Below are 57025 nucleotides of genomic sequence, written 5' to 3'. Positions count from 1 at the left end.
AGTGAAGCGCGTCCTCTCCACGCAGGAGAACGTCACCTTTACCGACATCCTGGGCATGGAGCACACGCTGCCGTCCGCAGAAGTCATCGCCGCGATTGACGCGGACATCCATATGCTTGCGGAAAAGATCGCCCATAAAATTCTCGAGTTGAACGGAAAACCTCCACAGGCCGTCATGCTCATCGGCGGCGGCAGCCTCACTCCGGGCTTGACAGCCAAAGTGGCGCAGGCGCTGAACATCCCGCCTGCACGGGTAGCCGTCCGGGGCGGCGATGCGATCCGCCAGTACGTCGGCGACCATCCGCTGCTGGGAGGGCCGGAGTTCGTCACGCCGGTCGGCATCGCCGTAGCTGCTCGCCGCCACCCGCTGCGCTACGTGACCGTGACGGTCAACGACGTGGCTGTCCGCATCTTCGACCTGCGGAAAATGACGCTGGGAGACGCGCTCATCGCAGCGGGACTGGACATCCGCCGCCTGTACGGCAGGCCCGGGCTGGCGATGACGGTGACGATCAACGGACGGATGAAAATGATCCCGGGCAAGCATGGCAGCCCGCCTGTCATCGAACGAAACGGGGAGCCGGCCGGCCTGGACGCGCCACTGGCAGATGGCGACCAGATCGTCGTCGTCGCCGGCCAGGACGGCGCAGATGCCCGGATACAGGCCAAAGACCTGCTCGACCAGATCGACACGCTCGATATCCGTTGCAACGATCTCCCACTGTCACTTGGTCCTTTGATCCGCATCAACGGAGAGACGCAGACGCTCGACGCGGAAGTGCCGGACCGCAGCGAGGTGGACATCCGTCTGCCGCGTACCGTCGGCGAGGCTCTGCAAATCGCGGGGCTCGATATTCTGTCTGAACCGAAAGCCGCGCCCTATCAGTTCACGATCAACGGTCAGTCCTACTCTCTCCCGTCCCGTACGGTCACGATCGAGGTAAACGGGAAGCCGGCCGCGGTCACTGACCCCATCCGCCAGGGCGACGAGCTGGCATACCGTATCGAGGATGTGCCGCCCCCGGCGCTATGCGATGTGATTTCGCCGGAAGAGTGGGGAGAGGAAAAGACCATTACCGTTCACTTCAATGGCAAGCAAGTCGTCCTGCCTGTAGCGCAAGTGACGCTCACCATGGACGGTGCCGCTGCCCAGCCGCAGGACCCGATCCCAAGCGGTGCCGTCATCACGGTGAAATCGACCCCTGCGGCTCCCCCCGTGTTCAGCGATGTCTTCCGCTTCGTCGATTTTTCGCTGGAGAAGCCCGATCGGGAAAGCATTACCGGGTTTGTCATGCTGGTAAATGGCGAGCCCGCCTCCTTTCAAACGGAACTGAAGGGCGGCGACAAGCTGGAGTTGTTCTGGGAATGAAAAAAAGAGCTGCCGACTCGCGAAAGTCGCAGCTCTTTTCGTTTGTCACGCCTTCATGGCTTCGGCAATGGCGTCCTTCGTAATTTTCCAGTGCGACGTGTGCCATTTGACTTGCCCGCCCTCCAGCAAAAAGATTTGCGGAGACTCGTGCTTGATCGCAAAGCGCTCCGCTGCCGCGTTGGACACGGGGCGGTCTTCGATCACGTGGATGACGGCCGCAGGGACGCTGCTCTCTTGCAGGAAGGACTGAAATTCCGAATACGCTGCCGCGCTGATCGGGCAAGTGGTGCTGTGCTTGAACAAAAGCCTTTTGCCTGCTTCTGCAACGAACTGATCCAATTCCTCAGTCGAATGAAGCTGTTTTTGTGCCACGCTGTATCTCTCCTTTTTGGTCACTGCTCTGTGGTTCCCAGTATACAAAACCTTGCGGAGGAAAGTCTACGCTCGCGGTGCAGGTGCGACGCGCTGCCAGCGGGAACAAGAAAAGACGCCTACTCCCAGGCGCCCCTCTCCCTTTTAGACCATAATCTTTGTCAGTCGTTCTCTTAGCTCCCGCATCCATTGTTCATCGCCCAGAGATTGTGCGAGTAAAAACAGGTCCAGGAGCTGGTTGACGCGCTCACCCAGCGCTTCCCGCACGGAGGAACCGACTCCTTCATTGGCAATGAGCACCAATAAGTTGGATAACTCTGACATTTCTTCAAATTCGATCGCTTGCCGCTCCGGATCTTGCCCAAGTTCCTCCATAAGTGATTTCAAATCGTCTTTTATGACATCCACTACCTGGGAATGGGCGCAGCAGTCATCCACGCAGACGAGCACCGGTACGTTCATAATCTTGACCCGGTTGCGGTACACGACGTTGCGCAGCACGATTTCCATGTCATTTCCGCAGCGGCTGCATTTCTTCTGCATCATTTCACCTCTGTTCCACATATGTATACCTCCCTACTATTCGTGAAAGCTCCCTTCAATCCTGCCAAACAGGGGGTGGTACTTGGTGGATGCAGTGGCAAATATAGAAAGCAAAAGCGATGCCCGCAAGAAGGCATCGCTTTTGGCTGTTCCACGTAAAAGCTGTAATCAGGCGTAAATGGCATTTACTTTTTCGCAGTGCGGACATACAGCGACCTTGCCCGAATGTCCGGCTTCATCCTCGACCCGGTATCCGGTGATGCGGTCAGAGAAGCAAAACAGACATTCCGTATTGAAATCCATGTCGTACTGGGCTTTCCAGACGATTGATTTGAAGTCTTCTCCGACGTTGATCGTAATGGTATCGTGCTGGAGGCTGGACAATGGTCTTTGCATGGTCATAACATCCCTTTCGCTATTGCAAAGTCTTTTGGTATGCTCTAGCTTTTCCTGCTTTTCAGAATAATAAACATCGAAACGGCGCGGATTTGCAAACTTGGCCACCCCCGGCAAAGAATCTTGCCAAAAATGGGCGTATGCCCGTATCGGGTCTGTGTGAAAACCCATATGTTATGGATGTAAGCACAAGAGGCTTAACATCATAAAGGAGGATGTTTATCGTATGAGTAGCATCTTTAACGGCGATTTCGACGGGTTCACTCTGGTACTGATCCTGTTCATCCTGCTGGTAATTGTTGGCTGCAGCTGCGAATAAATCGCCTGACCTGGAACAATTCAGCAGACAGTTGCATATACATGAAAACCGAATCCTGCAAAGCGCGTTTCTACGCACGCTACCCGTTCGCTCGGGTAGCTTTTTTGTGTCCGTCTTGTGTACAATACTTACTGAATGAAATGGAAAGCGAGGGATTCCCTTCCTATGAAAGATCCACGTATCGAACAGTTGGCTGACGTTCTGGTCAACTACTCCACGCGCGTTGCGCCCGGCGAAAACGTGCTGATTCACGCGATCGGTCAAGTTCACGACCTGGTGAAAGCCGTCATTGCCAAAGTATACGCAGCAGGGGGCAACCCTTACGTCCAGCTGATCGACCAATCGATTCAGCGGGAGCTGCTTCTGCAAGCGAACGAAACGCAATTGGGCGTCATGTGCGAAGCCGAGGTATCCTTCATGAAAAAAATGGACTGCTACATCGGAATTCGCGGCGGCGACAACATCAGCGAGCTGGCTGACGTTCCAGGCGACAAAATGCAGCTCTACTCCAGGCTGTTGTTGCGTCCGGTGCTGGACGTGCGCGTACCGGAGACAAGATGGGTCGTACTCCGCTATCCGAACCCGTCCATGGCACAGCTCGCCAACATGAGCACCGAGGCCTTTGAAGATTTTTATTTCAAAGTGTGCACACTCGATTACGGCAAAATGGACAAAGCCATGGACAGCCTCGTCGAGCTGATGGAAAAGACGGACAAAGTGCGCATCACAGGCCCTGGCACCGATCTGACCTTCTCGATCAAAGGCATCCCGGCGATCAAATGTGCAGGCAGCGCAAACATCCCGGACGGAGAAGTATTCACCGCTCCTGTGCGCGATTCCGTCAACGGCACGATTTCCTACAACACGCCATCGCCGTACCAGGGCTACACCTATGAAAACATCAAGCTGACCTTCAAGGACGGGAAAATCATTGAAGCGACAGCCAATGATACGAAAAAAATCAACGAAGTGTTCGATACCGACGAAGGTGCCCGCTACGTCGGGGAGTTCGCGATCGGCGTCAACCCGTTCATCCAGAACCCGATGAAGGACATCCTGTTCGATGAAAAGATCGACGGCAGCTTCCACTTCACCCCTGGGCAAGCCTACGACGAAGCCTTCAACGGCAACAAATCCTCCATCCACTGGGACCTGGTCATGATCCAGCGTCCGGAATGGGGCGGCGGAGAAATCTGGTTTGACGACGTCCTGATCCGCAAAGACGGCCGTTTCGTCATCCCTGAACTGGAATGCCTCAACCCGGAAAATTTAACCTGAGCGCACCAAAAAAGCGAAGGACCCATTAAAGGGCACTTCGCTTTTTTCTCGTTGATGCGCTTGGCATAAGACCGCCCCTCCGGCTATGCCGAAACCGTACAAGCCTGCTTGAGCAAGGACGATGATTTTTGCTCCAGAAACGAGATGGTCGTCTCCAAATGGTGAATCGTATATTCCCAGCAGAAGCGTTGGTATTCGTCAAAGGAGTTTTCCAGCTTTTTGAAAGTCGAAATGCTTTGGGCAAGCATCTGGCGCTGGATTTCAATGCTGTTTTCCAGCAATTCCCGCTGTTCTTGCGGGCTGCGGTTCTTGCCGAAGAAGATCTTGACCAGCATGTCGGAACGCAGGACGGCCGGTACGATCGGTGTCTGGATTTCCCGCAGGAAAGTCTCCCGTCCGCTTTTTGTGATCCGGTACAAAATTTTGTTCGGCTTGCCGGTTTGAATGATTTCCTGCTTGGTCACATGCCCTTCCTCTTCCAGCTTGCGCAGTGCCGGATAGATCGCGCCAAAGCTGGCGTCGTAGAAGTAGCCGATGCTGTTGGTAAAAGCCTGCTTTATGTCGTAACCGCTCATTTCCCCGTAACTTAAAAAACCAAGTATGATTGTTTTAACATCCATCTCTTCGCATCCTCCAATAGTGTTTTTCTCTCTTTGTATCTGTGTCGATCAGAGCAAATTGCTCTCGTTACGCTCAAAAGAACCCCCAAAGCCTTTATGTTCAAAATATTCTTGAACTAAACATATTATAAATCAATTCTAATAATTATACCAATGTTATTTCTTTATTATATCAATTAAAAATAACGATATGTAAGCACTGATATATGCTCGACGCTAGGAAAAATTGGGCTTCCCTTCCCTATCCTGGCTCCATAAGATGATACATACCTATCTGCTGTAGGGGGAGAAGTCGGTGAAAAGTAAAAAATGGTCCCAATATACGCGGGTAAAGTACCCCGTGAGCAGCAGCAGTTTGCATCCCTTCAACTTCTTTGTACCCATCGTCGAACGAGTGCAAGAGGGAGTGGTTTCCATCGTCACCGAGGACACTCCCCATTCCAAAAACGTGGACTCCCTGATTCGCAGCCTGATTAACGAAGAAGAAATACCATCGGCCACGGAGCGCAGCTTTGGTTCAGGATTTCTCTTTCACCCCAAAGGATATATCCTGACCAGCGAACACGTCATCGGCAAGTCGAAACGCATTTACGTCAAACTGTTTAACGGCCGCGTCTTTGAAGCGCAGCGCATCTTGTCGGATCGCGTACGCGACTATGCTGTCATCAAGATCGACGCGGACTGCAAATTGTTTCCGTTGCCTTTGGGCAAATCGTCCCGCACGCGGGTAGGCGAATGGGTCATTAGCGTCGGTTCCCCACCTGTCGCCATAGAGCCAAAAACGGACGGGCCGCTTACCCGGTTTGCCGCTTGCGTCCGGGCGCTTGGGTCACGGTTTTGGAACTGTCCTTCGCTTCCTTTTCCGCGAGCAGGTAAAGGGCGAACTGGACGGGTCTGCTGACGGCCTCTGCGTACAGATCCATCGCTCCCATCTGGCGGAAGATTTCCCGCCCTGGCTTGGGATTGACCTCGATCAGCCACACTCTCCCGTTCACATCCACGCCGATGTCCAGGCCAAATTCCATCATGCGGCCGAAATGCTCCTCGAGTACGCGCGCGATCGCATGGGCCATCGTGTGGCATTCGCGCAAGATTTGCTGGGCACGGTCTTCCCCGAAGCGTCTGGCGACCAGCAGGTGAAACGGAAATGCTTTTCCGCCGCCGTGCAGATTGGAGGTGGAACTGCCGCTCTTTCCGACCCGGACACCGCAGCCAGTGACGCGCCACTCGCCATTTCCGTCTTTTTGGATCAACAGGCGGACGTCTGCCACGCGGCCCCGCACCAGCTCCAGGTCCAAGCCTTGCTGCACGAGGAAGTTCCCTCCCGAAATGCGCTGCTCCTCGACCCACCGTTTGACCCATCTCCCGACATCATCCGCCCGGCGCAGTCTTGCTGTTTTGCGTGCGTAGCTTTTGTCGCGGCCTGACAGCTCATACCCGCCTCCCTTGGCGGACACCTTCAAGATGCTTCTCCCTCCCGTGCCGTTTCCCGGCTTCACATAGACGATCAGGTGCTGCTCCAGCATCTTTCTCATCTTGGCAGGCGAGTACACGAATGTCTCCGGAATCCAGTGCCTGACACGCGAATCGTCAGTCAGCAGCTGGGTCACTCGCCATTTTTTGCTGAACGGACTGTTGGCAAATTCAAACAGTCCGCTGTGCCGCAGCTTCATGTAGGCAGGCACGCGTCTGCGGTAACGGTCGATGACGATCTGCGGCCACGCGTACCAGCGGCTCTCCCAGCCTCCAGCAGAGCCGGGCACAAAGCCTCTGATCTTCTTCTCCCTGGCGTACACATCCTGATGGGAGAACACGTACACCTCCGCTCCCAGCGACCTGCCTGCACGCACCAGCTGGCGCAAATAGTGAGGCTCACCGAACCGCTTGCCCTCTCTCCAGGCCAAAATGCCGATGGTTTTCTTGAGAGACATGTCCAATCTCTCCCCCTCTGGTCTTTTTCCATAGTGTATGTGTGCGGCGCCCGGCGGTTCATGCCGCTAATTGGCAGTATAGTCTGCCTGCGTTTGGGCGAATCTGAACAGGAGAATGCGGCTAAACTTCTGTTACTTACTTCTTTTAAGTCCATGTGCTACAATTAAGGATAATTCAAACCTGTCTGGTAGAGGTGACGCCGTCATGAATCATGATTTTGCTGGCGAACACATGTGTCCGAAGTACGAGGGTGCGATCAACGTCCTGGGAAAACGGTGGACCGGCTTGATCCTCCACGTCTTGCTGCGCGGTGCTGTACGATTCAAGGACATCCGGGAAATGGTCCCGCAAATGAGCGACAAAATGCTGTCAGAGCGGTTAAAGGAACTGGAGGAGCTGGGGATTCTGGAGCGGAAGGTGTACCCGGAAATTCCCGTTCGCATTGAATATGAGCTTACCGAAAAAGGCAAGGATCTGCGCCCGGTGATCGAATCCATCCACGAATGGGGTCAAAAGTGGATGTAGCTTCCCCCGCCTAGTCCATAGCGGATGAGCAGCGGGGCTTTTTTTGTCTGGGGCCAGGCATAAGCGCTCCCCTCCTGCTGTAGACTCTAGCAACCTGCTCGCTACGGGAGGGGATCAAACGTGAGAACGGCTGTTTACATCAGGGTCAGTACGGAGGATCAGGCGCGTGAAGGGTTTTCCATCCCTGCCCAACGGGAAAAGCTGCTCGCGTACGCGCATTCGCAGGACTGGACGGTCACCCGCCTGTACGTGGATGAAGGAGTCAGCGCCAAAGATATGAACCGCCCCCAGCTGGCCCGACTGCTGGCGGATGTGCGCAGCGGCGGGATCGACGTCGTGCTGGTGTACCGTCTGGATCGCCTCACGCGGTCCGTGCTCGATCTGTATCAGCTGCTGCAGGAATTCGAGCGCTGCGGCGTGCGCTTCAAGAGCTGCACGGAAGTATACGACACGACGACGGCCATGGGCCGCCTGTTCATTACGTTGGTGGCAGCACTGGCCCAGTGGGAGCGGGAAAACCTGGCGGAGCGCGTCAAGCTCGGCATGGAGCAGATGGTCAAAGAGCGCAAGCGGCCAGGCGGTCCCGCGCCGTACGGCTACAATTTGCGCGATGGCGCACTGGCCATCGTCCCCGAGGAGGCGGCTGCTGTCCGGATGATGTTCGAGCAGTACGCCAGCGGAGAGACGCCGCGCAAAATTGCCGAACAAGCCAACTGTCTCGGCGCACGGGGTAAAAATGGCGCGCCGTGGAGTGCCAGCGCCGTGCTGCGCCTGCTGAAAAACCCGGTCTACTACGGAGCCTTGCGCTGGAATTACGCAGACGCGGAACAAAAGCCCCATCCGCAAAAAGACTGGCTGCTCCAGAAATCGGCGCATCCGGCGATCATCGACGAACAGCTGTTTACGGCCGTGAAGCAAAAAATGGAGCAACGCAGCACGCGGCATCCTCGTGTGCTCTCCTCCCCCTTCCTGTTTTCCGGCCTGCTGTACTGCTCCTCCTGCGGTTCGCCGATGCGCGGAAAGGCGAGCCGAAATCACGCCCACATCTACTACTCGTGCGCAGCGAGGCAATCAGGGGCGTGCCATGCGCTGCCGATCCGCGAAGACCGGCTGGCCGACGCCGTCCTCGCCCAACTCAGGCACTACACAGCCGAAGCAATGGCGGCCGCCGCCGCTGTCCTCCGTTCACAAAGGCAGGCCGCCCCTTCAGACGGCAGGCAAACGGAAAAAGCGCTCACGCAAAAGCGCAGGCGCTGGGAGGAGGCGTATGCCGAAGGGCTGATTTCCCTGACAGACTTTCGCGCAAAGCTGGCAGAGCTAAAGGCCGCGTCAGCCCTGCCCTTGGCTGATCTGGCGCAAGAGGCCGCTCACCCGTTGGCTGGACCGGATGAAATCAGCCTGCTTGCAAACTGGGAATGGATCTGGGACGAAGCGACCCGCGAGGAAAGGCGGCAGCTTGCGACCAGCCTGATCGAACGCATCGAAGCCACCGCGAGCCCCTTCGTCCCGCACGCCCGCAAACGGGGTGTGCAGGTGATCTTTCTCCGCTTTCGCTAAGTATTTTCCTCTTTTTTGTCTCTATGGGAACAAGTGGTTCTCCACTCGGTTTGGAAAATTCCGTAACAGCCGGGATCATCAGCGCGAAAAACCGGAGATTGCAGGTCGCCAAACGGCTGTATGAAGAAATTTTCCAGACGGATGCGGCGATCAATCCGGGAAACAGCGGCGGTCCGCTCATCAATCTGAACGGCGAAGTGATTGGCCTGAACGCCTTCATCATCCAGTCCAGCCAATGCCTTGGCTTTGCCATCGGGATCGATGCGCTCAAAGCGCAACTGGAGCAGTATGTATTCAAATAAGCGGCCCATGAGGTCATGGCAGAAGCACCCGGCTGCGCCGCCAGCGGCGTAGGCTGCGGCAGCGGAATCAGACAAAAAAGAGCAGACAAAAACCCCGTCTAGCGGGACGGGGCTTGCTTTTCATAGGCGATTAGATACACCTGTCGGCCATCGGAATTGATCTGTTCCTCTGCCTGTTTGAGCTGCTCCAGTTGGGCGGCCGTCAGCTGTGCAAGCGGCAATTCGTGCAGGCGTTTTGGTTCCATTGCGGCATTCCTCCGTGGTATCAGTCTCGCTAGTAGTCTGTCCACCGCGGGAGGTATGTATTTACGCCGTTATTTGGAAAGCCTTGGCAATCGCGGAGCACGAACGCTTGCAGAACACAATGGGCAGCTCCCGATCTTTTGCCTGATTTTTTACGGTTTTGGCCAGGTTGTGATTGACGTAATCCGTCAATACGAGAATCATGTGTGTGCCAGTAGGAATTTTTACTCCGGTCTGGGAGCTTTTTCGCCCCGTCACATGATGGATTTCCTGGAATCCTCTCTCCTGCAAAAACTCGATAATATTGCCGAGGCGATCTCCGCCGATGACTAAAATGGATGACATAGCCTTGTTACCTCCTTGGGATTCGGGTGATTCTTCTATCTATGTTGATTCTCAAATGTGTAGTTGATAATGAATATCACTCTTATTGATAAATATTATCATTACCAATTAGCTTTGACAATACTCTCCATGATATCTTTTTTGTAAAAAAACAAAACTACGAACAAATATGAGAGAAATCTACTTGCTTCTTGCCCGGTGGATTTTTCCATGCGTATAATGAAGGAACAGTTCAAAGCGAGGAGGTGGCGGAGGGTGCAAGACTTTTCACAGCTGCACGCCATTTTTGATCGTACCAGAGGCTACATCAACCGTTTCATGAGCATCATTCAGCCCATCGTTGACGCTGCCCAGGACGAGCACACCCGCCTGTATTACCATCACATTCTGGAAGAAGAAGAACAGCGTTTGGGGCGCCTGGAGCAACTGGTTCCCCATCTGGAAGAACTGGCTGCGAATCAGAAATCGGATCAATTGAGCGACCGCGAGCTGTCTCGTCTGCTGTCCGATATTAATCTGGAGCGCTTCGGGCTGCACAATTTCCGCGAGCATCTGGAACTGTCCCTGTACGAGTTTCGCGATGAAGAGACGCGGCTCGACCTCGACGGCATGCGGGAAAAAACGCATGCTGACTACTTGCTGGTAAAAGACATCATGAGCAGGCTGAGCGAACGCTTCTCGGATGTGTACCACGCGGATCTGACTGACCACGACGAAGGGCATGACGTTCATCAGGTGGACCATCTGAAGGCGTCGGCGGGCGTTGCGTCCGTCACCTCGCATCCGGCTGCTCCTGCTTCCGTCCCCGGCAAAAAGGGACTGACCGTAGGCAGCTTGAAAGGTTTGCACTAATCCTACAATCCTGACTGACTTGGAGGTATAGCAATGGACAAGCTTCGCAAATACCCGGACTCTCCCCTGACTCACGAGGAATGGAACCAGCTGGACGCGACTGTCGTCGACATGGCCCGTCGCCAACTGGTCGGCCGCCGCTTCATCGACATTTACGGACCGCTCGGAGAAGGCATCCAGACCATTACCAATGACGTGTACGACGAATCCCGTTTCGGCGGGCTGAGCCTGCGCGGCGAATCGCTGGAATTGACGCAGCCGAGCCGTCGCGTCAGCATGACCATCCCGATTTTGTACAAAGACTTCATGCTCTACTGGCGCGATGTTGCCCAGGCCCGTACGCTAGGCATGCCGCTGGACATGAGCGCGGCAGCCAACGCCGCTTCCGGCTGCGCCCTGCTGGAAGACGACCTGATTTTCAACGGGGCGGCTGAATTCGATCTGCCCGGCCTGATGAACGTGAAAGGACGCCTCACCCATCTCAAGAGCGACTGGATGGAATCCGGCAATGCCTTTGCCGACATCGTGGAAGCGCGCAACAAACTGTTGAAAATGGGCCACAGCGGTCCTTACGCGCTCGTGGTCTCTCCTGAACTGTACGCGCTGCTGCACCGCGTCCACAAAGGAACCAACGTGCTGGAGATCGACCACGTCCGCAACCTCGTCACCGACGGCGTCTTCCAATCTCCGACGATCAAGGGACGCGCGGGTGTCCTCGTCGCAACCGGCCGCCACAATCTCGACCTGGCCGTCGCTGAAGACTTCGACACGTCTTTCCTCGGAGACGAGCAAATGAACAGCTTGTTCCGCGTCTACGAGTGCGTCGTCCTGCGCATCAAGCGTCCGACTGCCATCTGCACGCTGGAAGAGACAGAAGAATAATCGTCCCCGGACATTGAAAAAGACAGCCACTCTTTTGGCTGTCTTTTTGGTACGGACAGAAAGGGAACAGCTTCCTGTCCGGCAATTGTATCTATGTCCAGTGGCGGCCCGGTTTGCCAGGCGTTCGTTGCTGCCTAGTTCGTGACGGCTTCCGTTTGCTGATACTGCGCCAGTGCTTTGCCCAGGCGGGAAATCGCCAGCTGCGTGTCTTCGCGATTGAGCAGGGTGTAGTTCAGGCGCATCGTATTGAGCCTGGCTTCCTCCGCATAGAACGGCTTGCCCGGTACGAAAGCCACGCCTTCTTTTACGGAGAGCGCGAGCAGTTTTTCGGCATCGAAGTTCTGCGGCAGGTTCACCCAGAAGAACATCCCTCCGCGCGGTTTCTCCCACGTCACGCCTTCCCATTGCTGCCTAGTCATCAGTTCATGCATCCACTCCATGCGCTCTTGGTAGGAGGAGCGGATTTTCCGGATATGGCTGTCCAGATCGAAGCGGGACAACAGCTGGTGCAGCGCAATCTGGTCGATGGTGCTCGACTGCAGATCGACGGCCTGTTTTGCCTTGACCATCATCTGGATGACGCGGGAATCCCCGATCGCCCAGCCGGTGCGCAGACCTGGCGCGACGATCTTGGAAAACGTGCTGGTGTAGACGACACAGGAGTCGGTCGGATGCTCATCCAGCGAAAAGATGGAGCGGTATGGCTCCTGTCCGTCAAACTGGATTTCGCCGTACGGATCGTCCTCCAGAATCAGAATGTTATTTTCCTTGCACTGACGCAGCAGGCCGAGACGGCGCTCGAGCGACCACACCTTTCCGGTCGGGTTGGCAAATGTCGGGATGACGTAGGCCATTTTCGGGCGGTATTTTGCGATTTTCGCCGCCAGATCGTCCAGATCCATGCCTTCAGCGTCTCCCTCCACCGGAATGGCGCGAATACCACGAAATTGGAACAATTGGACCGCAGCCAGGTACGTAGGGTTTTCTACCAGCACGACGTCGCCTTCGTCCAAATAGACGCGGCAAAGCAAGTCGACGGCCTGCTGGGAGCCGGTGGTCAGCAGCATATTGTCCACGCCAACATTCATCTGTTTTTGCTTCATGCGGGAAGCCACCCATTCGCGCAACGGCAAATAGCCGTCGGTCAGACCGTACTGCAGAGCCTTCGCACCCAAATCGAACGAGCGGTCAAACGCTTCCCGCATTTCTGCGATCGGAAAAGAATCCTCTGCCGGCAATCCCCCGGCCAGCGAGAGAACCTGATTGCCTTGTGTCAGCTTCAAGATTTCCCGGACCGCCGAGGAGGATAATGCTTCGACTGATTTTGAAAATGAATACTCCATGTTCCGTTCCCCCTTGATTTTGTTTAATCTTGTTTTATCACTGCCGACAAGCAATGTCCAATGCTCGCTTGCTATGGGGGAATAGGTTTTAGCTATGTCGAGCGGCTGTTCGATTCCGCTGCCGAAAACGAAAAACCCCTTTCCGCATGGGAAAGAGGCTATGTATCTGTTCATGGAAAGCGATCTCTACGCGATCCGCACAACTCGCGATTTCTCTGCTTGCGGCAGGAACGACAGGTCGAACCGGGCATGCGCTTCTTCCAGTCCCACGTCCTGTGCCAGGAGCAAGGCTTCCTCCTGGAACGTCAACGTACAGCTGCCTTCGTTCAACTCGCACAGACGCTTCAGCCGTTTCAGACGGTCCGCCTTTTTCTCGGCCCGCATGTATTCGTTGCGCAGCTCGCACACATCGACATGGCGAGCATCGGCAATCATGCTGATGTCGTCTACGTGGACAATCAGTCTCTGACCTTCTTCCGTCACAAAACCGATCGAGCAAAAATGCGCACCTGACATTTCCAGGCGAGTGAGTACCGCATTGGCGTAAACTTCTCCCGTACGCAGCCGGATCGAGCTGGCTTCTATGGCCCCGCCTATCTTCCGCTCGTTGGCGATCACCGTATACATATCCGTGTAGCCGTTAATCTGATAGCGCATGGTACCCTCCCGTTTTGCCCAAGTTGTCATTGAGACTAATTATCATCGGCAATTCCTATCCTATAATGAAAATCATTATCTGTCAATAATGAGAATGATTTTTATTGATAGTGACTCTGGCTGCGCTTTTCGTCCTGCAAGAAAAGACCGCACTCGCTGAATCGGTCAGTGAATGCGGTCTGTTTCTTCGGTATTACCTTTGTATGTTATGCTTTGGCAAAAATGCCGAGCTGCTCGATTCTGCGCACAGCCTCTGCCAGACGCGCTTCATCGGACAGCAGGGCGGCGCGCACGTAGCCTTCGCCGGTCGGGCCAAAACCGTTTCCAGGCGCTACCACGACATGGGCTTTTTCCAGCAGCAAATCGGAAAATTCGACGGACGTAAAGCCGCTCGGAACCGGGAGCCAGGCGAAAAAGGAGCCTTGGGAGGGCTGCGCCTGCCAGCCGATGCGGTGCAGGTTGGTAAACAGAGCGTTGCGCCGGCTCTCATACACCGCGACGAGATCGCGGACGCACTGCTGCGATCCGGCCATGGCTTTGACGGCGGCCATCTGCACGGCTCCGAACAGGCTCACGAAGTAGTGGTCCTGGATCAGGTTAATCAACCGCACCAGCTCGCGGTTGCCGACCATCGCGCCGACGCGCCAGCCTGCCATGTTGTACGTCTTGGACAACGTGTAAAACTCGACGCCGACTTCTTTTGCCCCCGGCACTTGCATGAAGCTGACCGGCTTCTTGCCGTCATAGCTGATCGCTCCGTAGGCGAAGTCGTGGCAGACGACGATTTCGTTTTTGCGGGCGAAGCGAATCGTCTCCTCGAAAAATTCAATCGGAGCATTGACGGCGGTAGGATTGTTCGGGTAGTTGAGGAACATCAGCTTCGCACGCTCCAGATCTGCCTGGGCGATCTGGCCGTAGTTCGGCAAAAACCCGTTTTCAGCACGAAGCGGCATCATGACCATGCGCCCGTCCACGACAGCCACGCCGGACCAGTAGTCCGGATAGCCGGGGTCCGGAACCAGCGCCACATCGCCCTGGTTCATCAGCACCTGGCAGATTTCCACCAAGCCCGTCTTGCTGCCGAACAGGATGGCGACTTCTTCTTCCGGATCGAGATCGACGTCGAATTCTTGCTTGTACCAATGCGCGACTGCCTGCTTCAGCTCCAGGCGGCCGCTGAACGGCGGATATTTATGATGCAGCGGGAGCGCGGCGGCTGCCTGCAATTCTTCTACAATATGCGGGGGAGTCGGCAAATCGGGATTGCCTTGGCCGAGATTGATGACGTCGTGCCCGGCTGCGATCACTTTGTTTACTTTCGCTACCAGCGTGGCAAAAAACTGTGTCGGCAGCCGCTCGATCATGTCAGAGGGTTGAATACGCATCTGTCTTCATTTCCTTTCTGTCGGGTAATGCAGGTAGCGCGATATGAGCAACAAAAACCCCTTTTCCTTACAGAAAAAGGGGTAGATCAGCTTCGTCACGTCCTTATCTGCCAGGAATACTCCTGCTGGAATTGGCACAGCATCTTTTGCCGCCGGGGCAAACAGATCCGCTGCCGGGCTTCATCGGGCCAGTCCCTCCACCTCTCTGCATAAGTAAAGTACACGGAATATAATGTTTTGAATCTTCTTCATACTACTTGAGCCGTATCAGCGTGTCAAGATGCTTGCTGCATTTGCACCATCGCCCCATCGTGCAGCAGCATCTGCGAGCGCCAGGACGAGCAGCCTTGCCCGCATCTTCGCGGTGGAATAGCCTTCCAGACAAAAAAACAGGCTGCCTGACATCTGCAGCCTGCTTTCCCCTTTACGTCTCCACAGTCGCTTGCGTTTTCGGCTTCTCCCGTCTGCCCGTCAAAAATACGCCGCCCACAATAAAGACCATGCCTGCCATGAGGTTCCACGTAATGGCTTCATGCAACAGCGCATAGCCCCAGACAAAGGCGGTGACCGGCACCAGATAGGTCACGAGAGACGCAATCTCCGGCCCGCCCTTTTGCACCAGGTAGTAGTACAAAATATACGCGATGCCGGAGCCAAACACGCCGATCCCCGCCAAGGCCCCAAGGGTACTGCCCGAAGTGAAGGCGGTGAAGGAACAGGATTCTGTCATCAACGCAACGCTCCCGCTGCCGAGCGTAGAGCTAAGCAAGGTGCCGAACGTGATCTGGTAAGCAGACAAGTTGCCCGGCAGCCGCCTGGACAACTGCCCGCCGACCGCATAACAGCAGGTCGCTGCCATCATGCATAGAAAGCCGAGCACATCGACGGAGACGATGGAGACAGGGTTCACGTCGAGCAGGACGATGATTCCGCAAAAGCCGATGAGCATCCCCAGCCACTGCATGCGACCGACCGCGGCTTTGAAGAACAGAATCCCGATCGCCAGCGTCCAGAGCGGTGTCGTCGCATTCAGGACCGATGCCATTGTGCTCGTCACCCGCGTCTCGCTGAAGGCGATGAACGCCCAGGGAATTGCCGTATTGATCAAGGCCATCCTCACCATCGGGCCCCAGGCGATCCGCTTCAGTTCCAGCGGCTTTTTCAGGATGAGCATGACGATGGTGATCGTGATCAGGCCGAGCGCCGAGCGCAGAAAGGCAATCGTCCAGGGACCGAACTCGTGGAGCAATATTTTCATAAAGAAAAACGACCCGCCCCAAATCAGGCTGAGCATCGTCAAAACCAGAACCAACGACCGCGACACACAAATCCCTTCCCTCTTCGTATTCTGCATGCACAGCAATGCCATGCTTGTATTCTAGCAGGCCAAAGATTCCACGGCTATCGAAGTTTGCCGGTTGCTGCACTTGCCTTCTCATCTGGGCAAAAGGCACAAGCCGGGCGCCTTTTCGCTGCTCTATTTTTCGATCGTCGCCTGGATGCCCCTTCGTTTGCCGCGCTTTTGCATGGAGCCTTGCAGAACGAAAAAGGCAACGGACAAAAGGGACAATCCAGCCATGATGTACAGCAGCCCCTGCGCCTGGAACGTCTGGAAGATGAAAGCCCCGAGCAGCGGACCGAGCATGCGGCCTGCCGAGCCGGTGCCGGATACCAGCCCCTGGATGAAGCCTTCCCGTCCTTGTGGCGTGAACTCTGCCGCTACGGTCGGGACGGCAGGCCAGACGAGCATTTCGCCGATCGTCATCACGAACATGGCCGCGACAAAACCGGCATAGGCGGTCGTCTGCGACAAAATCAGCATCGACAAGGCGAACACATACGTCCCCAGCAGCAACTGTGCACGCAGCGTTCGGGCGAGGCGCCTGATGATCCACGCGATCAGCGGCTGCCCGAACAGGATGAGCCCTCCGTTCAACGTCCAGAGCAGGCTGTATTGGCGCAAGGAAATGCCGAGCGACTGCATGTAGGCAGACAGCACCGTCGTCCACTGCACGTAGACGATCCAGCTGATGAGAAGCCCTGCGCACAGCAGCACCAGCGCTCCCCATACGACTTTTTGAACAGAAGTCGCTGCGTCCCGCGGCACTTCCAAAGCGGCTGACGCCTGACTGTCTGCCGCCCTCAGCTCCACGCTCCCGTCTGGCTGCCCGGATGCAGCGGCTTGCAGGTGCCGGGGCAGGATGAAGATGAACATCGCGAACACGCAGACCTGGGCAATGGCGTTGCCGAAGAACGTCCAGGCAAACGACACGCTCGCCAGTACCCCGCCGAGTGCGGAGCCGGCCGCGACGCCTGCGTTCAGCGCCACGTAAATCATGTTCATGACCTTGCGTCCTCCCTCGGGCCACAGCACGACGGCGAGCGCGTTCATGACGGGCGAGAGCATCCCGTAGAACAAGCCGCTTAGCAGCAGCAAGACGGTGTAGGCCGTGAAGTTGGCCGTAAAGCCCAAAAAGAGGGAAATGACGATGATGCCAAGGGAGGACAGCACGATCGTCTTCATCTTCCCCCAGCGGTCAAAGAGCATGCCGCCTGCCAGACTGCCGATGAGAAAAGCCCCCTGGTTTAACATGAGCAGCAAGCCAGCTGTCGTCAGCGGCTTGCCCAGATACTCGTGAATGTAGATCGTAACCAGCGGCCAAATACAAGCCATGCCGGTAGAAAAAATGACGGCAGCAATCGAAAGGAGCCGAATGCTGCTCGGATAGGATTTCCACGCCTGATTCATCTGTCAGTTCTCTCCCCGGCGGAAGTCGCCGCTTTTTCCGCCTGTCTTCAGCAAAAGGCTGGTCGGACCGATTACCATGCCTTTGTCCATCGCCTTGCACATGTCGTACACTGTCAAGGCTGCGACGCTTGCTGCAGTCAGTGCTTCCATTTCCACACCGGTTTTTCCAGTCGTTTTGACCATCGCTTCGATCACGAGCGTCTCGTCATCGGCAAAAGCAAAGCGGATGTCGATCCCGGTCAGCGGCAGCGGATGGCACATCGGAATGATGTCCCACGTCTTTTTCGCCGCCATGACTCCCGCCACCTGTGCGACCGCGAGCACATCGCCCTTTTCGATGCGCCCTTCGCGAATGCGCGCCAGCGTCTCCGGCTTCATCGAAATTTTGCTTTGGGCCACAGCTTCGCGCTTCGAACTGTCCTTTTCCGATACATCCACCATGCGGGCACGGTTTTGTTCATTAAAATGCGTCAACAGGTCACTCATTGTCGTCCTCCAAAAACAAGCGAAAATTCGGACTGCCTCCGATTTTCGCCTCATTGCATCCAGGATGATTGCGCCTCCTCTACCTTACTCTGGCTTTGGGAGAAAAGCAATCGCGAAAGTATCGGGGGACAAACACAACCATTTACCAGCCGGCCAGCTCGGAAATCAGCACGCCCCGGTTCGTGAGCGGAAGCTGCCTGTGCCAGGTAAACCCGCTCTCCGTCTGAATGAGCCTGTCGTGAAAGGAAAAGCGGAGCACTTTGGCAAAGTCGGCGCGCAGCGTGAAATACACCACGCCTTCCTCCGCCACGGCAACCAGCGATAATTGGGTAGGAAAAGCGCCGCCGTGCTGCGCGGTCTCCCGCAGGATGGAAAACGCGGCCGCGGGCTCGAACGGCTCCTGTACGGCGAGCAGCCGCTCCCGCGCGACCCGATAACGGTCTGCTCCCATCGCCTCGCTCTGTCCATTCTCCTGCTCGCCTCTGGCAAACAACGAAAAGTTCGTCAGGACCATGAACGGCTCGTCCGCAATTGCCGCGCTGCCCAGCGCTTTTTTCCCCGGCTCGACGACACACGCCTGCCCCATGCCCGCGATCAGGCTGTGCACGCTGTGGCCGGGGACATTGACGATCGCATGCTGATCAACGTAGGTGAAAACGTCGGTGAGAGCCAGCTTTTCTCCCAGCACATCCGCGAACAGCTTCATGATGTGCACGCAATTTTTCCCTCGCCGGTATTTCCCTTCCTCACTCGGTTCCACCATTTGCAAGTTCATGAACGTCCCGTTTTTATTGATGCCGAGCGCCGGGTAAAACTGGCCGCCGTCCTCCTGCATCACGAGCAGTTGGCCGTCCTTTTGACAGACCAGCTTGATCCGCCGGTCGGAAATGTCAAAATTCATGCCGATGCAAGTATGGCTCCCCTGATATACAAAGCTTGTGCACATGCTCCTCACACCCTTTCGTATCCCTTTACTATAACACCGATCATCAGCTCCTGTGGAAAATATTTGAAAAACGCACATTTCATCCGCCCGTGAGCATGCAGGCAATGACGCTTCGGCCACTTCCGAAACGTTGGCATCACGGCCGTATTATGATATTGTCATGCCATAGAAAAGCATGACTTTTTCAATGGGAAATGAGGAATTGCACGAATGACTGTCACGATCTTGCTGTTCGCCGGTCTGGCCGAGCGAGTCCATGAACGTCAAATCCAATTGACCCTGCCCGAGCCTGCCACCGTGCGCGACCTGCTGGAGGCTGTCGCCCGGCAGTATCCTGCGCTCGCTCCGCTGCTCGGCAGTTGCTTTGTTTCGGTCAATCACGAATATGCAACACCCGATCAAGCCATCGCCCCGCGCGACGAGATCGCCCTGCTTCCGCCCGTCAGCGGCGGGGAAGAAGAGCGCTTTTCCATTACCGAAGAGCCGCTCAGTGCAGACAGGCTGGTGCGCCTTGTCAGCAATCCTCACGCCGGCGCGATTCTCACCTTCGTAGGAACGGTCCGCGAATTTACGCACGGACAGCGCACTGTCTCGCTCTCCTATGAAGCCTACGCCCCGATGGCCGTCGAAAAAATGAAGCAGATCGCCGCCGAAATCGAAGAACGCTGGCCCGGCACACAGGTCGCCATGCAGCATCGCGTCGGAAATTTGCAGATCGAGGAAATCGCCGTAGTCGTAGCTGTCGCGACCGCCCACCGCAACGAGGCTTTCGAGGCGGGCCGCTACGCGATCGAGCGGCTCAAGCAAATCGTCCCCATCTGGAAAAAGGAAATGTGGGAAGACGGCAGCGAGTGGAAGGGCCATCAGCAGGGCCCGTGGAATCCGCTCGCCACATATGATGAAGGAGTGAAATAAGCAAAGTGGATACACGCTATTCCCGCCAACTCCTGTTTGCCCCGATCGGGAGCAGCGGACAGGAAAAACTCGGCCAAAGCCGCGTCGCCATCGTCGGGATGGGGGCGCTTGGAACCGTGCTCTCCAACCACATGGTCCGTGCCGGAGTCGGCTTTGTCAGGTTGATCGACCGCGATTTCGTGGAGCCGAGCAATTTACAGCGACAGATGTTGTACGATGAAGCAGACGCCGCCGAGCATTTGCCCAAAGCCATCGCCGCCCACGCGAAGCTGTCCCGCATCAACTCCGAAGTGGCGATCGAGCCTGTCGTCGCCGATCTGACGGCGTACAATGCAGAGGAGCTGCTCACCGACGTCGATCTCGTGCTCGATGCGACCGACAACTTCCAGGTGCGCTATCTGGTCAACGACGTCTGCGTCAAGCACGGCATCCCCTGGGTGTACGGCGGTGCGGTGAGCGCGACGGGGACCTTTACCGCCATCCGGCCCGGCAGCACCCCGTGCCTGCGCTGCCTGTTCCCCGAGGCGCCCAATCCGGGCGAGATGGCGACCTGCGACACGGCTGGCGTCATCGGACCGATCATTCACATCGTCGCCTCCTATCAGGCAACCGAAGCGTTCAAACTGCTGGTCGGCGCTGACAATGCGCTCAATCCGAACCTGGAGCACTTCGAGGTCTGGAACAACCGCCACCAGCAGATCAAGGTCGCAAACGCCCGCCGCCCTGACTGTCCGTGCTGCGGGCAGCGCGAATTTTCCTTCCTGCACCCGGAAACACAGGACGGACAGGCCGTCTCGCTGTGCGGACGAGATACCGTGCAAATCTCGCCAGCTGCCCGCATGTCCCTCGACCTGGACGCGCTGGCGGTACGTCTCGCGCCGCTCGGCCAGGTGGAGCGCAACAAGTTTTTGCTGCGCTTCCGCGTCGATCCGCATACTTTCGTCGTCTTCCCGGACGGCCGGGTGCTCGTCCAGGGCACGGATGACGTGACTCTGGCACGCACGCTGCACGCCAGGTACATCGGGGCATAACCGCACAGCCCCAAGCACAAGAGGCGATCTTCTCCGTCACAAACCGACGGCGAGATCGCCTCTTTCGCTTCTCTCCATTTGTCTGATCCATCACTTTGCGCGAGCGGGAGAAATCGGCTTTGAACCTCGCTTGCTTCCTTCCACTCCCTCGCCTGCATTCTTCGGCAAGGTAACGGTAAACGTCGTCCCTGCCCCCAGTTCGCTCTGCAACGTGATCCGGCCCTCGTGCAGCTCCACGATTTTTTTCACGATCGACAGTCCCAGGCCGCTGCCGCCTCCTGTCCGGCTGCGCGACTTGTCCGCCTTGAAAAATCGCTCGAATACACGCTCCTGATCCGCTGGCGAAATCCCGATCCCCGTATCCGTGATGTGCACGGCCACTTCGCGCTCCCCTCCCTGCAGCCGAATCTGCAGCCGACCACCACTCGGGGTGAACTTGATGCTGTTGCTGATCAGATTCGTCCACACCTGCATCAGCATCTCCTGGTCCGCGACGATCGTCACGCGTTCCAGCTCGAGCTCCAGCTCCAGCTCCTTTGCCATCCATTGCGGCTCGCACGCGAGGACGACTGCGCGCAGCTGCTGATCGAGGCTGTACGGAACCCGCTCCATCGGATGATGCTTGCCCTCCAGCGAAGTGAGCTTGAGCAGGTTTTCGCTGATTTTGGACAGACGCTCGCTCTCCATCTCGATGATCTCCAGGTAGTGCTGCCTCTCTTCGCGGCTTAGGTTGTCATTTTGCAATGCTCTGGCAAAACCGCTGATGGAGGTCAGGGGCGACTGGATTTCATGCGAGACGTTGGAGATGAACTCCTGCCGCAGCTGCTCCATTTCCCTCAGTTGCACCGCCATATGATTGATCCCCTGCACCAGCTCTCCCCAATGACGATCCAGATTCACATCCAGTTTGACGTTAAAATCTCCCTTTGCGATTCGGCGAAAAGCATCCAGGAGTATCTGAAACAGCTCGCGGTGCCTCCGGGGGAAGATCGTGGATATAAGGAACATTAAGGCGAAGAAGAGAAAAAATCCGAGCAGGCAGGTTGTCAACCACCGGGCAAACTCCGACATATCCGGCCACATTTTGGGGAAGGCAGACGAGGTCATCCAATAAGCTGCCGACCAGCAAAGGGTCAGCAGCCCCAAAAAGGCAAGGAGGCCGATCAGCCTGATGAGAATGTTCCTTTTTTGCCGCTCTCCTCTCATGGCGATACCTCCAGCCGATAGCCAAGTCCGCGGATCGTGCGGATGCAAAAACCGTATTCCTCGGCGGGAAACCGCTCCCGCAGCCGGTTGATGTGGACGTCTAGCGTGCGCTCGTTGCCTTCAAAATCGTAGCCCCAGATCTGCTCGATCAGCTGCTCCCGCGAAAGCGTCCTGCCCGAGTAGCTGGCCAGCTTGAACAGCAGCTCGAACTCTTTGGGCGGAATCGTGATCAGCTTGCTGTCGCCGGTAATGACGAAGGTCTTGCGGTCGAGCTTCAGGCGGCCGACCTGCACGATTTGGGAGGCGGCGATGCGGTACCGCTTCAGCAAAGCCTTGGCCCGCACCACCAGCTCTGCCGGCTCGAACGGCTTGACCAGATAGTCGTCTGCGCCCAGCTCGAAGCCTTTTATTTTTTGCGCCGTTTCGCCCTTTGCCGTCAGCATGAGCAGCGGAATGTCGTACAGGCTGCGCAGCTCGCGGCACAGATTCCAGCCGTCCATATTCGGCATCATGATGTCGAGGATGACCAGATCGGCAGGAGCGCTCTCCATTTTGCACAGCGCCTCTCTCCCGTCCTCTGCCTCCACGACCTCGAAGCCTTCCCGCTGCAAAAAGATGCGGACCAGCTCCCGAATATGCGGGTCATCGTCTACTACCATCAATCTGGTCATCATCTACACCCTTTCTTTTACCCGCAGCTGCTGGGTCGCAAATTCCCGGTACATCGCATGCGCCGCGAACAACTCTTCATGCGTGCCCCGTCCGGTGATCTTCCCTTTCTCCAGGAACAAAATCTGGTCGGCATCCACGACGGTCGACAGCCGATGAGCAATGACGAGCGTGGTGCGTCCCTTCATTAGATTAGCGAGAGCCTGCTGGACAACCCATTCCGATTTGCTGTCCAGACTTGAGGTCGCTTCGTCGAGCATGAGAATTTCCGGATCGCGCAGCAGTGCGCGGGCGATGCCGATGCGCTGGCGCTGCCCGCCGGATAGCTTTACGCCGCGCTCCCCGACCTGCGTCTCGTAGCCATCCGGAAATTCCTCGATAAACTGATCGGCGTAGGCCATGGCCGCCGCGTGCCGCAGTTCCTCGTCGCTGACCGGCCGGTTCAGGCCGTAGCAAATATTTTCCCGGATCGTCCCGGCGATCAGGGGGCTCTCCTGCGACACATAGCCGATCTTGCTGCGCCATGATGCCAGCGTAAATTCGCGGATCGGCTCATGTCCAAGGCGGATCTCTCCACTCGTCGGCAGGTAGTACCGCTCGAGCAAGGAAAAGAGCGTCGTCTTGCCGCTTCCGCTCGGTCCGACGATGGCGGTCACCTTGCCCGGCTCGACGGTAAAGCTCACATCCTGCAAAATTTGCTCGCCGTTGTCGTAGGAGAAGCTCACGCGATCCACGTGAATCGGCTGCTTCGCGCTCACCAGCTCGCCGCCGGATGTGTGGTCTTCTTCGGCTGCCCGCAGCGTGTCAATGATCCGTTCGGTAGCCCCCATCGATTTTTGCAGTTGGGTAAAAAACTGCGTGAACTGTCCCATCGGCATGACGATCTGGACGAGGTACAAGATAAAGGCGACCAGTTCACCAGCCGTCAGTGCCCCTGTCGCGACGCGCATCCCGCCGTACCCCATGACGACGACCAGCAGCACCATCATGACAAAGGAGATCAGGGGACCGATCATCGCCTGCACTTTCCCTTCACGCAGCCCATAACGGAAAAGATTGTCGATTCCCTTTTTGCCGCTCGCGTATTCATGCGGCTCTGCATTGGACGATTTGACCAGGCGAATTTCCGAGATCACCTGGTTCATGATCGTCGTAAAGCTCGCGGTCTCATCCTGCAAGCCTTTGGAGATTTTGTACATCTGACGCCCCAGCGGAAACAGGATGAAAAACGAAAGCGGAACGGCCACGAGCATCACCAGCGTCATTTGCCAGTCGAGGTAAAGCAGCGTCGCGATAGAGCCGATGATGGCGATCACGCCCGTAAAAAAGTTGGACAAATGCTCGGAAATCAGCCCTTTGACCACGCCAGTGTCATTGGTCATGCGGCTGATGGCGTCCCCGGTTGGGTGGTTGTCGTAATAGGAGACGGGCAAGACGAGCAGCTTTTTCCACAGCCGATCGCGCAAAGAGGCGACGATGCTCTGCCCGACGTGATTCAACAAGTAGATGGATAGCCCGCCCGCCAACGCCTGGGAGATAAAGGCGGCCGCCAGCAGTACAATCTGCCCCCGGTTGATGGAGGAAAGTGTGAAGCTGTCCACGAGGTCTCTCGTAAACAGCGGGACGAGCAGGCTGACCAGCGTCGTGGCGATGCTGAAAAACAGCGCGATGCCCAGCCGCCACTTGGACGGTTTCGTTTCCTTGATTAATTGCAAGAACGGCCGCCAGTTGACCTTTGCACGTTCGGTTTGGTTTGATCGCATCATAACTTACCCCTTGCTTCCATAAATTGTGATTCTGCTGCCGCGCTATGCCTCGTCAGCCGGGCAGGCCCGAACAAAAGGGCTGTCAGCTACTATCATATACGAAACAATCGCCGGCAAGGTTGTACTTTCTTCTGCCTGTGCAAGCAAGCCATATCCCGATTTCGTCCGGCTCCCTGCCTGCAAAAGAAACGATACCGCATGAATGTAAACGGAATATAAACGGGATAATACGAGAGGTTAGGTTGTTTGTAGAGATCGGTGATTCACTTTTTTCTGCATGATTTTTGTATATAAATGACGAATTTGGGGTAGATGAGAAGAAGCAAATACAGTATAATAGGGTCGTAATAAAGAAACGAAACTGCGTTTCACCTGACGAAACCCCAAGAAACTTTAGGGAGGTTGTATACATTGGCTAACAAAGATGCTTACAAAGTGAAATCTTCCCTTCAAGTAGGCAACAAAAAGTTTGCCTACTATCGCCTGCAAGGGTTGGAAGAGCAAGGCATCGGAGAAGTTTCCAAACTGCCGTTCTCCATTAAAGTCCTGCTCGAAGCAGCTGTTCGTCAGTTCGACGGACGCGCCATCACCAAAGAACACGTACAACAACTGGCGAACTGGACCAAAGGCCGCGATGCGAACAAGGAAGTACCGCTCTCTCCTGCACGGATCGTCCTGCAAGACTTCACCGGTGTTCCTGCCGTTGTAGACCTTGCTGCCATGCGTATCGCAATGAAACGCGCAGGCGGAGATCCGAAACGAATCAACCCGCTCGTGCCGGTTGACCTCGTTATCGACCACTCCGTCATGGTTGACGATTTCGGAAACCCTGCGGCTCTGGAAAACAACATGAAGCTGGAATTTGAACGCAACGCTGAACGCTACCGTTTCCTGCGTTGGGCACAAACCGCTTTTGACAACTTCCGTGCCGTTCCTCCGGCAACTGGTATCGTTCACCAGGTAAACCTGGAGTACCTGGCAACCGTTATCGCTACTCGCGAAGTAGACGGCGAACTGGTAGCATTCCCTGACTCTCTCGTAGGTACCGACTCCCACACCACCATGATCAACGGTCTTGGCGTACTGGGCTGGGGCGTTGGCGGTATCGAGGCAGAAGCAGGTATGCTCGGCCAACCTCTGTACTTCGTAACACCAGAAGTTGTCGGTTTCAAACTGACAGGCACCCTGAGTGCTGGAGCGACTGCAACCGACCTCGCTCTGACTGTTACCCAAATGCTGCGCAAAAAAGGCGTAGTAGGGAAATTCGTGGAGTTCTACGGACCGGGCCTGTCCAACATCTCGCTGGCTGACCGCGCAACTGTTGCAAACATGGCACCTGAATACGGCGCTACGATGGGCTTCTTCCCAGTAGACGCAGAGACGCTGAACTACCTGCGTCAAACCGGTCGCGACGAAGAACTGATCTCCCTGGTGGAAACTTACACCAAAGCACAAGGTCTGTTCCGCACCGACGATACGCCAGACCCTGTCTTCTCCGAGACTCTGGAACTGGATCTGTCCACTGTGGTACCGAGCCTTGCTGGTCCAAAACGCCCGCAAGACCGCGTAGAGCTGACTGCCATGAAGGAATCCTTCAACAACAGCCTGCGTACGCCAATCGACAAAGGCGGCTTTGGCCTCTCCGAAGAAAAAATCGCAGCTTCTGCACCGGTAACCTATGCAAACGGTGAAACAGCTACGTTGAAAACAGGTTCTGTCGTGATTGCAGCGATCACTTCCTGTACCAATACATCCAATCCTAGCGTAATGCTGGGTGCAGGTATCCTGGCGAAAAAAGCAGTGGAAAAAGGTTTGAAAAAACCTGCTTACGTGAAAAGCTCCCTGGCTCCAGGTTCCCGCGTCGTTACGCAATACCTGAAAGACGCTGGTCTGATCGATTCCCTCGACGCTATCGGCTTCAACGTCGTCGGCTATGGCTGCACCACTTGCATCGGTAACTCCGGTCCATTGCCAGAGGAAACCAGCAAAGCGATCGCGGATGAAGATCTGACGGTAGCTGCCGTTCTGTCCGGTAACCGCAACTTTGAAGGCCGCATCCACGCACAGGTAAAAGCGAACTACCTCGCTTCTCCTCCGCTCGTCATCGCATACGCATTGGCGGGTACAGTGGACATCGACCTGACAAAAGAGCCAATCGGTACTGGCAAAGACGGTCAACCTGTATACCTGAAAGACATCTGGCCTACTCCACAAGAGATCGCAGCAGCTATGGACAAAGCAATGAACCCAGACCTGTTCCGCGCCGAGTACGGTCAAGTATTTACGCAAAACGAAGCCTGGAACAAAATCGACGTTCCAACTGGCGACCTGTACGAGTGGGATGAAAAATCCACCTACATCCAGGAACCGCCATTCTTCAAAAACCTGACTGGCGACATCGGTCATATCGAAGACATCAAAGGAGCATGCCCAATCGCTCTGTTCGGTGACTCCGTGACGACTGACCACATCTCCCCGGCAGGTAACATCTCGCCAACCAGCCCTGCAGGTCTCTATCTGCAAGCGAATGGCGTAGAACGCAAAGACTTCAACTCCTACGGCGCTCGCCGCGGCAGCCACGATGTCATGATGCGCGGTACGTTCGCGAACATCCGCATCCGCAACCAAGTGGCTCCTGGCACAGAGGGCGGCGTAACCAAATACTTGCCAACCGGCGAGATCATGTCCATCTACGATGCTTCCATGAAGTATCAAGCAGACGGCACTCCACTCGTTGTTCTGGCTGGTAAAGAGTACGGTACCGGTTCTTCCCGTGACTGGGCTGCAAAAGGTACGTTCCTGCTCGGCATCAAAGCTGTCATCGCAGAAAGCTTCGAGCGTATCCACCGTGCGAACCTCGTAGGTATGGGCGTTCTGCCTCTGCAATTCGCTGACGGTCAAAGCTGGAAGTCCTTGGGCATCGAAGGCACTGAGACCTTCAGCATCGCAGGTCTGTCCGACGATGTTCAACCTGGTCAGCGCGTAAAAGTAACGGCTACCCGCCAAGACGGCAGCAGCTTCGACTTTGACGTAATCGTTCGTCTGGACTCCATGGTCGACGTAGACTACTATCGCAACGGCGGTATTCTGCAAACCGTTCTGCGTCAGCTGCTGGACGAAAGCAAACCGGTTAACGCGTAAGGCACTATCACAAATACGTTCGCTACAGCACCCACCCAAGTAGCAAAACGAAGGCTTCGCCACTGATGGCGAAGCCTTCTTCGTCTTACTTATGTTTGACGAGAGCGATTCTGATCCGTTCTTGTCCACAGCAAAAAGGCAGCCATCCCTCCTTGTGATGAGCTGCCTTTTTTCCTTCTGGCTTGCCGTCTATTTTTCCGCCAGTTCCGCAGCCGCTTGCTTTCTCCGTCTCCACTGCTGATCGACCATCCCCGAGGCGAGCGTGACGCCGAGAAAGACGAGCAGACCGCCCCAAAGCTGTGCCGCTGTAATGTTCTCGCCCAGCATGATGCTGATCAGCGCCGTGAACACGGGAATCAAGTTCAAGGTAATACCTGCCTGGCTCGCTCCCACCACCCGCACGGATACATTCCAGAACACAAACGAGCAAATCGACGGAAACAGGACCATGTAAATAATCCCGCTCCATGCCAGCGGACTGATGGCGGAGAAGTCAATCCCCTCTGCTGCGGCAAAAGGAAGCATCATCAGCGCAGCGAGCACCGTTGATGCCGCCGTAGCGGTTACCGGAGGCACTCCCTCGAGCTTTTTGCCGATGATGGAATACAGGGTCCACACCAGCACGCACAGCAGCACGAGCAAATCCCCCTGATTGTACTGCGTCTGAAATACACGCCAGACGCTGCCCTGCGTCAAAATGACCAAGACGCCGAACAGGGACACGAGAAAACCGGACGCCTGGATGCCGGACACCTTTTCCCGCAAGAAGAGCAGGGAAAACAGCACGATGACCCCGGGGTTGAGCGCCGTCACAAGCGCGGCATTGGTAGCAGAAGTATACTTCAGCGACGAGTACAAAAAGATGTTGTAACCAACGACCCCGAGTAATCCCATGAAGGAGAGCGGCAGCCAAGCCTTTGCCACCTGCCGCCAGTCGGGCTTCTCCAGGACGACTGCCAGCGGAATCAGGAAAATCAGGGCCAATACCCACCTTGCGAACGTCAGCCAAAGCGGAGTCATCACCGTGACGACATACTTGCCAAATACGTAATTGCCTGCCCAAAACAGGTTGCAAAAGACCAGCAACCACCATGCCTTCGCTTTCCCCACTGCTCCCACTCCTTTGGCGAACTCTTTTCTTTTTCTTCAGTATCCACGTCAATCCCGATTCTTTCAATATTGGAACTTTATCTCACTCGTATGCAGGCTTTCGGAGCACCCTGCCCGAGTTTCGCTCCCGATTTTCCTGTTTTGGTAGCCAATCGCCCTCCTTCCCAATACCATAGTGAAGAAGCTCGCAAAGGAGAGACGCACGTGAGAGTCTGTTTCTACTGCAATCTCATCGAATTCAAGCCAAAGGGGAACGTCCTCCAGTTTTTCATTTTGCTGCGCGCGCTGGATCGCAAGCTGGCGCAGCTGCCGCCGGGCGAGCGGGAGCGCTATTCGTTCGAGTGTGTGCTGCCGTTCCGGTTTCGCGACGGGACGGGGGGCTTCACCTTTCGCCATATCCGGTTTCACCAGGCAGATCAGCCGCTGGAGGAAATCATCCGGCGGGATCGGCGGCGGCCGTACGACTTCATCTTCATCCGCGGGCGCAACGAAGCCGTCAAGCTGCTGCGCATGAAGCGCTCCCTTGGCTCCAAGCTCCTGTATCTCGCCGTCCAGTACAACCTGCACGATCCTTACATCATGCGCAGGCTCAACTACGTGTTTCGCCATGCGCGGGTGGTGTTTTTCCAGACGGAGCCGAATGCCGAGCGATACCGCATGTACCAGCTGCAAAAAGGGACTTACTCTGCTCAGGAGCTGGCCCGGAAAATCCAGGTACTCCCGCAGTTCGTCGAGCCGCTGTCCGGCCACTCGCCTGCCCGCTCCAGCAACGATCCTCTCCACCTGATTCAGGCTGGCGTCATTCGCCCTCGCTACGGACTTCCCGTTGCCGTAAAAGCGATCAAGCTCATCCGCAAAGAGTTTCCGCAGGCAAAGCTACGCGTGCTCTACCCGTCTATCGTCGGGAAATACCGGAAGCAGGCAAAAAAGCTGCTGCGCACCCCAGGCGTAGTCGATCACGGGCAAAAGTCGATGTGGGAAACAAAAGAAATGATCGTCCAGAGCGGCATCGGGCTCGCCCTCCTGTACGACAACACGCAGGACCGCAATCCTTCCCACTCTTACCTGTCCCGCATCCTGGAATGCATGGGTCTCGGCGTCCCCGTGCTGACGACCCGGACGGTGGGCAACATCGCGCTGCTCGGGGCGAATTATCCGCTGTTCGTGGAGGATGCCCGCGACATCGCGTTCCAGTACGCAAAGTTGAGCAATCCTGACTACTATCAGGAAATGTGCCGCTACGTCAAAGAGCGCGGGATGCGGTTCCTCGCCGATGAGGCGGTCAAACCGTTTTGGGCCATTTTGCAGGACGAATATAACCGGGGACTGTAAATCCGGTCAGCGTACCTGGCGCTGCCTTTGTCTCCAGCTACAGAAGATTTTTCGCGCAAAAAAGCCAACACGACGATGCACCTAGGCTCGTGTTGGCCATTTTTTCATTTCATCATTTTTCCCATGCGGTAAGCCGCTTCCATGATGTAAGGAGCGTATTGCCGCATCTTTTCCGGCGTCAGCCGGTTTGACGGTCCCGATGCCGCGATGGAGGCGACCAGTTGTCCGTTCCGGTTAAAGATCGGGGCCGCTACTGCCGCTGTGCCTAGCTCCCGCTCTTCCACACTCGTCGCATAGCCTTGCTGCCTGATCTGCTCCAGCTGCTCGATATACGACTCCCTGCTCACAAAATCCGGCCAGTCCGGATCGTCCAGAACTTCCCTGGCCACCGATTCCTCTGCGTACGCCACCAGCACCTTGCTGGAAGCGCCGACCGTCAGCGGCATGCGCGCCCCGATCGGCGCGACTCTGCGGATCGGCTGCTTGCTTTGCACGGCCTGTATGCGGATACGCTCGTTGCCGTCGCGCACGTACAGGCTGATGGTCTCCTCCACCAGATCGCGCAGCCGCTCCATCTCCGGCAGCAACATCGTGGCCGGGTCGTCATTGTGCGTCAGATTGGCTGACAGTTCCCAGATGCGAAAGCCGAGGCGATATTTTTCCGTCTGGACATCGCGAATGAGGAAGCCTTTGTTTTCCAACGTTGCCAGCAAACGGTGCACGGTGCTTTTATGCAAGGAGAGTCGGCTGGAGATTTCGCTCAAGCCCAGATCGGTCGCGTCTGTAAAGCAGAGCAAAATGTCCAGAGCCCGTTCCACCGACCGCACGTTTGCTTTTTGTTCTTCCATCTTACATTACACCTGCTTCCTTCTTGGTTCCGTACGTTTCATCTGATGAAACTAAGATGCTACTTTTCAGTATACGAAAAAAATGTGCATAGTAAAGAGCGAAAATGTCGACATTTTGTCCCGGCCTCCCCGATGTCCTCCGCGCGAACCGGCGGAAAAGTGGGGAGGATCGAAGCCAGCAGATACGAAAAAAGGGAAGCCGCTTTCCACAGCTCCCTTTCTTTTTGCCTATTGTCCATCAGAAATTGAAGTTGTCAGGGTCAGGCCCGAAGCGCCTGTTCTCATTAAGGGCGTCGATTTTTTCTACATCTTCCGCACTTAGCGTAAAGTCAAAGACTTCTGCATTCTGCCGAATTCGCGCTGGCGTGATCGATTTCGGAATGGTCACGACCTGCTTTTCCAGATCCCAGCGAATGACAATCTGCGCCGGCGTTTTCCCGTATTTTTGTGCCAGCTCCACCAGCAGCGGGTGGTCGAGATTTCCTTGCATCAGCGGACTCCACGCTTCCATCTGGATGCGATGCTCCTTGCAGTAGCCGAGCAGCTCCTTTTGGGTGAGCAGCGGATGGAATTCCACCTGGTTGACCACTGGCGTGACCTCGCTGTTTTGACGCAAGTCTTCCAGATGGTGGATATGGAAATTACTGACACCGATCGCGCGTACATATCCGTCCCGATACAGCTTTTCCATCGCCCTCCACGTTTCCACGTACTTACCTTTGACCGGCCAGTGGATCAGGTACAGGTCGAGCGTGTCCAGACCGAGCCGCTTCATGCTTTCGTCAAAAGCTTTGAGCGTAGACTCGTATCCTTGATCCGCATTCCACACCTTCGTGGTGATAAAGAGCTGGTCCCGATCAATGCCAGCTTGACGGATGCCTTCACCGACACCCGCCTCGTTGCCATAGACAGCTGCCGTGTCGATACTGCGGTATCCCGCTTCGATGGCGGTGCGGACAGAAAGGGATACTTCACTCCCGTCTTTTACCTTCCAGACACCCAATCCCAGCCAGGGCATTTTGACCCCGTTGTTCAAAACCGTGCCATCTGCAATATTCGTTGCCATCCGATCTCCTCCCGTCACTCGCTATCATTATGTACTTACAATAAGTAAGTATATCACAACCCGTTTTCCAAAAAAAGGGGGATTTCGGCAACATGGTCTGCCCGATCAGTACAAACGATTCGTATAGCTGTCCTTCAACCCGGCAGCGATGTCCGTTGCCGTCATCCCCGGCAGCTTCACATGATCGGCCACCATTTGCGCGATGTTCGGGATGGCTTCCTGCGGCGGCCATTTCTCTGGCTTCCATAGCCCGGAGCGAATAAAGGCTTTCGCGCAATGCACGTAGCATTCCTCTACCTGCACCCCGATTCCGACGGTTGGCACTTTTCCGTTCACGGCCATTTTCTCCAGCAGTTCCTTGTCCTGGATGATGCAGGCTCGCCCGTTGATCCGCAGCGTCTCCTCGAGGGTGGGGATGATGAAAATCAGTCCAACATGCGGGTTGGACAGCAGGTTGCGCATGGAATCCATGCGTTTGTTGCCGGGGCGCTCCGGAATGACCAGGTGCCGCTCGTCGATTACGTGGACGAAGCCGGGAGCATCTCCCCGGGGGGAGGCGTCACAGTTGCCATCCGCATCTGCTGTCGCGAGGACGAGAAACGGCGATCTGGCAATGAAGTCGCGGCAATGCGGGTCCAAATGGTCGATTGACTTGCTCTGCACGAGGCGGCTTGGTTCCCCGAACAACTCCCGCAGCTTAGCCTCTTCGGTGATGACTTCCCGGAATATTCCGAATCCGAACATATTGAACACCTCTCTTTTTCCGTCATGAAAGGTCTTTTCCATCGTAACCTGCAAGCATCCACAATACTCCCCTGCCTGATCGGCACTCCACGTACCCATCCTGCTCCAGCTCCGCATACGCTTTTTGGACCGTCATCCGGTTCATCCGCAAAAAACCGGCCAGCTCTCGTACACTGGGCAATTTCTCACAGTGCCGATATAGCCCCCCGGAAATGAGTGATTTGATCTGTTCCTTCAATTGCACATGGATGGGATCGTTCATCGGATGTCACCTCAGGGTAGATGGGATGCATGATACAGTCATCGTACAATGTTCCAGTGATTTCTAGCAAGAGTGCACCCCCTGAGAATGAGACTGCTGACGACCTGTCCGTAAAAACGACAAAAAAGCGGCGGATTCCCCATTGAAACCCGCTGCTTTTGCATCCCGGGACCGTCAGACTGCCTGCCGCCACAGCTCGAACAGTCCTTCCGTAATTCCCAGATTGTACATGTAATAACACCCGAAGGCGATGCTGATGAGTCCGGTGAGCCGTGTCAGCGCCGAGTTCAGACGGATGTTCCGAGCACTTAGCACAAACGGAATGCCGATAACCGTCGTACACAGCAGCATCCCTACAATCGTCCCGGCTCCGAACACCAGGATGTAGAGAAGCCCTTCCCATTCTGACTGTACGGTCGACATCGTCAGCAGCACCATCGCCGCGCTCCCTGCCAGCCCGTGCACCATGCCGATCACCGCCGACCTGATGAAAGACGTCCGGCTCCGCTCGTGCGAGGCTGCCGGCTCCAGATCGGAGGAATGCCAGTGGCCGTGCGAATAGCTGCCGTGATCGCGGCTTTGCATGATACTGGTACACCCAAGGTAGACGAGCATCACTCCTACGACGAATTCCAACGACATGGCCCATGTCGTTGGAATGGCGCCTTTCATGAATATCAGCATCATCCCCACGACCAGGAGCGTCAGCGTATGGCCGCTGCCCCAGAAAATGCCGGCCAAAGACGCCTTGCCGAGCTTTTTCGTATGGCTGGCGATCGTAGATACGGCGATGACGTGGTCTGGCTCCATCGCGTGCTTGATGCCGAAGACGAAGCCGATGGACAAAACGGTCAAGAAACCCGCCTCCATAGCACACCTGCTTTCCCTGTTGTTTCCTTTCGTACTTGCGCCGATGGACAGGATCGCGCCCGAATACTATTCGCATCGGACGCATGATTTCCCTGCCGTTCCATCATAGGCAGGTTCCTTTTCCCCACTTATGGAAGCAAGTCGCAGCAGGCTGCCGCGGTTTCGCCGTTCGCATGCGCGGTCATGCGCGCTTTCCAAAACTTTGGGCGGGGCGTCTGCCAAACACCGACGCCCGCACCTGCCCGTTTACTTGTCCCGCATCCGATACCCCGTCAAAAACGACAGCATCACATGCACAGCCGTTTTGACCGTCGCCTCCCCGCGATCCTTGAACGGGTCCAGGCAGACGAGATCCATCGCCTTCACCTTCGGGCACAGCCCGGCTTCAAACACCGCGTCAAACAGTTCAGCGCTGGTCATCCCCCCTGGCGTCGAAGCAGGGACGCCGGGGCCGCAGCTGATGTCGAGCACATCCATATCGACCGTCAAATAGATCGTATCTACCTGTCTGCCAAGCGTCTGCAAGGCTTCCCGGACCGTTTGGGCGACGCCTCGCCTGCGCGCCTCCCGCAAAGTCGTGTATCGTACTTTCGCCTCGTCCGCATACGCCTTGAGCGAGCGGGCGTTGAAAAATCCGTGCAGCCCGATGTTGTGGACATTCTCGCCTTTGATCGTGCCGCTTTCGATCAGGTTGCGGATCGGCGTCCCGTTGGAAGGCCCGTTGTCCGCCAGATCGCGCAGGTCGAAGTGCGTGTCGAGCTGCAAAATGCCGATGCGCTCGCCTGGATGCGCGTCTTTGTAGCCTTTGACGAGCATGGCGGTAATCGAATGATCGCCGCCCATCATCATCGGCAGCGCGTGCGGATGATGGACGCGCATGGCGTGCATGGCTTCCCGGATATTGCGGTGGCACCGGGAGATGTCCGTGACATGCTGCCGCACGTCGCCCAGATCGACGACGCGCAGCTCGGAGAGGTCCACATCGTAATCCAGATTGTAGGTCGTGAAATACTTCCACGCCCGGCGCAGCGCATCCGGATTTTCGCTGGCAGCGGAAGCCGAGATGGACGAGCGGGAAAGCGGGACGCCCAGGATGGTCACGTCAACTGTCGGCCAGTCCGTCTGCTGCGCACACCCCGGCTCCAGCGTCTCGATCCATTCGCTTACTTTCGGCTCTGCGGGTGCGGCGCTTCTGTCCCAGGCGAAGCTCGGGGGTTTCAGGAGCGGATACGGATAGCTGTTTTTCACACCAATGCCCCTCCCGAAACGACGACGGCGCCCTTCTTGATCACCGTGTGCACATGGTTCACGCCGTAGCGGTATTGCAAGGTTATGAAATCCGGCACATCAAAGATCGTGATGTCCGCCTGCTTGCCCTCCTCGATGCTGCCGATCTCGTGCGCCCGCCGGATGGCGTGCGCCGCGTTGATCGTCGCTGCGGTGAGCACTTCTGCCGGCGTCATCCCCATTTTCAGGCAGCCAAGGTTCATGATGAGCGGCATGGAGACCGTAGGCGACGAGCCCGGATTGCAGTCTGTGGAAATCGCGACAGCTACCCCGGCGTCAATCATCTTGCGCCCGTTCGCCGATTCAGCCATCAGGAAAAAGGCAGTGCCAGGCAAAAGGACTGCGATGACACCCGCTTCTGCCATGCGCTGGATGCCCTCGTCCGATGCCCGCAGCAAATGGTCGGCAGACACAGCCCCGATCGCGGCAGCCATCTCCGCTCCTTCGTACGGCTCGATTTCGTCCGCGTGAATTTTCGGCAGCAGACCGTGGGCGATACCCGCTTCCAGAATGCGCCGCGACTGCTCGGGGGTAAAGACGCCCCGCTCGCAGAACACATCGTTGAATTCGGCGAGCTTGCGGCGGGCAACTTCCGGGATCATCTCGCGGATGACCAGATCGACGAATGCATCCGGGTCGTCCCGATATTCTTTCGGAACGGCATGCGCCCCCATAAAGGTGCTGACCAGATCGACCGGGTGCTGTTCATGCAAGGCTTTCGCCACTTCCAGCTGCTTGATCTCGTCTGCCAGCGTCAGGCCGTAGCCGCTCTTCGCCTCGACCGTCGTGACCCCGTGCAAAAGAAACAGGTCGAGCCGCCGCTTGCTCTCGGCGAACAGCTGCTCGTGTGACGCCGCCCTCGTCGCGGCCGTCGTGGCGTGGATGCCGCCGCCGCTGTTCATGATTTCCATGTAGGTCGCACCTTGCAGCCGCATGTTAAATTCGTTTTGCCGCGTTCCGGCGTGCACCAGATGGGTGTGGGGATCGATCAGGCCCGGCGTGACGAGCCGTCCGGAAGCGTCGATGATTTCGGCTTCCCCTGCCCGATCGCGGTACGCTTCCGCCAGCTGAGCATCGGTTCCTACTCGTGCGATCCGGCCGTTTTCCAGCCAGACGCTGCCATCCTCGATGATCGACAGCTCGTTCATCCGCGCTCCCGTGACCGGCGCGGCGGAGCCGCCAGCCAGCGTAGCAAGCTGACTGGCATGGCGAATCCATACAGGTCTGGTCATGACGATCACGCCTCCAGCATCGGGATGTGTACGCCTTTTTCTTTCGCTGTCCGGATGGCCAGGTCGTAGCCCGCATCTGCGTGACGGACGATGCCCATGCCCGGGTCGGTCGTCAGGACGCGCTCCAGCCGCTTCGCTGCTTCCGGTGTGCCGTCTGCAACGATAACCATTCCTGCGTGCAGCGAGTAGCCCATGCCGACGCCGCCGCCGTGATGGACGGATACCCAGCTCGCGCCGCCTACCGCGTTGACGAGGGCGTTTAGGATCGGCCAGTCTGCTACCGCATCGCTGCCGTCCTTCATCGCTTCCGTCTCGCGGTTAGGCGAGGCTACGGAGCCGGAGTCCAGATGGTCGCGGCCGATGACAATGGGAGCGCTCAGCTCGCCCCGCGCCACCATGTCGTTGATGATCTGCCCGAAGCGCGCGCGTTCGCCATAGCCGAGCCAGCAGATGCGGGATGGCAGTCCCTGGAACTGAATGCGCTCCTGCGCCATGCGAATCCAGTTGCACAGATGGGTATTGTAGGAAAACTCGCGCAGGATGACTTCGTCTGTCTTGTAGATGTCCTCTGGGTCGCCGGACAAGGCCGCCCAGCGGAATGGCCCTTTGCCCTCGCAAAACTGCGGACGGATGTAGGCCGGCACGAAGCCCGGGAAGCGGAACGCGTCTGCCACGCCTTCGTCTTTCGCCACCTGGCGGATGTTGTTGCCGTAGTCGAACGTGACGGCTCCCCGCTCCTGCATCGCGAGCATGGCGCGGACGTGCTCGGCGATGCTCGCTTTCGAGCGCGCCTCGTACGCTTTCGGATCGCGCGACCGCAGCTCTGCCGCTTCTTCCAGGCTCATGCCGATCGGGATGTAGCCGTTCAGCGGATCGTGAGCGGACGTCTGATCAGTCAAAACATCCGGGATAAAGCCTTTGGCCAGCATCGCGTTCAACACTTCCGGCGCATTGCCCAAAAGGCCGATGGAAATGCCCTTTTTCTCCTGCTTGGCCGCCAAGGCGAGCCGGATCGCCTCGTCCAGACTGTCCGTCATCACATCCAGATATTTCGTGTCCAGACGGCGCTGGATGCGGCTCGGGTCGACCTCGATATTAATGCTGACGCCGCCGTTCAGCGAGACAGCCAAAGGCTGGGCGCCGCCCATTCCGCCGAGTCCCGCAGTGACGGTAATCGTGCCGGCCAGCGTCCCTGCAAAATGCTGGCGGGCACATTCCGCGAAGGTTTCGTACGTCCCTTGCACAATGCCTTGGCTGCCGATGTAAATCCAGCTGCCTGCCGTCATTTGCCCGTACATCATCAGCCCTTTTTTGTCCAGCTCGTGGAAATGGTCCCACGTCGCCCAGGCAGGCACGAGGTTGGAGTTGGCGATCAGGACGCGCGGCGCATCGGCGTGTGTCCGAAAGACTGCAACCGGTTTGCCGGACTGCACGAGCAGCGTCTCGTCACTCTCCAGATTTTTCAATGTTTTGACAATGGCATCGAAGCAATCCCAGTTGCGCGCCGCTTTGCCGATCCCGCCGTAGACGACCAGGTCTTCTGTCCGCTCGGCAACATCGGGGTTGAGATTGTTGAGCAGCATGCGCAGCGCGGCTTCCTGCACCCAGCCTTTCGTATGCAGTTTCGTGCCGGAATAGTCCTGAATCAGCTGCTGAATCGTTTTCGTTTGGGTCATGCTCATCTTGTCCACCTGCTTTTCTTCAGAATGGTTTGCTTGCCTCCAGTATAAAGAAGGAAAAAAACGCAAAAAAGGCACCTCCCATTTGAAATGGTGCCAGTTTTTTCGATCCAGGAAGTCAGGCGGACAAGCATCTCCCAGAAAAATCTCACTTTTCTTTCGATTACTGTTTTTTCTTTTGAATTCTAAACAAACGAGGGGTTGTCCCCAGCTTTTCCTTAAAAATTTTGCTGAAATAATTCGCGTTCACAAAGCCTGAGCGCGCTGCCACTTCCTGTACAGACAGGGACGTCTCCAGGAGCAGTCGCTGCGCTTCCTTCATCCGCATGCTTGCCAGCAGCTGGCGAAACGACACGCCGTGCTTTTGACTGAGCAGCGTGCTGAAGTAGGCCGGGCTGCGATCCACGTGTCGCGCCACATCTTCGAGCCGCAGGTCTGCATCGGCATAACGGCTTTCCATGTAGCGGATGGCCAGCTCGATGACATCTGCCCTCGCCTCTTCCTTGTGCGCGTGCACCGAGTCAATCAAGGCGTATGTGAACAGCAGCAGCTCCTGCACGATCCGGTACAGGATCGGCGAGTACAGAATCGTCTCAAAGACGCGGTGATAGCCTTCCTCCATGTGCCCGTGGTCCAGGCCGTGCGCCTTCATGTAGCGCCTCACCTGCGCCAGGATGCTGGTCAGCCGGATGCGCAGCAGCCCCGGCTCCGGATACGGCTCTTCCTTGAAAAAGAACTGGCGGTACATCCACTGCTTCAGCTCTTCCTTGCCTGCGGCATGCAGCATGTCGACCCAGGCGCGCTGCTCCGCCGGCGTCAGGAACGGGTCGATCATCGTCCAGGCGATGCGGCTGCGGACAGCGGACACTTGCCGATAGCCTTTGAAAAAGCGGATGTGGAGCGCCTGGCTCGCGTCGCTGTACGTCTCGTTCAACGGCTGCTCGCCGTCGCCGCTGTGGTACATGACCAGCGACAGCGGGTCGTCATATGCGGCCTCCCAGTCCCGCAAAAGTCTTTGGCCCATCTGCTGGAGAGCAGGCAGCGGGTCCGGATCATCAGCAAAGAAAATCCCGACGATGGCATCACTTGCGGGAAGCAAAATCGGCTGCTCCCGAAACGGGTAGGCGCTCAAAAAATGCAGCAACTCCGGATGCCTTTGCGGGTCCTCCAGTTGGGCCAGCATGAGCGGATGCGACTTGCCCGGCTTTTTTGACGGAAAAAACAGATCCCGATGCGACAACTCCGCTGCGCTCCTTCCCCCGCCGCCTTGCTGCCGTTCTCTCGCGCCGCTGTCCATACGGTCCCGGCAAAACCGCGTCAGCACCCTGCGGATCATCTCCGGGGTCTGCGGCTTGAGCCACAGGTCGCGCGCGTTCAGCTCAATTCCTTGCATCGCCCGCTCGAAGGTCGCTTCCGCGGTCATCACGAGCACGAGCGGGCGATACTGCTCGATCAAAAGCTTCAGCGACTCCCATTGCGCTTTTCCGATCATGTCCAGTTCCAGGCAGAGTACGTCCGGCGTATGCGACTCCAGACTTTGGATCACTTCTTCCGCCGTTGCTGCCGTGTACACATGGTCGTACGGGATCGCACAGCTCGTAATGAGCCAGCCAATCCCGATGCGCTCGTTGGCATCCCGGTCTGCGATCAAAATGCTCGGCATAGGCTTCCCTCCTTTCGTTGACAGAAAATTTCGACGCATCGGGCACGGACGAAAGCTGCCCGCAAGTGGACAACCTTCCCCCTTGTTTATTTTCCTGCAAACGGATTTTTAATCATCGTCCCCATCACGTGGTCGAGCGGGATGAACCCGATCTCCCTCGAGTCCGTGCTGTGGTTGCGGTTGTCCCCCATCACAAAAATGTGGTCGGCCGGGACAGTCATTTTGCCATTCGATTCGTAATCCATCGTTTCCTTGATGTACGGCTCGTTTAAGGCAATACCATTGCGGTATACCTTGTTGTTTTTAAACTCCAATACATCTCCCGGCTTGCCAATGACGCGCTTGACGTACATCGAGTGGTCATCCTGCGCCCCGGTAAAAAGTCCAATCAGCGGATGGCCAAGCACGTCATCCAGAAAAGTGCGGCTTCTGTCCACGCGGCTGTCGATCACGACGATGTCGCCGTAATCGGGCATATAGTTGAAGGTATGGGATAGTTTGCTCACGTATATGCGCTGTTGGTCTTGCAAGGTCGGGTCCATGGAATGACCGTCTACCTTGTACGGCTGGAACACGAAGATTCCAAGGACCAGGGCGAAGACGACAGCAAAAGCGATGGAGCGAATCCAGCCTACGATCTCTCTTACTTTCAAGTGTCTATCCTCCCTCCTGTTTGAAAAATCGCATTGCTAGAGACATGATAACATAAATCAGACGGCAATCCAAAAAAGCTGGTTGTGGCAAAACCAGCCGTTGGAAGCCTCTGCTGTTTTCCGTTAGCCAAGGCCGTGTTCCTTGATCTTGCGAAACAGTGTCGCTCTGCTGATGCCCAGGAGCCGTGCCGCTTCTTCCTTGCTCTGACGGTTCTGCGCGACGAGCTGCAACGCTTCCTCGATGGCACATCGCTCCCGCTGCTTGAGGCAAAGAGACTGTGCCCCGGATTTCTCCCGGCCCGCTCCCATCAATTGCTTCCCGTGATCTTTTTGTCGCGCAAAAGGAATGCGCTCGGGCTGGACCCACGCCGTCGTCTCCAGATTGACGGCGTACTCGATGGCATTGGCCAGCTCGCGCACGTTGCCGGGCCAGTCGTGGTGAAACAGCAGTTCCTGCGCCTCGCGGGTAAAGCCGCGCAGCTCTTTGCCGAGCTTCGCCGCATAGGTGTGCAGAAAACCGTTTGCCAGCGTCAAGATGTCCTCCCGGCGCTCCCGCAGCGAAGGAAGATGAATGGGAATCACATGCAGGCGATAGTACAGATCGGCCCGAAACTGTCCCTCTGCGACCATCTTTGCAAGCTCGCGATGCGTCGCGGCGATAATCCGCACATCTACGTCGATGGGCGGCCCGGCTGCGCCGATCCGCACGACCTGCTTTTCCTGCAGGACGCGCAGCAGCTTCACTTGCAGGTGGAGAGGCATGTCCCCGATCTCGTCGAGAAACAGCGTCCCTTTGTCCGCCGCCTCAAACAATCCGCGTTTGCCGCCTTTTCGCGCTCCGGTGAACGCTCCGCCCTCATACCCGAACAGCTCGCTTTCCAACAGCTGCTCCGGAATGGCCGCACAGTTGACGGAGACAAAAGGTCCCGCGCTGCGTCGGCTCGCCTGATGGATCGCTTTGGCGAACAGCTCCTTGCCCGTGCCGCTCTCGCCTTCCAGCAGCACGGTCGAGTCGCTCGCCGCCACGCGCATGGCGACTTCCTTTGCCTGCACGATGGCAGGGCTGGCGCCCACGATTGCGGAGAAGGCATCTTCCTGCCCGAAGCCGCCCACCTGCCGCGCGATCGCCACGACTTCCTTGACGTCATCGAGGGTGATGACCCACTCGCGGGTCGTGCCTGCCAGCTGGATTGGCCGAATCGTAAACAAAAACTCTCTTGCCTCACCGGCCACGGTCAGCACGACCTTTTGCGGGACGGAGCCGAGGTCGGCAGCCTGCCGAATGGCCCGGACCCACTCCGCCTCCCGGACAGGGTCTCTGTCTGCCGCCCCGTTCAGGCCCAAATAGCGGCGCGCGCGCTGATTCGCCTGCACGATCCGGTCCGACTGATCGACCGTCAGCATCGCTTTGTCCAGCTCGTCCATCACGATGCGCAGCTTCTCCAGCATCAGCTGCTGCTCGACGTACGAGAGATGCTCCTTCAGCTTGCCGGAGATCAGCTCTGCCATCTTCTGCAAAAAGCCCAGAATCGAATCTACATCCGCGAACAGCCGCGCCCTCTGCTCTTCGTCGAAAGCCAGCAGACCGATGACGCCGACCGGCTTGCCGTCCAGCATGATCGGGCAGCATATTTCTCCCGTCTCGGGGCAGTTGCCGAAATGCCTGCACGGCCTGCACCGTTCGTCTTCTCCCGGCCTCGTGATGACCACTGGCTTCCCGTCGAGCAAGGAGGCGCGGTACACGTAGTCCTCCCCCGCCATCGTCCGCAAGACGCCTGCCTCCGTACGTCCGGTCCCGGCAATCCTCACGAAGCGCAGGTCCGCAATTTCCACTTCCACGCGCAGCACCGAGGCGACTGCCCAGGCGATCTGCTGCACAATTTCCTGAATTTCATGCAAGGGCATCCGGATTCCCCTCTCGCTCATGCCTATGCCCCCATTATACCTGGATCGCGCACGGAACCCAGCGTCCGAATCGCCATCAGCGGCAAAATTCACAAATCGTCTCGGCCAAAATATGCGCCATGTCCACTAGACTGTCGACTTCGACGTATTCCACTGCACCGTGCAGCCCTGCTCCGGCCGGGCCGAACAGGACGGTCGGAATGCCCGCTCCCTGGATCAGGGCAGCATCCGTCCAGCCGGAAAACCCGGTGATGCCCGGCGCGCGCCCCAGACGGCGGCGGCACGCCTGCTCCAGCGTGGCAAATATCGGCTCGTCCGTCGACACTTCGTATGGCTCCCTGTAGAAAGAGACCTCAGCCTGGGCCGAAAACCGCTCATCCCCTGCGTGAAGCTTTTGCAGCATCTCCTCCACCTCCTGCGCCACATCCTGCAACGACTCGCCGGGAATCGTCCTGCGCTCCCAATCGAGGCGACAGTAGTCCGGATAGGTGGACAGCTCGACCCCGCCCTGGATCACGGAGGCGTGTACGGACGGCGAGCCAAGGATCGGATGCTGCCGCGCCTCCAGCCTCCGGGAGAGCCGCTCGATCTCCTGCAGCACCCGACCTGCGTGGACGATCGCATCCACCCCTTCTTGCGGCCTGCTGCCATGGGCCGCTTTTCCCCGGACCTCGCAGCGAATCCACGCGAAGCCTTTGTGTACGACACCGATGTCCAGATCGGACGGCTCGCAGACAATTGCGGCATCTGCGCGATATTCTTTGACCAATGCTTCCGTGCCGATGCTTTTGTATTCCTCGTCCGCGACGAACGCGAGAATGACATCTCCGGACAACTGGACTTGAGCCTGCTTGACTGCTTCCACTGCCGCGATCATCGCCCCAAGGCTGCCCTTCATATCCTGGCTGCCGCGCCCGTACAGCTTCCCGTCCACAAGCTTTGGCTCGAACGGGTCAATCGCCATGCGCTTGGCGCTCACCGTGTCCATGTGTCCGTTCAGCATCAACGACCTCCCGCCGCCGCTGCCCCGCAAAATCCCGATGACGTTGACCGCCGTCTCATTGATCGCCCGAACCTGCACTTCCAGCCCGCTTGCGGCAAGCCGCGTCCGGATATATTCGGCTATCTCCCGCTCCCCCGCACCGTCCGCATCGAGATACGGATTCACCGAATCGATGCGGATGAGATCCTGTACCAGCGACACCAGCTGTTCCTGCCCGATTTTCACCTGCATTTGACCGTCCTCCTTCTCTCATCGCAACGAAAATTTTATAAGCTCGGCCACGCGCCCTCCCAGACGATGCGCCGGTACTGCTCCCGGTCTGTATCTCCTTCCGTGCTGAAGCAGAGCACGACGGAGTCTTTGCAAAGCCCCAGCTGTTTTTTCAGCAGCCTGCCCTCGTCCTTTTGCATGATCGCCGCGAGCAGCCCCACGCCGATCGCACCGCTCTCTCCGCTGACGATCCGCGGGTCTGACCCCGGCGGTGCGGCCAGCATCCGCATGCCTGTCGCTGCCACATGATCCGGGCAGCTTACGAACGCATCTGCGAAATCACGCAGAATGCCCCAGGCCAAAGGATTCGGCTCTCCGCAAGCAAGCCCGGCCATGATCGTCTGCAGATCGCCAGGTGCCGTCTGCGCCTTGAGCCCTTCACTTTGCGCGGACAAATACATGCAGGCTGCGGCGTGAGGCTCTGCGATGATCGTCACGGGATAATCCGGGCCAAGCTGCTGAACTAGCCAGGCCAATACCGCTGCCGCCATGGACCCCACTCCCGCCTGCAGAAATACATGGGTCGGTCTTTTTCCCGGGAACTGTTCCGCCAGCTGCCCGAGCGCTTCCGCCGCCATCGTCGTATAGCCTTGCATGATCCAGGCAGGAATGGTCGTATAGCCCTCCCAGGCCGTATCCTGCATCACCTGCCACCCCCGCTCCCGGGCCACTTTTTCCGCGAGGCGGACAGCTTCATCGTAGTTGCCGTTGATGACGTGAACTTCCGCTCCCGCTTCGCGGATAGCCGCCACCCGCTGATCCGATGCTCCCTTGGGCATGTAGACGACTGACTTTTGCCCGAGCTGCCTTGCCGCCCAGGCGACCGCTCTCCCGTGATTGCCATCCGTTGCGGTAACGAACGTGACGGAGCCGATCTGGCGGCGCACTTCCTCGGAGCGGAGCATTTCAAAGCTCGCCTCCTCGACGGGACGCCCCGCTTTTTCACACAGACAGCAGGCCATCGCATAGGTGACGCCTAAGCCTTTGAAAGCGTTCAGCCCAAAACGCCAGGACTCATCCTTGACCAGCAGATGGGCGACCCCCAGCTCCTGCGCAAGCGCTGGCAGACTGACCAGCGGCGTCGGTCGATACTGGGCGAAAGATCGGTGGAACGCGTGAGCCTTTGCGCATGCTTCCGGGGACAAGTACGCCGGCAGCTGTGCCGCGCCAGCTGTGGGCACTCTCCCGCGCATGACAGCCTGAATCGATGATGGTTTTTGTGACATGGTTTAGCCCTCCTCGTGGATAACGCTTGTCTATGGAAAAAGCAAGGATCATGCCAGCTCCCCCCATCGGCAAAAATCGTCTGCAAGGCAAAAATCAGTATCATTTTGAGACAATTTCCGTTTCAAATTGAGATTTTCGTCTCACAATGAGAATGAGGGAGATAACCTTCTTTCACAGGAAAATCTCTCGTTTCATTCGCGTCCAACGTTCGTTATAATGAATGCTGTGAACATGCATTTCTGAACAAGGGGGTCATCCATGTTTGCCCGGCAAAGGCTCGTCCTGTGGATTTTGTTCGTTTGCGTACTTGTCCTGCTGTATCTGGTTGTGGCGGATCGTCTGAATCGTTACGAAAATCAATGGACACTGGTCTGGAGCGACGAATTCGACAGTCCGCAGCTGGACCCCACCAAATGGAATGTGCTCGACACCCCTGCCCCCCGCAACAACGAGCTGGAATACTATACACCCAAGGCGCTGTCTATCGAGGATGGCTATTTGCGCATCCGTACCGACCGCCGCGCCTTCCGTGGAAAGGCGTACACGTCAGGAGCGCTGGAGACGCGGCACAAGTTCGATTTCCTGTACGGCAAGGTAGAGATCCACGCCCGCCTTCCAAAGGGACAAGGAATCTGGCCCGCCCATTGGATGCCGCCGAGCGACCACGCCTCCCCCTATGAGATCGACATCATGGAAATGCTCGGGCAGGAGCCGAACAAAATTTATTTGACCCATCACTGGCTGGGCTGGATTCCCCAACAGTACACGGGTACGTACATCGGCCCGGATTACTCGCAATCGTTCCACACGTTTTCCGTGGAATGGGAGCCGGGAAAAATCACCTGGTACATCGACGGAATCGAGCGGTTTTCCTCCACCTCGCACGTTCAGGACACTCCGGCTTATTTGTACCTGAACACGGCTGTCGGCGGCAACTGGCCGGGCGCCCCGGATGAGACGACGGTCTTTCCCCAATTCCACGACATCGACTACGTGCGCGTCTACCAGAAGCAAAAAGATGTTGACTGGAAATTTTGGTAATTTTATAATACAATCATCTTGTTCTTAATAAAGAACGATAGAATGAAATTTTTGCAGAGAGAAATAGGAGATGACCTTATGAAGATCATCATCAATGCGGATGACTTCGGCACGTCGCAATCTACCGACGAGGCGATCATTCAGACATTTGCTTCTGGTGCCCTGTCTTCTACCACCATCGTCGCCAATGGCTCCTCTTTTGAATCCGCCTGCCAGCTGGCTCACGAGAAGCGGCTGCTCGATCGCGTCGGGATTCATATCAACCTGACAGACGGGCTGCCGCTGACGGACGGCATCCGGAAATGTCCGCGCTTTTGCGACTCGGACGGCTATTTTCTCCCGAAGAAGCTGAGCCTCTCCCGCCTGCTTTTCCCCATGCACACAGGTGAGAAGCTCGCACTCGCCAATGAAGTGAAAGCCCAAATCGCCCGCTGCCGCAAGCAAGGTCTGCCGCTGACTCATGCTGACTCCCATAATCACATCCATACGGAAATCATGATCGGAACCTTGATCATGGATGTGCTCAAGGAGGAAGGGATTCCCTTTCTGCGCCTGACGCGGAACATCGGGAGCAACATGTCACCGGCAAAAAAAGCATACAAGCACCTCTTCAACGGCATCCTGTCGTCAAAAGGATTGCGAGGTGTCACCTATTTCGGAGATTTTTCGGACTTGATCGGCATCGTAAAGAAGGGCGGAAACCGGTCTGGCTCCGCAGAAATCATGTGTCATCCCGTGCTCGGCGAAAACGGCAGCGTCCGCGATTTGTGCGGAGGCTCGCCACACCTTTTGTTCAAGGAGCTGCGCGAACTGATTCCCGACATGCAACTGACCACGTACCGCCACGTCCCTCTCATCGGTTGACGTACCTTCCCTGCTCTCCCCCTTTTCTGCAAACGTTCGGGGCGGGATTTGCCAGATCCCGCCCCTTTCGCTATGCTAAATGGTCGCTGCTGCCAGATTGCTCTCTCCTGCGCCCGTTTCCTCGCCGCGCACTTCTTCCCCTTCCAGAAAGCGCATGAACAATGCAATCGTCACCATGTTTCCCAGATGATTGTCCAAAATCTCGCTCATGTCCAGCTGTTCGTGCAAGATGCCTTCGCGCTTCAGCATGGCAATCGCCTGTCGGGTCACCTGCAAAGAGCGAATCTTGCGAAACAATTCGGGATGCTCCGGACTCTCCTGCAAATAGGTTTTCTGAAACAGCTTGCGCCCCGCTACCTTCAAGACTCTGCGCGTCCGGTTGCGGATGTATTTGCCAATGTCCTTCAGCATCTCCAGCTTTTCATAGGAAGCCGAGATTCCCCCCTCCGCCGTGCGGATTTTGGCAGCAGCCGCGTGCAGATTGGTCATCAACCTGCGGTGGTAGCGGTTGAAAAAACGCTCCCGCCGCTTCAGATGAAAGCCGTAGCGCACCAGATCGTACTCCAGAAAGGGAGAGTAGCAGCCAAACAGATGGCTCGCAGCCGAGATAAACGTCCCGGCGACCGTCTTCATCCGGAAGTGATAATAGATGCTGTCGTACGTCTGGGTGTTGGTGCCGAGCCTGTAGCGCTGCAGCTTATGCACGACGCGATCTTCCAGGCTGTCGTTCAACGCTCTGTATTCCCCTGCGAAATACGCGCTCCGGCATTTGATCTGCAGCATGCGCATGCGCAGGAAGCGGCGGATGTTCGCCTTTTTGCGGGCGTAGAAAGGAAAATCCTGCACCCACATGTTTTCCTTCAGAAATTCCCCGCCGATGCCGGAGACGACCAGATCGATGCCGCGCTCTGCCCGGCTCTTGTGATGCGGCAAGGTCCGGTAATGCTTGAACAGGTCGTTCATCCCGTCACACCACGCGAACAACTCCGGCACGCTCTGCTCCAGCCGATCGACGCACGGCTCGGTAATGAACAGCTGGCGGTGGAGCGCTACGGCGACCTCCTTGGGTACCTCGACATCCTGGATGCCGTTCATTCCCGAGATCGCCGTCTCGAAATCGACGCCGTAGTGATCGAGCAGCACGCAGACGAGCCGGGAGTCTACGCCGCCCGTCAGATCCGCGCTCACCTTCAGGCCTTTGACCGATTGGCCGAACAGTCGGAAAAACTCCATGACATCCACGTTCGGACATGGCGCGTCCAGGCTCTCCAGCCCTTTGGACAGCACCGTCTTTTGCTGCCGGGAAAGAACGATGATTTCGTTGCAGTCGATCTTGAAAATGCCGTCCAGCAGTGTGCGGTTGTAGTATACATTTCCGAAATTGAGAAACTCGATGATTGTCTCCCTGGACATCCGCTCCTTGCCATAACCGCTCTTTCTGGCCAGGGCGAGGAAGGAAGTCGAGACGATCGACTCCATGTGAAACGCTTCAAATGCGCCGCTGTTGTCGATGAACGAATAGTACGCCTCTGTCTGCTTGTCGTATACAGCCATGAAGAAGTGGCCCTTCAGCAGCCTGATCGCGGCGAGCAGTCCGCTCATCTGCATCTCCTCCGCGAAAGCCGCGACCGAATCGATCCCTGCCGCTACTCCCAGCAGAAATACAAAGCCTCTCCACCCGATGAAATAACGCTCGTTCTCCCAGGTTTTCTCCTCTGGCAGAAGCTGTGTAATGCCCTCACTTGTGATCAACATGCCCGCTCACTCCTCTGCTCCCCTGCGAGATTCCGGTTTACGTGCCATGGCACTGTTCTTTGGCGGATTGAAGAAAATCCATGAATAAATAAAAGGAAACAAAATGGCTGAGATGCGCATCGTGTATATCGTGCAGACGCACATTTCCATGCAAAATTTTCTCTTCCTTCAACAGTTCGACGGCCTCCCGGGCGAGCGGAGAGCGGCGAATGCGGGTGAGCAGTTCGGGATGATCGGCCGGCTGGCGGGTGTAGGAGCCTTGAAAAAACCGTCTTTCGATCACCTTCCACAGCCGCACGCTTTTGTCCCACACGTATTTTTGGATGTCCTTGCCCACTTCCCACTTGTCCGTGGAAACAGATACCCCCCCTTCTGATGTGCGAATCCGCGCAAGACGCGGGTTCAACCTGGAAATCATCCGGCGATGAAACAGGTTGAAAAAGCGCTCCCGCCGTTTCAAGCGGTAGCCGAATTGCACGAAATCAAGCTCGATCAGCGGCGCGTAGCTGGGCAACAGACGGTTGGCCGCCGAAATGAAGCTCCCGCCGATGACCGGCAGTTCGTAGCAGTAATAGAGGTTGTCGTACGTCCGGGTGTTCGTGTCCATTTGGTAGCGGGCGAGTCTATGAATCGTCCTGTCTGGCAGGCTCTCATTCTGCTGTGCGTATTCCGGCGTGAAATAGGAGGCTTTGCACGGAATGGGGAGCATGAACATGGTGAACATGCGGCCCAGTCGCGGCGTTTTGCTCGCGTAGAACGGAAAGTCTTGCAGCCACAGCTCATCCTTGAAAAATTCGCCGCCGATGCCGCTCAACGCCAGGTCGACTCCCCTCATCACCCGGTTCAGATTGTGCTGGAAGGAGCGATAGAGCTTGAAGACGTCGCTGCTGCCGTCGCTGATGCGAAACAGCTCCGGGATGACCGCTTCCAGATCGTCCACACGCGGGCGCGTAATATGAAGCCGGCTCCCGAACTGCGCTGCTGCTTCCTTGGCGATTTCGACATCGGGCATTCCGTCCATCCCCGAAACCGTCGTCTCGAAGGAGATGCCGAAGTAATCGAGGATCACCGCAATCAGCCGCGAATCCACCCCTCCAGTCAAATCCACACTGATTCGTTTCTGCCGAATGGACTGTGCCAGCCTCTCGAAAAAGTGGAGAAAGTCAAAATCTTCGTTTCCCGCATCGATCGGAGCCAAATGTTTGGAATGGACTGTTTTTCCGTTCGGTCCAAACCGGATGATCTGATTCCGATCAATCCGGGAAATGCCTTCAACCAACGTCTTCTCGGAAAACACGTTGCCGAAGTTGACAAACTCCATGACGGCTTCGCGATTCAGGCTGGAAGGGGTAAAGCCGTGATAGGCGACCAGCTCCAAAAACGAGGTGGATACGGCCGACCTGGAATGGAATGCCATGAACCCGCCGCTGTTGTCCGTAAAGCAAATGGACGTTTGCGTCTGCTTTTCCTTCACGACCATGAAAAAGTGTCCCTTCAACGCCAGCATCGCCTGCTCGAGCCCCTGGGCGGTCAGCAGGCGGGAAAATTCCCGAACGGAGGCTGCACCGGGCGGGACCCCCAGCAAGTAGAGGAACCCCCTCCACCGGAACGAATATTCCTGATTTTCCCATATCTGCATTTCATCTCCCAGGCTTCTTATCCCTTTCGCCGTAATCAGCATTGGCTGCCTCCCCCTTCCGTATCCGGGCGATTACGGTCCGAGAATGTCTCGCAGATTTTGATTGTCCGCGATGATTTCCCTCGCCCGTTTGACAAACGCGATCTTTTTCGCCGCATCCTTGTTTAACTGGATGATGTTTCGCACAAACGTCTGCGGATGGTTCACACAAAAGTCGTCGTCGAAAATGCCGGCGGAGTAGCCGACTGTGCTCTCCCTGGTTGCCAGTACCGGGATGCCTTTCATGATGCCTTCGAGGATTTTGATTTTCGCTCCGCCCCCCAGCGTATTGGGCACAATGAGAAAGTCGCAGAGGCGAATGTAGTCGTCCACGGACGGCACCGCGCCGGTCACCTCGATCTGCCCGGACTGGTACTGCCGAAGCCGGGGGCTGGGATTGTGCCCCACGATGTACAGGCGATAGCGGTCGTCGAGCCTGACCAGCTCCCGGAATACATTTTCGATAAACCAGACTGCCCCTATGACATTCGGATACCATTCCATGCTTCCGAGAAGCAGCAGGTTGTAAGTGGACTGCTCGATTTGCTCCGTTTCTTTGACGCGCGGATAACGGAAATACGGAGGGACGACCCGAACCTTGTCTTCCTCCTTCCCCATTTTCTGGACGAGCGCCTTGTCTTCCGGCGAGATCACCCAGATGTCATCGACCGCCAGGATGGCGCGTTTCTCCAGCGACTTGATCCCGTTGCTGATGAGGCGCAGCTTCCACCTGTCCCTCGCCCGCGGCTGGTAGCGGATTTCTTCCCTGGCGTTCAGGTGCTCGATATTGTGCTGGATGAGCACGATTCGCGTCCGGCTGCGGTCGATCCGCTTCTGAATCGTCTCGTACAGGAAAAACATGCGCAAATGATCCAGAATGATGACATCGTAGCGGTTTTGCGAGAGCAGCTGCTCCACTTCCCTGATCATGTCTTCCAGGTAAAGCTGGGTGCCGTCTCCGTACAAAAGAATCTTTTTGCCAGTCTCCCATTTCGTCGGCGTATAGGGAATCAGCCGTATCTGGCGAAAGCGTGCAGCGAAGCGGCGGTACTCCTCCCCCTCCGTATCGGTCCGCTCATAGCGGTAGGAGAGCACATCGAAATCGGCATCGCCACCGACCAGACGATCCAGAATCCCGAGCGAGTAGATCGCATCGCCCGAATTGACCGGGAACAGCTTTCCCGAAATGTACAACACCTGTTTTCCCATGGTTATCTCATCCTCAACTGGTTTCGAGCCGGGAGACATCGTCTGAGAAACATCTTGCCCCGGTACATCCGCCACAGCCTGGGATATGCGCGCAAAATTTCCGCTCTCTGCCGGAGCAATTCCTGGCGCTGCCGCTCGCTGACACCGCCGCCCTCGTATTTGCAGATGGCCTGCTCCACCTTCTCGAACGTATGCCCTCGCTCGCGCATCTCCAGAATGGCTTTGAAGTCGGCAGAAATCGAGTAACGGCAGTCGTACGGCACCTGGCGATGAAGTCTGGTCGCAAACAGAACGGTCTGATGACAGATCATCCGCGTGCTCATGTAATAATCGGTGAGGCGTGCGGGCTGCCGGACGAGCTGTCCATCCTTGTGCAGGTTCCCGTACAGATGCCCATCCCCCTGGCGTCCCGGCAAGATCGCCTCGAGCACGACATGATTGCAAAAGACGTCGCCGGCGTTCATGAAAATGACGTAATCGCTGTCTGGCGCAGTCATCGCCAGCCCTTTGTTCATCGCGTCGTAAATGCCCTCGTCCGGCTCCGAGCAAAAGCGGTCGATCACACGGCGATACCGGTTAACCAAGACAACCGTCTCGTCCGTAGAGCCGCCGTCGACGACGATGAACTCCCGGTTCCGGTACGTTTGCCCCATGACGCTCTGAATCGTGGCAGCGAGCCGCTCCCCCGCCTGATAGGTCACCGTAATGATGCTTACCTTTGGCATATATACCGCCGCAACCGTCACACCCACCCCTCCTCTCCATCCGGATGCAGATGGTAGCCTTTCAAATAACCGATAAAGAAGAAAAACAGCGTGACATACGTGTAGGAAGCGATCAGCGTAGGCTCGACCATCATCGCTACCAGAAACGACACAGAGATCCCGACGACGCCGTACGATTGATCCGGCTTGCGCCTCACGAAGCGAAGCAGGTGGGGAACGTGCCTGAGCTGGACGAGCAAGAGCAGCAGCATGGGAATCCACCCGACGTACCACCCGACGTCCAGCCACAGATTATGGGCGTAATCGTACGGGGAAAAATCCGTCTTCGCGCCCCCCATCGGGTATTCAAACAGCCCGATCAGCCCTTTGTACCACAGCTCGTAACGGGGAGTGTCCAGCCCCTCGATGAGCAGCCGCTCCATGAACGGATTGTCCAGCAAACTCTTCGTCTCGGAAAAATCGACGAAACACAGGCCGAGCGGCAGCAGGCACAGCGTGGCAAGCAACATGACCAGCTTATTGTGCGTCAGCTTCATCCGGGTCACATACATGAGCGTAGCCACGGAAAAGGACAGCACGCCGGCGTAGATCGGACTGCGGTTTTGCAGCATGAGGTTGAAGAAGGTGCCGGTCAGCGCGAGTGCGAGGAAGCAGGCTTTGACCAGCCAGTTGATCCGGCTGTACACCATAGCGATCAGGCAAATGCTCAAGGAAAAAAAGATGCCCACAATCGGACCGTTGACGATTCCCCCGTTCCAAAAGGAAGGAACTGCCCGCTCCGCAATCAAAAAGTTGTTGCCCGCGACATCCCCGTAGTGGTCCAGGACAAATCTGGCGGTAGACAAGAGAGCGTACGTGAACAGACCGCCAACTGTCACAGCGATGATCGCGCTTGTTTTTTTGAAGTTTTGCGCGAGAAAGTACCCGATGACGTAGGCAGCCGTCATGTTGACGATGAGAAACGGCAGCTTGCCCTCCAGCCAGTCATCATCCGACGAGATTTCATACAGGACAATCATGGTGTAATACAGGAAGGCGAACAGGAAGACGAGCGAGGCGTCGAACAGGAAAGAGACGGTCACGGTCTTGTTTTTCAGGAAGAAGATCAAGGGAGAGCAAAGGATCAGGCAGACGAGAGACAGATTGGGGACGCTCGTTCCGTAGAGGAAAACGGAGAACAGCAACAGATAGGCGGCGAGCGTGTACGTCGTGGCTCCCTGGCTGTCCAGCCGCTTGTTCTGACTCCTGGACAGGATGATGAACGTATCTTGCACGCGAACTTCCTCCCCCCTTCACATGTTCTACGGTCTGGCGATCGAAGGCTGTTGCGCAAGATACCATTCGTACGTCTTGCGGATGCCATCTTCCAGCGGCGTGCTCGCCCGCCACCCCAGCCGCTCCAGCTTCGTCACATCCAGCCATTTGCGGGGAGTCCCGTCCGGTTTTTCCGGATTGAAAACAACCTTGCCGTCATACCCGACGATTCTCTGGATCAACCGGGCAAGCTCGCTGATTGGAAGGTCCTTCCCTGTGCCGATATTGACGAAGGGCCCAATATCCGCATAATCGAAGTTTTTCATCAGGTAGACGCACGCATCCGCCAGGTCATCGACATACAAAAACTCCCTGCGCGGATTTCCCGTCCCCCATACTTCGACCTCGGGCAAAGAGCGGACACGCGCCTCGTGAAACTTGCGCAGCAGCGCAGGCAGGACGTGCGAGCTTTCCAGGTCAAAATTGTCGTGCGGCCCGTACAGATTCGTCGGCATCACAGCCAAAAAGTTGTCTCCCCACTGACGATGGTAGGCTTCGCACAGCTTGATCCCCGCGATCTTGGCGACGGCGTACGGCTCATTCGTCGGCTCCAGCTCTCCGCCCAGCAAATATTCCTCCCGGATCGGCTGCGGAGCATACTTCGGATAGATGCACGAGCTGCCGAGAAACAGCAGCTTTTTTACCCCGTACTCGTGCGCCGCCTGTATGACATTGGACTGAATCACCAGGTTTTGGTAGATGAAATCTGCGGGGGAAGCCGCATTCGCCCGGATGCCCCCCACTTTGGCCGCCGCCAAAAACACGTATTCGGGACGTTCTTCTGCGAAAAAGCGGCGGACGGCCGACTGCTCCAGCAGATCCAGCTCGTCTCTCGTCCGGACGATGACCTGCTCAAAGCCTTGTGTGTCCAATGCCCGTTTGATGGCGGAGCCGACCAGCCCGCGATGACCTGCAACGTATATTCGTGCGCGCACATCCACCTACAGATACTCCCCTTTCGAGCGAATATGAAGCTGGGACAAGATTTGTTTCAAGCGAAACGGCACGAGAATCGCCTTTGTCTGCATGGCCCCGGTCCGGTGCAGCGCCGGGAAGAAGCAGCAGGAGCCATGCGTCTGCAGCCAATACGAGAATAGCGAGGCGACAGTAGCCCCCATGGCGCCGTATCGCGGGATGAGCAGCACATTCAGCGCGACGTTCGCGAGGCAGCCCATCAGCGAGGTGACGAACTGCAGCCGGGTGTAGTTCATCGTGTTGAGAAAGGAAGTCCTCGCTACCCCCAGATTGACGAACAGTCCGATCCAGATATAGCAAAGCAGGAGCGGGACTGCGGCCGCGTACTCCCTGCCAAACAAGGAAACGAGCACGGAGGCGAAGCAGGTCGTGACGATCGCCACGAGGTAGCCGATAAACGCCATGACGTCGTACAACTGCTGCAGCCGCTCATAAAACAGCTCTTCGCTGGTTTCTTTCGCCCGGACGATGCTCGGATACGTCGAGGACACGATGGCAATGGGAACGAAATACCACATCTCTCCCAGACGGACTGCCACCGAGTAGACGCCCAGCTCGTGGTCGCCCGCCATTTCCCCGATCATGATCTGATCGACGCGCATGTAGATCAGAATGGCGAGGCTGGACAAAATCAGCGGCCAGCTGTCTTTCAGCATCTCCAGCGCACAGGTCAGGGAGACGCGCCAGTTCCGGATGGAATGGCCGTAGAGGCGGTAGCCGGTCAAAAGGCCGGCCGCGATAATCACGGCTTCCGCCAGCCCTGCATAGGCAAAGGCGATGAGCGGAGCGTGCAGGACGATCATGACGACCTTTCCCATGGAGACGAGAAAAAACGACAGGGCGTACGCGTACACCTTGACTTTGGCATTTACCTGGGACTGAAACCAGTAGTCGATCGTATCGAACGATTGCAGGAGCAAGCCCAGGGAAACGAGCGCGACCATCCACTGCATATGGCGGTCTTCCGGTCGCACGAGCATGATGAGGGCGATCGTGAGGGTGATGGTAAAGAGAGAACCGAACATCTTCAGCACAAACGCGCTGCCCATGATCTCGTCTTTGCGGGACGGCTGCCTGACGATGTTGCGCACGACGATTCCGTCAAGGCCGAGAGCGGCAATCGAGGAAAAGAGCGCCACAAAGGACTGCGCGTAGTTCAGCTGTCCATACTGCTCGGGGCCAAGGTAGCGGGCGATCGCGATGCCGACGAAGAACGAGATGACCATCCGGAAAATTCGTTCCACGGCGAGCCAGCCGGCGCTGATGATGATTTTTTTCAGCGCCTGGCTCCTGGCGACCAGATTCACGACAGGTTGCGAGAAACTGCGCCACTTCTGGATCATCTGGTCAGCAGCAGCTCTTGTTTCGCCTCTGCCAGGTCTGCCGTTGCCATGGAGGCAACGAGCTCGCGGAAGGTGCAGGCCGGCTCCCATCCCAGCACTCGTCTGGCTTTTTCCGGATCGCCCAAGAGCAGATCGACTTCCGTCGGGCGGAAGTACTCTGGATCGACCTGGACGAGCACCCGTCCCGTCCGTCTGTCTACCCCCTCCTCCTCGACGCCATGCCCTCTCCACTCCAGATCGATCCCGTGCTCCCGAAAGGCCAGCTCCACGAACTCGCGCACCGAATGGGTCTCGCCGGTCGCGATGACAAAATCGTCCGGCGTCTCCTGCTGCAGCATCAGCCACATCGCCCTCACGTAATCTTTCGCATGTCCCCAATCCCGCTTGGCGTCGAGGTTGCCAAGGTACAATTTGTCCTGCAGCCCCAGGCGAATCCGGGCAGCCGCCCGCGTAATCTTGCGCGTGACGAACGTCTCTCCCCGCAGCGGCGACTCGTGATTAAACAGAATGCCGTTGCAGGCAAACATCCGGTACGCCTCCCGGTAGTTCACCGTGATCCAGTAGGCGTACAGCTTCGCTGCGGCATACGGGCTGCGCGGGTAAAACGGAGTCGTCTCCCGTTGCGGCACTTCCTGCACCAGTCCGTACAGCTCGCTGGTCGATGCCTGGTAAAACCGCGTTTTTTCCGTCAAACCGAGAATCCGGATCGCCTCCAGCAGCCGCAGCGTTCCCAGACCATCGGCATTGGCGGTGTACTCCGGCGTCTCGAATGAAACCTTGACGTGGCTTTGCGCGGCCAGATTGTAGATTTCATCCGGCTGGACCTCCTGGATGATGCGGATGAGGTTCGTGGAGTCGGTCAGGTCGCCGTAATGAAGGAAAAACCGGCTGTCCGCCTCGTGCTTGTCTCGATAGAGGTGGTCGATGCGGTCCGTGTTGAACGACGACGCCCTCCGCTTGACTCCGTGCACCTCGTAGCCTTTTTCCAGTAAAAACTCTGCCAGATACGCTCCGTCCTGCCCGGTGACACCTGTAATCAACGCAACTTTTTTCATGAATAGGGACCTCTCCTTTATCCAAGGGCAGATTTGCTTATGACCCGCTGCTTTTGCAAAATCCTGGATTTTTTGTACAGGGCGTA

Annotated in this window: 56 protein-coding genes and 1 riboswitch (2 of these 57 cut by a window edge); of the genes, 15 read left to right on the top strand and 41 right to left on the bottom strand. The window is 56.9% G+C overall.

The window, feature by feature from the left end:
* Positions 1-1369: the 3' portion of a cell division protein FtsA gene (locus ACFSO0_RS13070; protein WP_376880945.1), read on the top strand. 809 nt of this gene lie to the left of the window's left edge; only the last 1369 of its 2178 coding nucleotides appear in the window; the start codon falls outside the window, past its left edge; its stop codon occupies positions 1367-1369.
* Positions 1370-1414: 45 nt separating this feature from the next.
* Here the strand turns inward: ACFSO0_RS13070 and ytxJ are convergent, their stop codons facing one another.
* The 3 genes from ytxJ to ACFSO0_RS13055 all read right to left on the bottom strand — a co-directional run bounded on the left by ytxJ (position 1415) and on the right by ACFSO0_RS13055 (position 2680).
* Positions 1415-1741 (bottom strand): bacillithiol system redox-active protein YtxJ, encoded by a 327-nt coding sequence (gene ytxJ, locus ACFSO0_RS13065; RefSeq protein WP_376880943.1) that lies wholly within the window; start codon positions 1739-1741, stop codon positions 1415-1417.
* 144 nt (positions 1742-1885) lie between these two features.
* Positions 1886-2284 carry a hypothetical protein gene (locus tag ACFSO0_RS13060; protein ID WP_376881076.1) on the bottom strand — a complete coding sequence of 133 codons (399 nt, stop codon included), beginning with the start codon at positions 2282-2284 and terminating at the stop codon, positions 1886-1888.
* Between the two features lie 168 nt (positions 2285-2452).
* Complete coding sequence (locus tag ACFSO0_RS13055; protein ID WP_376880940.1) at positions 2453-2680, bottom strand: hypothetical protein; 228 nt, start codon at positions 2678-2680, stop codon at positions 2453-2455.
* A gap of 226 nt (positions 2681-2906) precedes the next feature.
* Here ACFSO0_RS13055 and ACFSO0_RS13050 point away from each other — a divergent pair, with 226 nt between their 5' ends.
* Positions 2907-2999, top strand: coding sequence for a YjcZ family sporulation protein (locus ACFSO0_RS13050; protein ID WP_376880937.1), 93 nt, complete (start codon positions 2907-2909; stop codon positions 2997-2999).
* A gap of 165 nt (positions 3000-3164) precedes the next feature.
* Entirely contained in the window at positions 3165-4277 is a 1113-nt protein-coding gene (locus tag ACFSO0_RS13045; RefSeq protein WP_376880934.1) for an aminopeptidase, read from the top strand.
* An 83-nt stretch (positions 4278-4360) separates the two neighbouring features.
* Here the strand turns inward: ACFSO0_RS13045 and ACFSO0_RS13040 are convergent, their stop codons facing one another.
* Positions 4361-4897, bottom strand: a complete 537-nt coding sequence (locus ACFSO0_RS13040; protein ID WP_376880931.1) for a PadR family transcriptional regulator — start codon at positions 4895-4897, stop codon at positions 4361-4363.
* 295 nt (positions 4898-5192) lie between these two features.
* On the opposite strand from ACFSO0_RS13040, the gene ACFSO0_RS13035 reads away from it, so the two are divergent.
* A complete protein-coding gene (locus ACFSO0_RS13035) occupies positions 5193-5798 on the top strand; it encodes a S1C family serine protease (protein WP_376880929.1) in 606 nt (201 codons plus the stop codon).
* Here ACFSO0_RS13035 and ACFSO0_RS13030 read toward each other — a convergent pair.
* Positions 5692-6828 (bottom strand): YheC/YheD family endospore coat-associated protein, encoded by a 1137-nt coding sequence (locus tag ACFSO0_RS13030; RefSeq protein WP_376880926.1) that lies wholly within the window; start codon positions 6826-6828, stop codon positions 5692-5694. The two genes, ACFSO0_RS13035 and ACFSO0_RS13030, sit on opposite strands and share 107 nt — an antisense overlap.
* A 205-nt stretch (positions 6829-7033) precedes the next feature.
* Between ACFSO0_RS13030 and ACFSO0_RS13025 the strand changes: the two genes are divergently transcribed.
* From ACFSO0_RS13025 to ACFSO0_RS13015, 3 genes are all read left to right on the top strand, one after another.
* Positions 7034-7354 carry a winged helix-turn-helix transcriptional regulator gene (locus tag ACFSO0_RS13025; protein ID WP_376880924.1) on the top strand — a complete coding sequence of 107 codons (321 nt, stop codon included), beginning with the start codon at positions 7034-7036 and terminating at the stop codon, positions 7352-7354.
* 120 nt (positions 7355-7474) lie between these two features.
* On the top strand, positions 7475-8911 hold the full coding sequence (locus ACFSO0_RS13020) for a recombinase family protein (RefSeq protein ID WP_376880922.1): 1437 nt from the start codon (positions 7475-7477) through the stop codon (positions 8909-8911).
* 23 nt (positions 8912-8934) lie between these two features.
* Complete coding sequence (locus tag ACFSO0_RS13015; RefSeq protein ID WP_376880919.1) at positions 8935-9213, top strand: S1C family serine protease; 279 nt, start codon at positions 8935-8937, stop codon at positions 9211-9213.
* Positions 9214-9311: 98 nt separating this feature from the next.
* Here ACFSO0_RS13015 and ACFSO0_RS13010 read toward each other — a convergent pair whose 3' ends face one another.
* Together ACFSO0_RS13010 and ACFSO0_RS13005 are read right to left on the bottom strand one after the other, a co-directional pair.
* Positions 9312-9458 (bottom strand): hypothetical protein, encoded by a 147-nt coding sequence (locus ACFSO0_RS13010; protein ID WP_376880917.1) that lies wholly within the window; start codon positions 9456-9458, stop codon positions 9312-9314.
* A 61-nt stretch (positions 9459-9519) separates the two neighbouring features.
* Positions 9520-9801 (bottom strand): DUF2325 domain-containing protein, encoded by a 282-nt coding sequence (locus tag ACFSO0_RS13005; RefSeq protein WP_376880915.1) that lies wholly within the window; start codon positions 9799-9801, stop codon positions 9520-9522.
* Between the two features lie 255 nt (positions 9802-10056).
* Here ACFSO0_RS13005 and ACFSO0_RS13000 point away from each other — a divergent pair, with 255 nt between their 5' ends.
* Together ACFSO0_RS13000 and ACFSO0_RS12995 are read left to right on the top strand one after the other, a co-directional pair.
* Positions 10057-10653, top strand: coding sequence for an IMEF encapsulin system ferritin-like cargo protein (locus tag ACFSO0_RS13000; RefSeq protein ID WP_376880912.1), 597 nt, complete (start codon positions 10057-10059; stop codon positions 10651-10653).
* A gap of 33 nt (positions 10654-10686) precedes the next feature.
* Positions 10687-11535 carry a family 1 encapsulin nanocompartment shell protein gene (locus tag ACFSO0_RS12995; RefSeq protein ID WP_376880910.1) on the top strand — a complete coding sequence of 283 codons (849 nt, stop codon included), beginning with the start codon at positions 10687-10689 and terminating at the stop codon, positions 11533-11535.
* 134 nt (positions 11536-11669) lie between these two features.
* Here ACFSO0_RS12995 and ACFSO0_RS12990 read toward each other — a convergent pair whose 3' ends face one another.
* From ACFSO0_RS12990 to ACFSO0_RS12955, 8 genes are all read right to left on the bottom strand, one after another.
* Positions 11670-12878, bottom strand: a complete 1209-nt coding sequence (locus ACFSO0_RS12990; protein ID WP_376880907.1) for an aminotransferase-like domain-containing protein — start codon at positions 12876-12878, stop codon at positions 11670-11672.
* 186 nt (positions 12879-13064) lie between these two features.
* Entirely contained in the window at positions 13065-13535 is a 471-nt protein-coding gene (locus ACFSO0_RS12985) for a hypothetical protein (RefSeq protein WP_376880904.1), read from the bottom strand.
* A gap of 206 nt (positions 13536-13741) precedes the next feature.
* Positions 13742-14920 (bottom strand): pyridoxal phosphate-dependent aminotransferase, encoded by a 1179-nt coding sequence (locus tag ACFSO0_RS12980; protein WP_376880902.1) that lies wholly within the window; start codon positions 14918-14920, stop codon positions 13742-13744.
* A gap of 100 nt (positions 14921-15020) precedes the next feature.
* Positions 15021-15136: riboswitch (SAM riboswitch) on the bottom strand.
* Positions 15137-15187: 51 nt separating this feature from the next.
* Positions 15188-15325: a hypothetical protein gene (locus ACFSO0_RS12975; protein WP_376880899.1), complete on the bottom strand. Its 138-nt coding sequence runs from the start codon at positions 15323-15325 to the stop codon at positions 15188-15190.
* Positions 15326-15344: 19 nt separating this feature from the next.
* On the bottom strand, positions 15345-16244 hold the full coding sequence (locus ACFSO0_RS12970; RefSeq protein ID WP_376880897.1) for a DMT family transporter: 900 nt from the start codon (positions 16242-16244) through the stop codon (positions 15345-15347).
* 153 nt (positions 16245-16397) lie between these two features.
* On the bottom strand, positions 16398-17669 hold the full coding sequence (locus ACFSO0_RS12965; RefSeq protein WP_376880894.1) for an MFS transporter: 1272 nt from the start codon (positions 17667-17669) through the stop codon (positions 16398-16400).
* Positions 17670-17672: 3 nt separating this feature from the next.
* Positions 17673-18155 carry a cyclic pyranopterin monophosphate synthase MoaC gene (moaC, locus tag ACFSO0_RS12960; RefSeq protein ID WP_376880891.1) on the bottom strand — a complete coding sequence of 161 codons (483 nt, stop codon included), beginning with the start codon at positions 18153-18155 and terminating at the stop codon, positions 17673-17675.
* Between the two features lie 142 nt (positions 18156-18297).
* On the bottom strand, positions 18298-19101 hold the full coding sequence (locus ACFSO0_RS12955; protein ID WP_376880889.1) for a hypothetical protein: 804 nt from the start codon (positions 19099-19101) through the stop codon (positions 18298-18300).
* A gap of 210 nt (positions 19102-19311) precedes the next feature.
* Here ACFSO0_RS12955 and ACFSO0_RS12950 point away from each other — a divergent pair, with 210 nt between their 5' ends.
* Both ACFSO0_RS12950 and ACFSO0_RS12945 read left to right on the top strand, forming a co-directional pair.
* Positions 19312-20016 carry a molybdenum cofactor biosynthesis protein gene (locus ACFSO0_RS12950; RefSeq protein WP_376880886.1) on the top strand — a complete coding sequence of 235 codons (705 nt, stop codon included), beginning with the start codon at positions 19312-19314 and terminating at the stop codon, positions 20014-20016.
* A 5-nt stretch (positions 20017-20021) separates the two neighbouring features.
* Positions 20022-21047: a ThiF family adenylyltransferase gene (locus ACFSO0_RS12945; protein ID WP_376880884.1), complete on the top strand. Its 1026-nt coding sequence runs from the start codon at positions 20022-20024 to the stop codon at positions 21045-21047.
* Between the two features lie 90 nt (positions 21048-21137).
* On the opposite strand, the gene ACFSO0_RS12940 is transcribed toward ACFSO0_RS12945, so the two are convergent.
* From ACFSO0_RS12940 to ACFSO0_RS12930, 3 genes are read right to left on the bottom strand one after another with little or no spacing between them, the layout of a single operon-like run.
* Positions 21138-22253: a sensor histidine kinase gene (locus ACFSO0_RS12940; protein ID WP_376880881.1), complete on the bottom strand. Its 1116-nt coding sequence runs from the start codon at positions 22251-22253 to the stop codon at positions 21138-21140.
* Positions 22250-22924, bottom strand: coding sequence for a response regulator transcription factor (locus ACFSO0_RS12935; protein WP_376881074.1), 675 nt, complete (start codon positions 22922-22924; stop codon positions 22250-22252). The genes ACFSO0_RS12940 and ACFSO0_RS12935 overlap by 4 nt, the downstream gene beginning before the upstream one ends.
* A 3-nt stretch (positions 22925-22927) precedes the next feature.
* Positions 22928-24685, bottom strand: coding sequence for an ABC transporter ATP-binding protein (locus ACFSO0_RS12930; RefSeq protein WP_376880879.1), 1758 nt, complete (start codon positions 24683-24685; stop codon positions 22928-22930).
* A gap of 414 nt (positions 24686-25099) precedes the next feature.
* On the opposite strand from ACFSO0_RS12930, the gene acnA reads away from it, so the two are divergent.
* Positions 25100-27829: an aconitate hydratase AcnA gene (gene acnA, locus ACFSO0_RS12925; protein ID WP_376880876.1), complete on the top strand. Its 2730-nt coding sequence runs from the start codon at positions 25100-25102 to the stop codon at positions 27827-27829.
* A 189-nt stretch (positions 27830-28018) separates the two neighbouring features.
* On the opposite strand, the gene ACFSO0_RS12920 is transcribed toward acnA, so the two are convergent.
* Positions 28019-28939, bottom strand: coding sequence for a DMT family transporter (locus ACFSO0_RS12920; RefSeq protein WP_376880874.1), 921 nt, complete (start codon positions 28937-28939; stop codon positions 28019-28021).
* A 204-nt stretch (positions 28940-29143) separates the two neighbouring features.
* Here ACFSO0_RS12920 and ACFSO0_RS12915 point away from each other — a divergent pair, with 204 nt between their 5' ends.
* Positions 29144-30271: a glycosyltransferase family protein gene (locus ACFSO0_RS12915; protein WP_376880871.1), complete on the top strand. Its 1128-nt coding sequence runs from the start codon at positions 29144-29146 to the stop codon at positions 30269-30271.
* Between the two features lie 104 nt (positions 30272-30375).
* On the opposite strand, the gene ACFSO0_RS12910 is transcribed toward ACFSO0_RS12915, so the two are convergent.
* From ACFSO0_RS12910 to dpaL, 13 genes are all read right to left on the bottom strand, one after another.
* Positions 30376-31119, bottom strand: a complete 744-nt coding sequence (locus tag ACFSO0_RS12910) for an IclR family transcriptional regulator (protein ID WP_376880868.1) — start codon at positions 31117-31119, stop codon at positions 30376-30378.
* Positions 31120-31357: 238 nt separating this feature from the next.
* Positions 31358-32185 (bottom strand): aldo/keto reductase, encoded by an 828-nt coding sequence (locus ACFSO0_RS12905; protein WP_376880865.1) that lies wholly within the window; start codon positions 32183-32185, stop codon positions 31358-31360.
* A gap of 105 nt (positions 32186-32290) precedes the next feature.
* On the bottom strand, positions 32291-32929 hold the full coding sequence (locus ACFSO0_RS12900) for a pyridoxamine 5'-phosphate oxidase family protein (RefSeq protein ID WP_376881072.1): 639 nt from the start codon (positions 32927-32929) through the stop codon (positions 32291-32293).
* 22 nt (positions 32930-32951) lie between these two features.
* Complete coding sequence (locus tag ACFSO0_RS12895; RefSeq protein ID WP_376880863.1) at positions 32952-33191, bottom strand: GntR family transcriptional regulator; 240 nt, start codon at positions 33189-33191, stop codon at positions 32952-32954.
* Positions 33192-33365: 174 nt separating this feature from the next.
* Positions 33366-34061, bottom strand: a complete 696-nt coding sequence (locus ACFSO0_RS12890) for an urease accessory protein UreH domain-containing protein (RefSeq protein ID WP_376880860.1) — start codon at positions 34059-34061, stop codon at positions 33366-33368.
* A gap of 246 nt (positions 34062-34307) precedes the next feature.
* A complete protein-coding gene (locus ACFSO0_RS12885) occupies positions 34308-35309 on the bottom strand; it encodes an agmatinase family protein (protein ID WP_376880858.1) in 1002 nt (333 codons plus the stop codon).
* Entirely contained in the window at positions 35306-36580 is a 1275-nt protein-coding gene (gene hutI / locus ACFSO0_RS12880; protein WP_376880856.1) for an imidazolonepropionase, read from the bottom strand. Before hutI ends, ACFSO0_RS12885 begins: the two co-directional genes overlap by 4 nt.
* Before the next feature lie 5 nt (positions 36581-36585).
* The gene (gene hutU, locus ACFSO0_RS12875) at positions 36586-38256 is read right to left on the bottom strand and encodes a urocanate hydratase (RefSeq protein ID WP_376881069.1); all 1671 of its coding nucleotides are present in this window, start codon (positions 38254-38256) and stop codon (positions 36586-36588) included.
* Between the two features lie 166 nt (positions 38257-38422).
* Positions 38423-39922, bottom strand: a complete 1500-nt coding sequence (locus ACFSO0_RS12870) for a helix-turn-helix domain-containing protein (protein ID WP_376880853.1) — start codon at positions 39920-39922, stop codon at positions 38423-38425.
* 86 nt (positions 39923-40008) lie between these two features.
* Positions 40009-40575 (bottom strand): signal peptidase I, encoded by a 567-nt coding sequence (lepB, locus tag ACFSO0_RS12865; RefSeq protein ID WP_376880850.1) that lies wholly within the window; start codon positions 40573-40575, stop codon positions 40009-40011.
* Positions 40576-40698: 123 nt separating this feature from the next.
* Positions 40699-42480 carry a sigma-54-dependent Fis family transcriptional regulator gene (locus tag ACFSO0_RS12860; RefSeq protein ID WP_483862240.1) on the bottom strand — a complete coding sequence of 594 codons (1782 nt, stop codon included), beginning with the start codon at positions 42478-42480 and terminating at the stop codon, positions 40699-40701.
* Between the two features lie 76 nt (positions 42481-42556).
* On the bottom strand, positions 42557-43714 hold the full coding sequence (locus tag ACFSO0_RS12855; RefSeq protein WP_376880846.1) for an ArgE/DapE family deacylase: 1158 nt from the start codon (positions 43712-43714) through the stop codon (positions 42557-42559).
* Between the two features lie 35 nt (positions 43715-43749).
* Positions 43750-44979, bottom strand: coding sequence for a diaminopropionate ammonia-lyase (gene dpaL / locus ACFSO0_RS12850; protein WP_376880844.1), 1230 nt, complete (start codon positions 44977-44979; stop codon positions 43750-43752).
* Positions 44980-45238: 259 nt separating this feature from the next.
* Here dpaL and ACFSO0_RS12845 point away from each other — a divergent pair, with 259 nt between their 5' ends.
* The gene (locus tag ACFSO0_RS12845) at positions 45239-46021 is read left to right on the top strand and encodes a glycoside hydrolase family 16 protein (protein WP_376880841.1); all 783 of its coding nucleotides are present in this window, start codon (positions 45239-45241) and stop codon (positions 46019-46021) included.
* Positions 46022-46099: 78 nt separating this feature from the next.
* Entirely contained in the window at positions 46100-46885 is a 786-nt protein-coding gene (locus ACFSO0_RS12840; protein WP_376880839.1) for a carbohydrate deacetylase, read from the top strand.
* Between the two features lie 75 nt (positions 46886-46960).
* Here the strand turns inward: ACFSO0_RS12840 and ACFSO0_RS12835 are convergent, their stop codons facing one another.
* The 9 genes in view from ACFSO0_RS12835 to ACFSO0_RS12795 are tightly spaced (at most 37 nt apart) and all read right to left on the bottom strand, a layout consistent with a single transcriptional unit that may run on beyond the window.
* Positions 46961-48640, bottom strand: coding sequence for an asparagine synthase-related protein (locus ACFSO0_RS12835; RefSeq protein WP_376880836.1), 1680 nt, complete (start codon positions 48638-48640; stop codon positions 46961-46963).
* A 37-nt stretch (positions 48641-48677) separates the two neighbouring features.
* Positions 48678-50321 (bottom strand): asparagine synthase-related protein, encoded by a 1644-nt coding sequence (locus ACFSO0_RS12830; protein WP_376880833.1) that lies wholly within the window; start codon positions 50319-50321, stop codon positions 48678-48680.
* Positions 50322-50351: 30 nt separating this feature from the next.
* Positions 50352-51527 (bottom strand): glycosyltransferase family 4 protein, encoded by a 1176-nt coding sequence (locus ACFSO0_RS12825; protein WP_376880831.1) that lies wholly within the window; start codon positions 51525-51527, stop codon positions 50352-50354.
* A 2-nt stretch (positions 51528-51529) separates the two neighbouring features.
* Complete coding sequence (locus tag ACFSO0_RS12820; RefSeq protein WP_376880828.1) at positions 51530-52273, bottom strand: glycosyltransferase family 2 protein; 744 nt, start codon at positions 52271-52273, stop codon at positions 51530-51532.
* Positions 52270-53526 carry a hypothetical protein gene (locus ACFSO0_RS12815; RefSeq protein WP_376880826.1) on the bottom strand — a complete coding sequence of 419 codons (1257 nt, stop codon included), beginning with the start codon at positions 53524-53526 and terminating at the stop codon, positions 52270-52272. The genes ACFSO0_RS12820 and ACFSO0_RS12815 overlap by 4 nt, the downstream gene beginning before the upstream one ends.
* 27 nt (positions 53527-53553) lie before the next feature.
* Positions 53554-54507 (bottom strand): GDP-L-fucose synthase family protein, encoded by a 954-nt coding sequence (locus ACFSO0_RS12810; RefSeq protein ID WP_376880824.1) that lies wholly within the window; start codon positions 54505-54507, stop codon positions 53554-53556.
* Positions 54508-55884, bottom strand: a complete 1377-nt coding sequence (locus ACFSO0_RS12805) for a flippase (protein ID WP_376880821.1) — start codon at positions 55882-55884, stop codon at positions 54508-54510. It lies immediately after the preceding gene.
* Positions 55881-56939: a GDP-mannose 4,6-dehydratase gene (gene gmd / locus ACFSO0_RS12800; protein ID WP_376880818.1), complete on the bottom strand. Its 1059-nt coding sequence runs from the start codon at positions 56937-56939 to the stop codon at positions 55881-55883. The genes ACFSO0_RS12805 and gmd overlap by 4 nt, the downstream gene beginning before the upstream one ends.
* 17 nt (positions 56940-56956) lie before the next feature.
* Positions 56957-57025 carry the 3' end of a YveK family protein gene (locus ACFSO0_RS12795; protein ID WP_376880815.1) on the bottom strand. Its footprint extends 591 nt past the window's final position, so 69 of the gene's 660 nt are visible here — the last part of the coding sequence; the start codon falls outside the window, past its right edge; its stop codon occupies positions 56957-56959.

The organism is Brevibacillus sp. GCM10020057 (assembly GCF_042683565.1).
GTDB lineage: Bacteria > Bacillota > Bacilli > Brevibacillales > Brevibacillaceae > Brevibacillus.
This window is presented reverse-complemented; position numbering and strand designations above follow the sequence as displayed.

What these genes read in the sequence shown, in the direction of transcription:
- ACFSO0_RS13060 (WP_376881076.1), bottom strand. Translation starts at nt 2,284, where the DNA reads ATGCAGAAGAAATGCAGCCGCTGCGGAAATGACATGGAAATCGTGCTG.
- ACFSO0_RS13055 (WP_376880940.1), bottom strand. Translation starts at nt 2,680, where the DNA reads ATGCAAAGACCATTGTCCAGCCTCCAGCACGATACCATTACGATCAAC.
- ACFSO0_RS13050 (WP_376880937.1), top strand. Translation starts at nt 2,907, where the DNA reads ATGAGTAGCATCTTTAACGGCGATTTCGACGGGTTCACTCTGGTACTG.
- ACFSO0_RS13045 (WP_376880934.1), top strand. Translation starts at nt 3,165, where the DNA reads ATGAAAGATCCACGTATCGAACAGTTGGCTGACGTTCTGGTCAACTAC.
- ACFSO0_RS13040 (WP_376880931.1), bottom strand. Translation starts at nt 4,897, where the DNA reads ATGGATGTTAAAACAATCATACTTGGTTTTTTAAGTTACGGGGAAATG.
- ACFSO0_RS13030 (WP_376880926.1), bottom strand. Translation starts at nt 6,828, where the DNA reads ATGTCTCTCAAGAAAACCATCGGCATTTTGGCCTGGAGAGAGGGCAAG.
- ACFSO0_RS13025 (WP_376880924.1), top strand. Translation starts at nt 7,034, where the DNA reads ATGAATCATGATTTTGCTGGCGAACACATGTGTCCGAAGTACGAGGGT.
- ACFSO0_RS13015 (WP_376880919.1), top strand. Translation starts at nt 8,935, where the DNA reads ATGGGAACAAGTGGTTCTCCACTCGGTTTGGAAAATTCCGTAACAGCC.
- ACFSO0_RS13010 (WP_376880917.1), bottom strand. Translation starts at nt 9,458, where the DNA reads ATGGAACCAAAACGCCTGCACGAATTGCCGCTTGCACAGCTGACGGCC.
- ACFSO0_RS13005 (WP_376880915.1), bottom strand. Translation starts at nt 9,801, where the DNA reads ATGTCATCCATTTTAGTCATCGGCGGAGATCGCCTCGGCAATATTATC.
- ACFSO0_RS12995 (WP_376880910.1), top strand. Translation starts at nt 10,687, where the DNA reads ATGGACAAGCTTCGCAAATACCCGGACTCTCCCCTGACTCACGAGGAA.
- ACFSO0_RS12990 (WP_376880907.1), bottom strand. Translation starts at nt 12,878, where the DNA reads ATGGAGTATTCATTTTCAAAATCAGTCGAAGCATTATCCTCCTCGGCG.
- ACFSO0_RS12985 (WP_376880904.1), bottom strand. Translation starts at nt 13,535, where the DNA reads ATGCGCTATCAGATTAACGGCTACACGGATATGTATACGGTGATCGCC.
- ACFSO0_RS12980 (WP_376880902.1), bottom strand. Translation starts at nt 14,920, where the DNA reads ATGCGTATTCAACCCTCTGACATGATCGAGCGGCTGCCGACACAGTTT.
- ACFSO0_RS12975 (WP_376880899.1), bottom strand. Translation starts at nt 15,325, where the DNA reads ATGTCAGGCAGCCTGTTTTTTTGTCTGGAAGGCTATTCCACCGCGAAG.
- ACFSO0_RS12965 (WP_376880894.1), bottom strand. Translation starts at nt 17,669, where the DNA reads ATGAATCAGGCGTGGAAATCCTATCCGAGCAGCATTCGGCTCCTTTCG.
- moaC (WP_376880891.1), bottom strand. Translation starts at nt 18,155, where the DNA reads ATGAGTGACCTGTTGACGCATTTTAATGAACAAAACCGTGCCCGCATG.
- ACFSO0_RS12955 (WP_376880889.1), bottom strand. Translation starts at nt 19,101, where the DNA reads ATGTGCACAAGCTTTGTATATCAGGGGAGCCATACTTGCATCGGCATG.
- ACFSO0_RS12950 (WP_376880886.1), top strand. Translation starts at nt 19,312, where the DNA reads ATGACTGTCACGATCTTGCTGTTCGCCGGTCTGGCCGAGCGAGTCCAT.
- ACFSO0_RS12940 (WP_376880881.1), bottom strand. Translation starts at nt 22,253, where the DNA reads ATGAGAGGAGAGCGGCAAAAAAGGAACATTCTCATCAGGCTGATCGGC.
- ACFSO0_RS12935 (WP_376881074.1), bottom strand. Translation starts at nt 22,924, where the DNA reads ATGACCAGATTGATGGTAGTAGACGATGACCCGCATATTCGGGAGCTG.
- ACFSO0_RS12930 (WP_376880879.1), bottom strand. Translation starts at nt 24,685, where the DNA reads ATGCGATCAAACCAAACCGAACGTGCAAAGGTCAACTGGCGGCCGTTC.
- ACFSO0_RS12910 (WP_376880868.1), bottom strand. Translation starts at nt 31,119, where the DNA reads ATGGAAGAACAAAAAGCAAACGTGCGGTCGGTGGAACGGGCTCTGGAC.
- ACFSO0_RS12905 (WP_376880865.1), bottom strand. Translation starts at nt 32,185, where the DNA reads ATGGCAACGAATATTGCAGATGGCACGGTTTTGAACAACGGGGTCAAA.
- ACFSO0_RS12900 (WP_376881072.1), bottom strand. Translation starts at nt 32,929, where the DNA reads ATGTTCGGATTCGGAATATTCCGGGAAGTCATCACCGAAGAGGCTAAG.
- ACFSO0_RS12895 (WP_376880863.1), bottom strand. Translation starts at nt 33,191, where the DNA reads ATGAACGATCCCATCCATGTGCAATTGAAGGAACAGATCAAATCACTC.
- ACFSO0_RS12890 (WP_376880860.1), bottom strand. Translation starts at nt 34,061, where the DNA reads ATGGAGGCGGGTTTCTTGACCGTTTTGTCCATCGGCTTCGTCTTCGGC.
- hutI (WP_376880856.1), bottom strand. Translation starts at nt 36,580, where the DNA reads ATGACCAGACCTGTATGGATTCGCCATGCCAGTCAGCTTGCTACGCTG.
- hutU (WP_376881069.1), bottom strand. Translation starts at nt 38,256, where the DNA reads ATGACCCAAACGAAAACGATTCAGCAGCTGATTCAGGACTATTCCGGC.
- ACFSO0_RS12870 (WP_376880853.1), bottom strand. Translation starts at nt 39,922, where the DNA reads ATGCCGAGCATTTTGATCGCAGACCGGGATGCCAACGAGCGCATCGGG.
- ACFSO0_RS12860 (WP_483862240.1), bottom strand. Translation starts at nt 42,480, where the DNA reads ATGCCCTTGCATGAAATTCAGGAAATTGTGCAGCAGATCGCCTGGGCA.
- ACFSO0_RS12855 (WP_376880846.1), bottom strand. Translation starts at nt 43,714, where the DNA reads ATGCAGGTGAAAATCGGGCAGGAACAGCTGGTGTCGCTGGTACAGGAT.
- dpaL (WP_376880844.1), bottom strand. Translation starts at nt 44,979, where the DNA reads ATGTCACAAAAACCATCATCGATTCAGGCTGTCATGCGCGGGAGAGTG.
- ACFSO0_RS12845 (WP_376880841.1), top strand. Translation starts at nt 45,239, where the DNA reads ATGTTTGCCCGGCAAAGGCTCGTCCTGTGGATTTTGTTCGTTTGCGTA.
- ACFSO0_RS12840 (WP_376880839.1), top strand. Translation starts at nt 46,100, where the DNA reads ATGAAGATCATCATCAATGCGGATGACTTCGGCACGTCGCAATCTACC.
- ACFSO0_RS12835 (WP_376880836.1), bottom strand. Translation starts at nt 48,640, where the DNA reads ATGTTGATCACAAGTGAGGGCATTACACAGCTTCTGCCAGAGGAGAAA.
- ACFSO0_RS12830 (WP_376880833.1), bottom strand. Translation starts at nt 50,321, where the DNA reads ATGCTGATTACGGCGAAAGGGATAAGAAGCCTGGGAGATGAAATGCAG.
- ACFSO0_RS12825 (WP_376880831.1), bottom strand. Translation starts at nt 51,527, where the DNA reads ATGGGAAAACAGGTGTTGTACATTTCGGGAAAGCTGTTCCCGGTCAAT.
- ACFSO0_RS12805 (WP_376880821.1), bottom strand. Translation starts at nt 55,884, where the DNA reads ATGATCCAGAAGTGGCGCAGTTTCTCGCAACCTGTCGTGAATCTGGTC.
- gmd (WP_376880818.1), bottom strand. Translation starts at nt 56,939, where the DNA reads ATGAAAAAAGTTGCGTTGATTACAGGTGTCACCGGGCAGGACGGAGCG.